Raw genomic sequence first — 57,671 nt, 5'->3', positions numbered from 1 at the left:
GGAGTGGTACGGCAAGCTGGGCATCGGTGTCACCCTCAACTGCCTGGACAACGTGACCGACCCCTGGCTGGCGGGCACCTACGACCTGGCGTTCGACGGCTGGTCCGTCAACCCCGACCCCGACTTCGTCCTGTCGATCCACACCTGCGGAGCGCTGCCCGCCACCCCCAAGGACACCGGGGCCACGGACAACTTCATCTGCGACAAGAAGTACGACGAGCTGTACGACCAGCAGCTCGCCGAGTACGACACCGCCAAGCGGGCGGACATCGTCCAGCAGATGGAGTCGCGGCTGTACGACACCGGGTACATGAACGTCATGGCGTACCCGAACGCGGTCGAGGCCTACCGCACCGACCAGATCAAGTCGATCGAGACGATGCCGAAGGCCGCGGGCAACATCTACGGCCAGGACGGCTACTGGAGCTGGTGGTCGGCGGTCCCCGCGGGGTCCTCCGGTGAGTCCTCCGACGGTTCGAGCTCGACGGGCGTCATCATCGGCATCGTCGCGGGCGTCGTCGTCCTCGCGGGCATCGGGGCGTTCTTCGCGATGCGGAGGCGCACGACGGCCGAGGACCGTGAGTAGGACCCGCACCGCCCCCGAGGGAACCCCCGGGAACGCATCCGGGGTCCCCCTGAACGCACGAGCGAATGAGTAGTCCATGACCGCTGAGGCAACACCCTCGCTGGTCGAGGCGACCGACGGTCCGGCGGAGGCCGGGCCGTCGGTCCGCGGGCCCAGGGCGCGGACCAGAACCGCGTATCTGCGGTATGTGGCGGGCAAGTTGGGCGGCGCGGCCGTCTCGCTGCTGGCCGTCCTCGTCACCAGCTTCTTCCTGTTCCGGCTCATCCCCGGCGACCCGGTCAAGTACATGACGGGCGGCCGTCAGGTGTCCGCCGAGCAACTCGCCAACTACCGCAAGGAGTTCGGCCTCGACCTGCCGATGTGGGAGCAGTTCACGGACTACTGCGGCAAGGCGCTCACCGGCGATCTCGGCACCTCGTACCAGTTCCGGGCCCCCGTCATCGACAAGATCACCGAGGCGCTGCCGAACACCCTGCTGCTCACCGGCACGGCGTTCGTGCTGTACACCGCGCTCGGCATCTTCATCGGCACGCGCTCCGCGTGGCGCAACGGCGGGCTGAGCGACCGGGTCAACACCGGTCTGGCGCTGACCCTTTACTCCATTCCGTCCTTCTGGCTGGGCCTGCTCCTCATCATCGTCTTCTCGGTGGGCATGGGCCCCATCCCCGGTCTCTTCCCCACCGGGGGCATGGAGTCGGGGGGCAAGGAGGGCTTCGCGTACGTCATGGACGTGGCCCACCATCTGATCCTCCCGGTGGTGACGCTGGTCGCGGTCGAGTACGGGCAGACCCTGCTCGTCACGCGGTCGGCCCTGCTGGACGAGATGGGCAGCGACTATCTGACGACCGCCAGGGCCAAGGGGCTGCGGGACGACCTCGTACGCCGTCGGCACGCCGTGCCCAACGCGCTGCTGCCGACCGTGACGCTGATCTTCATCAACCTCGGCCGGACGGTCGCGGGAGTGATCCTCGTCGAGACCGTCTTCTCCTGGCCGGGCCTCGGCGGGCTGTTCTACCAGGCGCTGAGCGTGCCGGACCTGCCCTTGGTGCAGGGGCTGTTCTTCGTCTTCGCGGCAGCCGTGATCGTGATGAACACGCTCGCCGACCTGATCTATCCGCTGCTGGACCCACGGGTGGGCCGATGACCACGACCGAGTCGGACGGGCCGATGACGACCGAACCAACGGCGGCTTCGAAGGGCGGACCCGCGACGGCGCGGAGCCCCCGTGCCCTCGCCTGGCAGCGCCGCCGTCACTCCGCCGCCCGCTTCTGGAAGCAGTACCGCACCCACCACGCCGGCGTCTTCGGACTAGCCGCCCTCGGGCTCTGCGCGCTCATCGCGCTGACCGCGCCGCTGACCGTCGGCTCCGACGTGCAGAGCGTGACCGACGCGCCGGGCGGTCCCATGGAGAGCCCGAGCACCGAATTCCCGCTGGGAACCGACCAGTTCGGGCGCAATCTGCTCGGGCTCGTGGTGTGGGGCGCCCGGGTCTCACTGCTCGTGGGGCTGCTCGCCGCCGTGCTCTCGGTCGCGATCGGCGCGCTCATCGGCATCACCGCCGGACACTTCAAGGGCTGGTACGCGACCGTGATGATGCGGATCACGGACTGGTTCCTGGTGATGCCCACACTGGTCCTCGCGATCGCGCTGGCCACCGTCATGAGCCGGTCGCTCGGCACGATCATCCTGGCGATCGGCGTGACGACCTGGCCGACGACGGCACGTCTGGTGCGCGCGCAGACCCTCGCGGTGGAGTCGCGGCCGTACATCGAACGGGCCAAGGCGCTCGGCGGCGGACACTGGCACATCATGACCCGGCACGTCCTGCCCAATGTGATGCCGCTGGTGCTGGCGCAGACGACCCTGATCATCTCCTCCGCGATCCTCGCCGAGGCGACCCTCGCCTTCCTCGGGCTCGGCGATCCCACGGTGGTGTCGTGGGGTGGGCTGCTCCAGGACGCGCGGGAGGCCGGCGCGGTCAGCGCCGGGAAATGGTGGTACCTGGTACCGCCCGGTGTCGCGATCGCGGTGGTCGCGCTGGCGTTCACACTGTGCGGGCGCGCCGTCGAGTCCGTCCTCAACCCCAAGCTGGGAGTGGCACGTTGACCCTGCTGGAGGTCAGGAACCTCGAAGTGACCTACGCGGGCGGCGCGGCCGCCGTCCGCGGCGTGGACCTGTCGCTCGACGCGGGCCAGAAGCTCGGTGTCGCGGGCGAGTCCGGCTGCGGCAAGTCCACGCTGGCGCTCGCGCTGCTGCGGCTGCTCCCCGCGGGCACGCGCACGAGCGGGGAGATCCTGCTCGACGGCGAGGACGTCCTGAAGATGAAGTGGGGGCAGGTGCGGGCGGTCCGCTGGGCGGGCGCCTCGATCGTCTTCCAGGGCGCCATGCACTCGCTGAACGCGGTCCACCGCATCGGCGACCAGATCGCCGAGCCGATCCTGCTGCACAAGAAGGCGACGCCCGCGGGCGCCCGGAAGAAGACCGGTGAACTGCTCGAACACGTCGGCCTGCCCGCCGCCCGCGCGAGCGCCTATCCGCACGAGCTGTCCGGCGGTCAGCGCCAGCGCGTCATGATCGCCATGGCGCTGGCCTGCGACCCGCGGCTGGTCATCGCCGACGAACCGACCACGGCGCTCGACGTGATGATCCAGGCGCAGATCCTCCGTCTGATCGAGCAACTGGTCAGCGAGCAGGACCTGGGCCTCGTCATGATCAGCCACGACCTCGCGGTGCTGGCCGACACCTGCGACCGCCTCGCCGTGATGTACGCGGGCCGGGTCGTCGAGGAGGGCCCGGCCCGGCAGGTGTACGAGGACGCCCGGCACCCCTACGGCAAGGCCCTGTCGGCCGCCTTCCCCCGTATCGGCGACACGGCGTCGCGGTTCGCGCCGCGCGGCCTGCCGGGCGATCCGCCCGACCCGTCCGCGCTGCCGTCCGGATGCACGTTCCACCCGAGGTGCGCGGTGGCCCTGGACTCCTGCATGACCGAGGACCAGGAGCTCCGCGACGCGGGCACAGCGCGGTGGGCGGCCTGTGTGCACGCGGGCGCGTCGGTCCCCCAGCCGGGCAGCCCGGCGGAAGAAGCCAGGAGCAGCACGCCATGACCACTGACACCGCCGCGCCGGCCGCTCCGCTGCTGCGCGCAGAGGACCTGCACGTCTCGTTCGCCGGACGCAACGGCGCCGCCCGCGCGCGGGCGGTCGACGGCGTCGACCTCGACATCCGGCGCGGCGAGATCGTCGCCCTGGTCGGCGAGTCGGGCTGCGGCAAGACGACACTCGCGCGTTCGCTCCTCGGTCTCGTCCCGCCGACCGGCGGGCACGTCACCTTCGACGGCAAGCCGCTCGACTACTCCTCGCGCGCCCTGAAGGCGTACCGCAAGCGCGTCCAGCTCGTCCTCCAGGACCCGAGCGGCTCGCTCAACCCCCGGCACACCGTGTACGACGCGGTGGCGGAGGGTCTGCGCATCCACGGGTACGGCGGGGACGAGCGGGCGGCCGTCGCGGAGGCCCTCTCCCGGGCCGGACTGCGCCCGCCGGAGCGCTTCTTCCTCCGGTACCCGCACGAGCTGTCCGGCGGCCAGCGCCAGCGCGTGGTGATCGCCGGAGCCCTCGTCCTGGAACCCGAACTCATCGTCGCGGACGAGCCGGTGGCCTCGCTGGACGCGTCGGTGCGCGGCGAGATCCTCGCCCTGCTGCTGCGTCTGCGCACCGAACTCGGCCTGTCCGCGCTGGTGGTGACGCACGACCTGGGTCTGGCGTGGAACATCGCCGACCGGGTCGCGGTGATGTACCTCGGCCGCATCGTCGAGACGGGCGAGGTCGAGCAGGTCCTGACGGCACCCCGGCACCCCTACACCCAGGCCCTGCTCTCCGTGCTGCCGGAGGCCCCGGGCGATCCGGTCGTGCTGACGGGCGAGCCCCCGGACCCGTCCCGCATCCCGGCGGGCTGCCGCTTCCACGCCCGCTGCCAGGTCCTCGCGAGCGGCGAGGCCGAGCGGGCCGGTGTGGCGGACGCCTGCCGCGGCCGGGACCTGGAGGTGCTCGACGGCGCCGGCGGGACGCAGGTGGCCTGCCACTGGGCCCGGGCGACGGCCGCCGGCTGACAACGGCGACGGGGGCGGCCGGTGCTTCGGAGCACCGGCCGCCCCCGTCGCCGTGTCGAAGAGGGCTGGGCGGCTACGCGGGAGGGGCGGAGTCGGCCTCGTAGGCCTCGATGAGTTCGCGCGACCGCTTCACGTCGTCCCCGATGGCTTCCAGCAGCGCCTCGATCGAGTCGAACCTGGCCTGGCCGCGGACGAAGGCGAGGAAGTCGACGGCGACGTGCAGGCCGTAGAGGTCGAGGCCGACGCGGTCGATGGCGTAGGCCTCGACCGTGCGCTCGGTGCCGTCGAACTGCGGGTTCGTGCCGACGGAGATCGCGGCGGGCATCGCCTCGTCAGCGACGTGCAGCCAGCCGGCGTACACGCCGTCCGCGGGGATGGCCGTGTGCGGGAGGGTCTCGACGTTGGCCGTCGGGAACCCGAGCTCCCGGCCGCGCTGGGCGCCACGGACGACGACGCCCTCGACACGGTGCGGGCGGCCGAGGATCTCCCGGGCGCCCTCGACGTCGCCCTCGGCGACGAGCCGCCGGGTCAGGGTCGAGGAGAACGGCTCTCCGCCGCCCGCCTCACCCGTGACGTACAGGTCGACGACCTCGACCTCGAAGTCGTACGTCTCGCCCTGCTCGCGCAGGAAGTCGACGTTGCCCGCGGCCTTGTGGCCGAAGCGGAAGTTCGGGCCCTCGACGACGGCCTTCGCGTGCAGCTTGTCGACCAGGACCTTCACGACGAAGTCGGCGGGCGACAGCTTCGAGAACTCGCTGGTGAAGGGGAGGATGAGCAGGGCGTCCACGCCCAGCTCGGCCATCAGCTCCGCGCGGCGGTGGTGCGGGGCGAGCAGCGGGGGGTGGCTGCCGGGGCGCACGACCTCGCTCGGGTGCGGGTCGAACGTCACGACGACGGAGGGCACGCCCAGCTCCCGGGCCCGGTCCACGGCATGCTTGATGATCAGCTGGTGCCCGCGGTGGACTCCGTCGTAGGAACCGATGGTGACGACGCTGCGCCCCCAGTCCTGGGGGATGTCCTCCAAGCCACGCCAGCGCTGCACTGTGACCGCTCCTTGTCGAACCCGTGTCCGTGAATGCCTCATTCGCAGCTCTAAGGGTGCCATGCCGTGTGCGTTCGGCTTGCATCGGCATCGAGCTGTGACGAGGAGCACGGACACGGAGCGGGCAGCGGACGGGGCTCGCCGTCAGGCGGGGACCCGGACTCCGGCCAGGTTCTCGATCATGCGGCGGGTGCTCGGTCCGACCACCGCGGCCCATTCCTCGGGGGAACCGGTCAGCCAGCGGGCCAGCAGGACGGCGAATCCCGGGACGTGCCGGGCCAGGTCGACGAGGCCGCGGTCGAAGCCGGTGGCTCCGGCCGGGGTGCGCACGAGGAGGAGGCCCGCCCGGTGCACCAGCTCCCGGGTGGGCTCCTCGCCCCGGCGGTCCGCTCCGTCCGCGGCGGCCTTGAGCAGGCTGCCGAGAACGGCAGGCTCGTGTTCCCGCGCGAGGAGCAGGTCCAGCAGCTCGCGGCGCAGGGGGCGCGAGGTGCGGCTGCCGGGCGCCGCGAGGACCTCGGCGAGCGCCGCGCGCACCGGGGTGGGGCAGCCGTCCAGCAGACCGCCGACCAGCGGCAGCAGCACGGCGCGTACCGCGGGTCCCTGTTCCAGCCGCCGGTCCACGTACGCGGCGACGTGGGCGGCGGCGTCGGGGCGCAGCTCCACGGCTTCCCGCACCAGAGCGGCGACGCGGCGGGCCAGGGCGGGCGTGGTGACGTCGGCGAGGGTGCGCAGCGTCTCGCCGGTGCCCGGGCCCGGCCCGCGCAGCCGGGTCCGGATCGCGTCGAGCACGGGGTCCGGGTGAGTGGTGAGCGCCGCGACCAGCGCGCCCGGCGGGAGGCCGGGGTCGCCGGCGGTGAAGCGGTCCAGTGCCTGCGGGAGGTACCGGGCGCGGGTGCGCGGGTCCCGGACGAGGAGGCCGAGCGCGCCGCCGTGCAGAGTGCAGTCCGCGGGACGGGACAGCAGGGCGAGCGCCGCGTAGCGCAGGAGTTCGCGGTCGGCCTCGGTCCGCACGAAGGGCGCGGCCCGCAGTCCGTACGTCACCGCCGCCACGCGCCGCGCGGGCCGCTCGTCGTGCGCCCAGCGGTCCACGGCCCGGCACACGGCCGACGGCTCCTCCTCCGCCAGCACGGCGAGCAGTTCGTCGCCTCGTCGGTGCGCGCTGTCGACCAGCGCCTCGGCCAGGTCGTCCAGTGCCCTTCCCCGGTGCGCGTACAGCAGGGCCTGCGCGGCGGTCGCCACGGTCGCGTCCGGGGCCGCGGGGAGGGGCCGCTCGTCGTCGAACCAGCCCGTCAGGTGCCGCTGTACGGCGGCGGGGTCGGCGGCGAGCAGTCGGGCGACGGCGTCCAGGCAGCGCGGGGCCGTCGGGGCGGCGCGGAACCCGCTCTCGCGCGCGCCGCGCGTGGCGGCGTCCCCGACATCCCCGGTGCCGCCGAGAACCGTGGTGCCCCCGGCGTCCCCGGCGCCCCCTGCGTCTGCGGTCCTCGGGAAGCCGTCCTGCGGTGCCGTCGGACGCGCAGTCGGCCGGGCCGTCCCGTCGCCGCTTCCCGAGGGCCCGGCGCGGCGTGGTTCCTCCGTGCCCCCGGCAGCGCGCGGACGGGGCACCTCGTCGGCGACCACCAGCCGCCTCAGCAGGTCGAACCGCTCGGTGTCGGGGACGGGCAGCGCCTCCCAGAAACCGGGCCCGAACTCCGCGGGTACGCCCCGCCCGGTCTCCCGCCAGGTCACGATCCGCTGGGCGAGCCGTCGCAGTACGCCGATGTACGGCATCGCGTCGGGCACCCGCAGCAGGACCTCGGCGCAGAGCCGGGTCGCCCACCAGGCGGGGTCGCCGAACGGTCCGGGGGTCTTCGGCAGCAGGTCGTCCACGGCGTCGGCCAAGTCGTCCAGCCGGCGGGCCAGTTCGGCGGCGCCCTGCTGCCGGGCCAGCAGGAGCAGTGTCTCCACGACGGGGCCGATGCGGTGACGGGGGACGGGGACCGTGCGGGCGTCGGCGGTCCGGGAGGGCCTGGGGCGGCGCGAGGGTGCCGTCCGCTGGGCGGGCACCTGCGGCGACGCCGGTGGGCGCCTGCGGTGCACAAGGGCGTGCAGGGCGGCTCCCAGGTCGAGATGGTTGCCCTGGATCCAGTCGGCGAGTTCCTCGTGGGCGAACCGGTAGCCGTCGCCCGCGGGGACGAGGAGGCCCTCGGTGAGGACGGCGGAGGCCCAGCCGCAGGTCCCGGCGAGGCGTCCTCCGGGGGCGGGGCCCCAGGGGAAGACGGTCTCGAAGGACGCGCGGTCCAGCTGGCCCTGCCCCGGGCCCAGGCAGCGCCGCGCGGCCTCGTGGACCTGGCCGGAGACGAGGGCGGCGAGTCTGCGCACCGCGTTGCCGCGCCGGCCGTTCGCCGCGGCGAGGCGCACCGCGACGCGCAGGCACATCAGGTCGAGGTAGGCGGCGAACACCTCGTCCCGGTCGGGTCGCCCGGCCGGATGGCCGGGCAGCGCGGCCCGCACCTCGGCGAACAGCCGCAGGACGAGCGGGTGGCGTGCGTCGGCCCCGGCGAGCGCGCCTTCGGCGATCCCGGCGCGGGACCGGGCGAGCCGTGCCTCGTCCTCGGTCAGGTCCCCCAGGCGTACGCAGGCGGGCAGCCGCCCTTCCGGGGACGCGGTCCCCGGGACCCCGCCGTGCAGCAGGTCGGCGGGGAAGCCGGCGCCCGCCTGCTCCCAGTACTCGGCCCGGCATCCGACGACGAGCCGTGCCCCCGTCTCGCGCAGCCAGTCGGCGGTCCCCGCGGTCCACTCGGGCAACCGGTGGGCGAGGTCGGGGGGCATCTCCTCGGGGCCGTCGAGGAGGAGCAGCAGGGGCCGCCCCGTCTCGCGCGCCAGCCGGGCCAGCCGCTCGGGCCCGATGTCGCCCAGCTCTCCCTCGTATCTGCCGGGCGGCAGGAGACCGGCATCGGGCGGGATCCCCTGGACCGTCGCCGGATCAGCGGCCGGTTCGCCGTCCGCCAGGTCTCGCGGGGACGGTCCCCCGGCGGCTTCCTGTTCGTCCCCCGACGCCGCCACGATGCGGCCCGCCCTCTCCAGGGCCCGCGTCGCCGCGTCGGCCACCGAGGTGTCGGTGCCGAGCAGGTCGGCGCCGCGCAGCCACAGCGTGGGGGCCGGTTCGGCGCCCGAGGTGCGGCGGGCGGCGAGGGCCGCCAGTTCCGTCGTACGGCCGCTGCCGGGCCGGCCGACGAGCCCGAGGACGGCGGCCGGGCCGTCCTCGAATGCGGTGAACTCCCTGACGACGTCGGCCCGTTCGACAGGACCGCGTCCGGGGCCGCCGGAGCCGAGGGGGGTCGCCGCGCCCGGTCCGTCCGATCCCACCGAGGTCGCGGTGAGTTCCAGGGCGCCCGCCAGGTTCAGGTCCGCGCCGTAGGCCGGTACGGAGGCCGCGTTCCGGGCGAGCAGCGCGGCGAGGCCCGGCACGCCGCGCAGCGGGACGGCGAAGCCGGGGGCCCGGTGCCCGGTGTGCAGGGCGGTGCCGAGCACCGCGACGACCGCGCCGGTCGCGGCGTCGAGGACCGGCCCCCCGGCCGCTCCCCCGCCCAGCCGGAGCGCGTCCGCGCCCGCGGTGCCGATGGCCAGCTCCTGGACGTCGCCGAGGAGGTGGAAACGGTCCGTGGCCGTGTACGTGGCGGGGGAGGTGCCGAGCAGGCGCGCCTCGCGCCAGCCGCCGGCGGCGATCCGGACGTACGTACCGGTCGCGATCCTGTCCCGCACGGTGACGGGGAGCGGGTCGAGGCCGAGACCTTCGGTGCGTACGAGTGCCAGATCGGCGTCGGGGAGCGGGGTCACGGCGTCGGCGGCGACCACGCAGGTGCGCTCGCCGGGGGCGTGCAGGACGAGGCGGGCCAGACCGTCGACGGCCTCGTGGCTGGTGATCACCGTGCCGTGGAGGTCGGCGGCGAAACCCGTGCCGCGGGGACGGCCCGCCAGGTCGCAGATGCGCACCAGGGCCGTGTCCCGCGCATCGCCGCGGTCCTCCGCCGGTTGCCGGCCCACGGTCCGCGGGCCCCGTCCCGCCATGCTCGAACCTCCCCGCCGTGCTCCTTCTTCCGAAGGTAGGCGTGAGGTGATCAGCGGGACAGATCGCGCGGCGAACGCGCCCCCTTCCACACCCTCGGTTCACTCCGAGCGCCCGCCCGAAGGGGTGAACAGGCGGGGGTGGGTGGATACACCCTTGGGTGGGGGAACCGAGGGGGGACCGTGGAGCGGCGGGCACCGAGACCCCGTGACCGCCGCTCCTCGGGCAGCACTCCCCCGCACGACGCCCCACGCCCCCGACCGGTTCCCGCCCGGGGGCCGGACGAGCTAAGGGCTGTCCCGTGGTCCCCGGTGGATCAGCGCGCGGCGTCGGATGCGGTGCATCGCAAGGCGGAGGGCCGTCCTCATACCGGGCGTATTCGGGTGACCCTCCAACGCGGCGAGGTGCCGTAGCTGTCGTCGTGCGCCCGCCGGGGAACACGGGACAGCCCTCAGGCGCCGAACACCGCCAGGCTCTTCGCCTTGCCCCGCTGTTCCTCGACGAGGGCCAGGAAGACCCCGTCGCGGTCGAAGACCGCCACGGCGCCCTTGCCCGCGTACTCCTCGGGCATCTCCAGCCGCACGCCGTTCAGAAGCAGCCGCGCCCGCTTGGCGTCCACGTCCCAGCGCGGGAACGCGGCCGCGGCGGCCTCGGCGATGGGCATCACGGTCAGCTCCTCCTGGAGCTGGTCGAGCGTGCGCGCCGAGTCGAGCTTGTACGGGCCGACGCGGGTGCGGCGCAGGGCGGTCAGATGACCCCCGACGCCGAGATCCGCGCCCAGGTCGCGGGCGAGCGCCCGGATGTAGGTGCCGGACGAGCAGACGACCGAGACGACCAGGTCGAGCACGGGCGTGCCGTCCTCGGCGACGGCGTCACGGACGTCGTACACGGCGAACGACGAGATCGTCACCGGCCGGGCCGGGATCTCGAACTCCTCGCCCTCGCGTGCCCGCTTGTACGAGCGGACGCCGTCGATCTTGATGGCGCTGACCTTGGACGGCACCTGCATGATGGCGCCGGTCAGCTTGGCGATCCCGGCGTCGACGGCGTCACGCTTCACGGCGGAGGCGTCGGTGGACGACGTGATCTCGCCCTCCGCGTCGTCCGTCAGCGTGTTCTGGCCGAGCCTGATCGTGCCGAGGTACTCCTTCTCGGTCAGCGCGAGGTGCCCGAGGAGCTTGGTCGCCTTCTCGACGCCGAGGACGAGCACGCCCGTCGCCATGGGGTCGAGGGTTCCGGCATGTCCGACGCGGCGGGTCCTGGCGATCCCGCGCATCTTGGCGACCACGTCGTGCGAAGTGAAGCCCGACGGCTTGTCCACGATGACAAGCCCGTCGGGCGTCCGGTGCTTCTGGGTCATTCGGCGGCGTCGTCCTCGTCCTCGCCCGGCTTCTTGTACGGGTCGGCCTCACCGGCGAAGGTGGCGCCCGCCGAGACCTCGCGCACCTTCGCGTCCGAGGCGCGCGCCTTGTCGAGCAGGTCCTCGATGGTCCGGGCGGTGTCGGGCAGCGCGTCCGCGACGAACGTCAGGGTCGGCGTGAACTTCACGCCGGCCGCCGCACCGACCGCGGAGCGGAGCACGCCCTTGGCGCTCTCCAGGCCCGCGGCGGCCGCCGCGCGCTCCTCGTCGTCCCCGTACACCGTGTAGAAGACGGTCGCCTCCCGGAGGTCCCCGGTGACCCGGGTGTCCGTGATGGTCACATGCGAACCGAGCCGCGGGTCCTTGATCCCGCGCTGCAGCTTCTGGGCCACCACCTCTCGGATGAGGTCCGCCAGCCTCTTCGCCCGCGCGTTGTCGGCCACTGGTCCGTCTCCCTCGTTCTTCCTGTTCTGCGTTTCAAGCTTGTGTGTCACTCGTCGTCGTCGCCGTGGAAACGCCGCCTCACGGACAGCAGCTCCACCTCGGGACGACCGGCGACCAGTCGTTCGCACCGGTCCAGCACGTCGGTCACATGGCCGGCGTCCCCGGACACCACCGCGAGGCCGATACCGGCCCTGCGATGCAGGTCCATGTGGTCGACCTCCGCCGCACTCACCGCGTACTTGCGCTGGAGCTCGGCCACGATCGGACGGACGACGGAGCGCTTCTCCTTCAGCGACCGTACGTCGCCGAGCAGGAGGTCGAAGGACAGAGTCCCCACGTACATGTGTGTATCCGGATGTCCCGCCGGTACGGGGTAGATGGCCCGGCCAGATGCTTGCCCGGGACATCAAGAACCGTACAACGAACGGCCGGGGCCGATCGACGGCATTTACTGCCGCCGACCGGCCCCGGGTCGCACCAAGAGGTACTGCTGTTACGAGCGCGGCTTCTCCCGCATCTCGTACGTCGCAATGACGTCGTCGACCTTGATGTCGTTGAAGTTTCCGAGGTTGATACCACCCTCGAAGCCTTCGCGGATCTCGGTGACGTCGTCCTTGAAGCGACGCAGACCGGAGATGGTGAGGTTCTCCGCGATGACCTTGCCGTCGCGGACGAGGCGCGCCTTCGTGTTGCGCTTGACCTCGCCCGAGCGGACCAGGACACCGGCGATGTTGCCCAGCTTGGACGACTTGAAGACCTCGCGGATCTCCGCCGTGCCGAGCTCGACCTCCTCGTACTCCGGCTTGAGCATGCCCTTGAGGGCCGCCTCGATCTCCTCGATGGCCTGGTAGATCACCGAGTAGTACCGGACGTCGACGCCCTCGCGCTCCGCCATCTGCGCCGCGCGGCCCGCAGCGCGGACGTTGAAGCCGATGACGATGGCGTCGGAGCCGGTCGCCAGGTCGATGTCCGACTCGGTGACCGCACCCACGCCGCGGTGCAGGACGCGGATGTCGACCTCTTCGCCGACGTCGAGCTGGAGCAGCGAGGACTCGAGAGCCTCCACCGAACCGGACGCGTCGCCCTTGATGATGAGGTTGAGTTCCTGCACCAGACCGGCCTTGAGGGCCTCGTCCAGGTTCTCCAGGGAGAACCGGACACCCCGGCGGGCGAAGTTGGCGTTGCGCTCACGCGCCGCGCGCTTCTCGGCGATCTGACGTGCCGTGCGGTCCTCGTCGACAACCAGGAAGTTGTCGCCGGCACCCGGGACGTTGGTGAGACCGAGGACGAGGACGGGGGTCGAGGGACCCGCTTCCTCGACGTTGTTGCCGTTGTCGTCGAGCATCGCGCGGACACGGCCGTACGCGTCGCCGACGACCATCGTGTCACCGATGCGCAGCGTGCCGCGCTGGACGAGGACGGTCGACACGGCACCACGGCCACGGTCGAGGTGGGACTCGATCGCGATGCCCTGCGCGTCCTGCTCCGGGTTGGCCCGCAGGTCGAGCGAGGCGTCCGCGGTCAGGACCACGGCCTCGAGCAGCTGGTCGATGTTCAGACCCTGCTTGGCGGAGATGTCGACGAACATCGTGTCGCCGCCGTACTCCTCGGCCACCAGACCGAACTCGGTGAGCTGACCGCGCACCTTCGTCGGGTCGGCGCCCTCGACGTCGATCTTGTTGACCGCGACCACGATCGGCACGTCGGCCGCCTTGGCGTGGTTCAGCGCCTCGATCGTCTGGGGCATCACACCGTCGTTGGCCGCCACCACGAGGATCGCGATGTCGGTCGACTTCGCACCACGGGCACGCATGGCGGTGAACGCCTCGTGACCCGGGGTGTCGATGAAGGTGATCCTGCGCTCTTCGTCGTTGACCTCGGTGGCGACCTGGTACGCACCGATGTGCTGCGTGATACCGCCGGCCTCGCCCGCGACGACGTTCGTCTTGCGGATGGTGTCCAGCAGTCGGGTCTTACCGTGGTCGACGTGACCCATGACGGTCACGACCGGCGGACGCGGCATGAGGAATTCCTCGCCGCCCTCGTCCTCGCCGAACTCGATGTCGAAGGACTCGAGCAGCTCGCGGTCCTCCTCCTCCGGGCTGACGATCTCGACGACGTAGTTCATCTCGCCGGCGAGCAGCTGGAGGGTCTCGTCGGAGACGGACTGCGTGGCAGTGACCATCTCGCCGAGGTTCATCATCACGGCGACGAGCGACGCCGGGTTGGCGTTGATCTTCTCCGCGAAGTCGGTGAGGGACGCACCGCGCGACAGGCGGACGGTCTGTCCGTTGCCGCGAGGCAGCATCACGCCGCCGACGGACGGGGCCTGCATGGCCTCGTACTCCTGGCGCCTCTGCCGCTTCGACTTGCGGCCACGACGCGCCGGACCGCCGGGACGGCCGAAGGCGCCCTGCGTGCCACCACGGCCACCGGGACCACCCGGACGACCGCCGAAGCCGGGACGGCCACCGCCGCCACCGGGACCACCGGGACGACCGGCGAAGCCGCCGCCACCGCCACCGGGACCACCGGGACGACCGGCGAAGCCGCCGCCACCGCCGCCACCGGGACGACCGGCGAAGCCGCCGCCGCCCGGACGACCGCCGCCACCGGCACCGGGACGACCGCCGCCGCCGGGACCGCGGCCACCGGGGCCGCCACCGGGACGCGGGCCGGCAGCCGGACGCTGCGGCATCATGCCGGGGTTCGGACGGTTGCCGCCGGGGCCGCCGCCGGGACGCGGGGCCTGCGGACGGGGCATGCCGCCCGGGGTCGGACGGGCGCCGCCCGGACCGCCCTGCGGACGCGGAGCGCCGCCGGGACCGCCCTGCGGACGGGGACCACCCTGACCGGCGCCCTGCGGACGCGGGCCACCCGGGGCGCCCGCGCCACCGGGACCACCGGGACCGGGACGCGCGCCACCCGGACGGGGCGCCTGCGGGCGCGCCATGCCGGTGGAGCCACCGGAGGTGAAGGGGTTGTTGCCCGGACGCGGGCCGGCCGGACGAGCACCGGGACGCGGGGCCTGGCCGCCGGGACGCGGGGCGCCCTGACGGTCGCCGCGCTCGGGACGGTCACCGCGGGACTGGCCGCCCTGGCCAGGACCGGCCGGACGGGTGCCGGGCTTCGGCGCGCCGGGACGGGCACCCGGACGGGGGCCTGCGGCCGGAGCCGGGGAGGCCGCCGGGGGCGCGGTGAACTCGGGCGCCGCCGGAGCCGGGGTCGCCGGAGCGGGCCGCGGCGCGGGCTTGGGGCCCGGCGTCGGGCGCGGACCCGGGGCAGCCGGCGTGACCGGGGCAGCCGCGGGGCGCTCGGCCGTGGGCGGCTTGGGAGCCGACGGGCGCGGGGCAGCCGGACGGGCCGCCTGCGCGGGAGAGGGGGCTGCCGGCTTGGCCGGGGCAGCCTTGCGGGCGGGGGCGGACTTGCCGCCTCCGCTGCCCTGCTGGAGGGCGTCAGTCAGTTTGCGGACAACGGGCGCCTCGATCGTCGAGGACGCCGAACGGACGAATTCACCGAGTTCTTGGAGCTTGGCCATGACGACCTTGCTCTCCACGCCGAACTCCTTGGCGAGTTCGTATACCCGGACCTTAGCCACTTCGCTCCTTTTAGGTCCGGGTTTGCGTCCGGACCGTCGCTACTTCATGGGCGTACTCATCGCGTGCTCATCGAGTGCTCATCGCAATCTCGACCTACTTCCAACTCGCGGGGTACCAGGGCCGCACGGGGGTTCCGTACGACGCGTCTTACGGTGTTGCCTGCTCGACGGAGAGGCGCAACGCCGCGGTGTCGAGCGGTCCCGGGACGCGCAGCGCCCGCGGGAACGCCCGGCGGCGGACCGCCAGGTCGAGACAGACCAGGGCGGGGTGCACATATGCACCCCGGCCGGGCAGCGTACCGCGATGATCGGGGACACATTCGCCCTCGACCGCCACGATGCGCAGCAAGTCCTTCTTGGCCGCTCGCTCCCGGCACCCCACACAGGTGCGCTCAGGGCATGCGCGGGCTCGCGTCCGGCCAGACACTCTTAAGTCTACCTCCCCGTAGCGACCTCACCCCTTTGGGGCAAGAATCGAACAGTTGCTTCGGCGGGAACTGTCGTGATCTGAGCCACCCGCGGCTTGGATCTATTCCTCGCCCTGCTCGGGCTGCTGTTCGGTGTCCGGACGGATGTCGATCCGCCAGCCGGTGAGCCGGGCGGCGAGCCGGGCGTTCTGCCCTTCCTTGCCGATGGCCAGCGACAGCTGGTAGTCGGGGACGGTCACGCGTGCGGAGCGGGCCGCGAGGTCGACGACCTCGACCTTCGAGACGCGGGCCGGGGAGAGGGCGTTCGCCACCATCTCGGCCGGGTCGTCCGACCAGTCGACGATGTCGATCTTCTCGCCGTTCAGTTCGGCCATCACGTTGCGCACACGGCCGCCCATGGGACCGATGCAGGCGCCCTTGGCGTTCAGACCGCTGCGGGTGGACCGGACGGCGATCTTCGTACGGTGGCCGGCCTCACGGGCGATGTGGGCGATCTCGACGGAGCCGTCGGCGATCTCCGGCACCTCGAGCGCGAAGAGCTTCTTCACCAGATTGGGGTGCGTGCGCGAGAGGGTGACGGACGGACCGCGCACACCCTTCGCCACCCGGACGACGTACGAGCGCAGACGCAGGCCGTGCTCGTAGTTCTCACCGGGGACCTGCTCCTGCACCGGCAGGATGGCCTCCAGCTTGCCGATGTCGACGAGCACGTTCTTCGGGTCGCGGCCCTGCTGGACCACACCGGTGACGATGTCGCCCTCGCGTCCGGCGTACTCGCCGAGCGTCGCGTCGTCCTCGGCGTCCCGCAGACGCTGCAGGATGACCTGCTTCGCGGTGGTCGCCGCGATCCGCCCGAACCCCGACGGGGTGTCGTCGAACTCGCGGGCCTCCTGCCCCTCCTCCAGGTCCTCGGGGTCCTCCTTCGCCCACACGGTCACATGGCCGGTTTCCCGGTTCAGCTCCACGCGCGCGTGGCGGCGGCTTCCCTCGGTGCGGTGGTAGGCGATGAGGAGGGCCGACTCGATCGCCTCGACCAGCAGGTCGAAGGAGATCTCCTTCTCCCGTACCAAACCCCGCAGGGCACTCATGTCGATGTCCACGGCTACGCCTCCTCTTCGTTCTTGTTCTTGCGGTTGAACTCGACCTGGACACGCGCCTTGGCGACGTCCCCGAAGGCGAGGTGCCGGGCGGTGGGCTTACGGCCCTTCACACCCGGGACTTCGACGTCGAGACCGTCGTCGTCGACCTTCAGGATCCGGGCGACCAGCTCGCCGCCCTCCGTCAGCTGGAACTTCACCAGGCGGTCGGTCGCGCGCACGTAATGACGGTGCTCCGTGAGCTCACGCTCGGCACCGGGGGTTCCGACCTCGAGGGTGTACTCGCCCTCGCCCATCGCGTCCGTCTCGTCGAGCTTCGCCGAGAGCGCGCGGCTCACATCGGCGATCTGGTCCAGATCTGCGCCGGAATCCGAGTCGACGACTACACGCAGCACACGCTTGCGGCCTACCGAGTCCACTGCGATCTCTTCGAGATCGAGTCCCTGAGAGCCTACGAGCGGTTCCAGAAGTTCTCGCAGCCTCTCGCTCTGGGTGGTGCTCATCCGGGTGACTCCTCGGCCGCGTGTGCTGTTGTGGTTAGGTCGTGTGTCAGGTCAAAGGGTATCCGGTCGCGGGGGGTGTTGCCGTCCACCGGGAACCGGCCGGGTGCGGCCCTCAGCCGCCCGCTGCCTCCCCGGTGCCCTGCGCGGAAGGGCGGAAACCACCCGCCGGGACCGGCTCGGGAGAGCCGCTGGCACCGGTTCGGCCGGGGCGCGGGTACCGTGATCACGGGCGCCTCGCCCTCTCCTTCCGTACGAGCCCTCCAAGGACGACTGCCGTGCCGTTCACCCTGCCGTCGCGCGCCCCGTCGGGTCCGCGCCGAAGGACCCTGCTCGCCTCGGCCGCGGGCGCCTTCGCGCTCGCGGGCTGTTCCGCTTCCGAACCGTCCACGGACACGGCCGGCGGCAGCCCCTCGGCCGCGGACCGGGCACGCGCGCGTGCCGCGCGCGACAGCGAGGAGCTCGCCGACCACTACGCCGCCGTGATCGCCGCGCATCCGGCCCTGGCGGAGCGGCTGACCCCGCTGCGGGCCGAGGTCGTCCGGCACGCGAAGGCCTTCGGGGACGGGGCGCACGCCACCGCCTCGCCCTCCGCGACCGTCTCCGCCACGGCGGCCGGCGCGCCGGCGTCCGCGTCCGCGAGCGCCTCCCCCACCGTGCCCGCCGAGCCGAAGGACGCGGTCGGCGAACTCGCCGCGGCCGAACGCACCCTGGCGGACGCGCGCACGAAGGCCCTGGTGGAGATGCCGGGTGAACTGGCCAGGCTGCTGGCCTCGGTGGCGGCCGCGGGCGCCGCCCACGCGTACCTGCTGTCGGAAGGGGCGAAGTGAGCGACACCTCCCGCACCACGGGCTCGGGCCGCACCGAGCGGGCCGAGAAGGCCGAACTCGGGGCCCTGCAAGCCGCGTTGGGCGCCGAACACGCCGCCGTCTACGGATACGGCGTCGTCGGCGGCAAGATCGACAAGGGGCGGCGCGACGAGGCGCGGGCGGCCTACGACGCGCACCGGGCGCGACGGGACGAGTTGGCGCGGGCCGTACGGGACCTGGACGGCACACCGCGGGCCGCCTCCGCCGCGTACGCGCTGCCGTTCGCCGTCAAGGACTCGGCCGCGGCGGTCCGGCTCGCGGCGGAGCTGGAGGAGCGCGTGGCCGGCGTCTACTCGGACCTCGTGCGCGCCGCCACCGGCGACCGGCGACGGGCCGCCGCCGAGGCGCTGCGCGAGGCGGCGGTGCGGGCGGTGCGCTGGAGCGGCGAGAGCGTAGCCTTCCCTGGGCTCGCGGAGCGGGCGGCCACTGCCTCCGCGTCCGCGTCCCCGCAGACGTGACGCGACCTGGAAGGGAACAACTCGGGCATGGCTTTCGAACCGCCGCAGCGTCTCGTCCGGGCGCTCGGCGAGATCCAGCGGGGCGGCGCCGAGGGCGCCGACGGGACCGATGAATGGCTCGCCGAGCTGCCCGAGCTGGCGCGACAGGCCGCGGATGTACGCGAGTTGACCGTGGAGCGGGTGCAGGCGCCGGGCGGCAGGAGCAGCCTGGTCCTGCTGGTGCGGCAGACCGACGGGACACCCGCCGTGCTGAAGCTCGCGCCCGAGCGGGCCCGTCCGGAGAGCGAGCGCGCCGCCCTGGCCCACTGGGACGGACGCGGCGCCGTGCGGCTGCTCAACCCCGGCGACACCCACGGCGTACTGCTGCTGGAGCGGCTGCACCCGGAGATGTCCGTGCGGTCGCTGCCCGAGGCGAAGGCCCTGCTGGAGGCCGCGGGCACGCTGCGGCGGCTGTGGGTCGAGCCGCCCGCGGCGCACGTCTTCGAGACGGTCGCCGAGCGGACGGGCCGGCAGGCGGAGGCGATGCGGGCGTCCGCGTCCGCCGACGAGGAGGTCGCTCCGCTGGTCGACGCGGCGCTCACGGCCCGCGAGGAACTGCTCACCGCACCGCCGGAGGAACGGCTGCTGCACGGCACGTTCCGGCAGAGCAAGGTGCTCGCCGGGGAGCGCATGCCGTGGCTGGCCGTAGGCCCCGACCCGGTGGTCGGCGAGTGCGCCTTCGATCTGGCCCGGCTGGTCCGCGACCGGGTCGAGGACCTGATCGCGTCCCCGTCGGGGTCGTCGATCACCCGGCGCCGGGTGAAACGGCTCGCCGAGTCCCTCGACGTGGACCAGGAACGGCTGCGCGGTTGGACCCTGTTCCGAGCGGTCGAATCGGGCGTCCGAGCCCGCCGCGTCGGCCGCCCCCAGGACGCAGAGCTCCTCCTCGAATTCGCCGACTGGCTCTGACACCGACACCGGCCCCCAGCACCGAGCACAGGACACCGCCCCGAAAGGGGCGCGAGGAACGGCGCGCCCAGCCACGACGCACGCGCGGAGACACACAGATCGGCACCCCCGGGTAACCGAACAGGACCGCGCACGCAAGCGCCCCGAAAGGGGCGCGGGGAACGGCGCGCCCAGCCACAACGCACCCGCACAGGCAACACAGACCGGCAGCCCTCGGCACGCGAACAGCACCGCGCACCCAAGCGCCCCGAAAGGGGCGCTTGGAACGGCGCGCCCCGCCACATCGCACCGGCGGAGAAACACGGACCGAAAACCGCCGAGGGCCCGCACGGCAGCTCACCGCCGCGCGGGCCCACGGGCCACGGCCTACGCCGTGAGACGGGCGATCGCCTCGTCCACGGTCAGCTCCTCGCGCTCACCGGTCCGCCGGTCCTTGAGCTCGACGACACCCTCGGCGGAGCGACGCCCGGCGACCAGGATCTTCGGCACGCCGATGAGCTCCGCGTCGGTGAACTTCACACCCGGCGAGACCCCGGCACGGTCGTCCACCAGGACACGCACCCCCGCGGCGTTCAGCTTCTCGGACACGTCGAGCGCCAGCTCGGTCTGCAGGGCCTTGCCCGCGGCGACCACGTGGACGTCGGCGGGAGCGATCTCCTCGGGCCAGCACAGGCCCTGGTCGTCCGCCGACTGCTCGGCCAGCGCGGCCACCGCACGGGAGACACCGATGCCGTACGAGCCCATGGTCACGCGCACGGGCTTGCCCTGCTGCCCGAGGACGTCGAGCTGGAAGGTGTCGGCGTACTTGCGGCCGAGCTGGAAGATGTGGCCGATCTCGATGGCGCGGTCCAGCTTCAGGCCGGTGCCGCACGCGGGGCACGGGTCGCCCTCCTCGACCACGACGACGTCGAGATAGTCGTCGACCTCGAAGTCACGGCCCGCGACGACGTTCTTCGCGTGCGTGTCGGCCTTGTTGGCGCCGGTGATCCAGGCGGTGCCGGGCGCCACCCGCGGGTCGGCGATGTAGCGGACCTTCTCCAGGCCCTGCGGGCCGACGTAACCACGGACGAGGTCGCCGCGGCCCTCGAAGTCCTCGGCGGTGACGAGCTCGACGACGGCCGGGGCGAGGTGCTCGCCCAGCTTGCCGAGGTCGACCTCGCGGTCGCCCGGGACGCCCACCGCGACGATCTCGCCGTCGACCTTGACCAGGAGGTTCTTCAGGGTCGCGGAGGCGGGGACGCCGAGGTGCTCGGCGAGCGACTCGATGGTCGGGGTGTCGGGGGTGTCCAGCTCCTCGACCGGGCCGTGCTCCTCGGTCACCGGCGTGAGCTTGAAGGTCACCGCCTCGGTGTTGGCCGCGTAGTCGCAGGACGGGCAGTCCACGAAGGTGTCCTCGCCGGCCGCGGCCGGGGCGAGGAACTCCTCCGAGGCCGAGCCGCCCATCGCGCCGGAGACGGCCGAGACGATGCGGTAGTCGAGACCGAGACGCGCGAAGATCTTCTGGTACGCCTCGCGGTGCAGCCGGTAGGACTCGGCGAGCCCCTCGTCGGTCGTGTCGAAGGAGTACGAGTCCTTCATCTGGAACTCGCGGCCGCGCAGCACGCCGGAGCGCGGGCGGGCCTCGTCCCGGTACTTGGTCTGGATCTGGTACAGCATGACCGGCAGGTCCTTGTACGAGGCCACCTGGTCCTTCACCACCAGGGTGAAGATCTCCTCGTGGGTCGGACCGAGCAGGTACTCCGCGCCCTTGCGGTCCTTGAGGCGGAACAGCAGGTCGCCGTACTCCTCCCAGCGCGCCGACGCCTCGTACGGCTCCTTGGGGAGCAGCGCGGGAAGCAGGACCTCCTGGGCGCCGATCGCGTCCATCTCCTCGCGGACCACGCGGGAGATGTTGTCGAGGACCTTCTTGCCCAGGGGCAGCCAGGTCCAGATGCCCGCGGAGTTGCGGCGCACGTAACCGGCGCGGACGAGCAGCTTGTGGCTGAGCGTCTCGGCATCCGCCGGGTCGTCACGCAGTGTCTTGACCATCAAACGGGACATGCGCTGGACCTGGGCCATGATTCTCGACTCCTGCTGCGTAAGGGTGATGGCAGGAGGTTAGCCGGGCGGGACGGGACGGTGGAAATCGGTTAGTGCCTGCGCAGCGGCAGAAGGGCGCCCATCACGGCGTACGGCTTGGGTGCGCTGGGGAACAGGACCTGGCGCGCGAGGTCCTCGTAGCCCAGGGAGTGGTAGAGGCCACGGGCCGGGCTGTCCGTGTCGATCGCGGACAGGATCGAGCGGGGTTCGGCGGCGGTGTCCGTGATCCGGGTGATCAGGGTGCGGCCGATGCCCCGGTTCTGGTAGCGGGGGTGCACATGCAGTTCGGTGATCACGAAGGAGTCGTCGAGCCAGCCTTCGTGGCCCTGGGCGCGCAGATACGGTTCGACGACGGTGGACCACCAGTGCGCGCGGTCGTTGGGCATGCCGTAGACGAAGCCGACGAGCCGTCCGTCGGCGGTGGTGGCGCCCAGCGCGCGGGCCCCCGGGCAGGTGAGGTGGCGCAGCACGATCTGGCGGCGTACGGCGACCTCGTCGGCGCCGAGTCCGAAGGCGAGGGCCTGCACGGCGAGCGCCTCGTCCACGCGCGCGGCGAGATCCAGCGGGCCGATGACCACGTCGTCGGGGTTGCGGAAGCCCTGACCGGGAATGCGCAGCATGCCGGGGAGACTACCTGGCTGAGGGTGAGGCGCGTGAGGTGCGGTGAAGCCTGTGCGGGGCGTCAGAACAGGACACTCATGAACGCGCCGACCTCCTGGAAGCCCACACGGCGGTACGTTGCGCGGGCCGCCGTGTTGAAGTCGTTCACGTAGAGGCTGACGACGGGGGCCACGTCGGCGAGGGCGTAGCGCAGGACGGCCGCCATGCCCGGGGCGGCGATGCCCTGGCCGCGGTACTCGGGCGCGACCCAGACGCCCTGGATCTGGCAGGCCTGCGTGGTCGCGGCGCCGATCTCGGCCTTGAAGACGACCTTGCCGTGCTGGTCGAGGCGGGCGAACGACCTTCCGGAACCGACGAGTTCGGCCACCCGTGCCTGGTAGAGCAGGCCACCGTCCCCGGCGAGCGGCGAGACGCCGACCTCCTCGGTGAACATCGCCACGCACGCCGGCATGATCGTCTCCATCTCGTCCTTGCGGATGCGGCGGACGTACGGATCGGGTGCGACGGTGTCGGGGAGCCGGTCGGTGACCATCAGCGGCTGGTGGGCCCGGATCTCCCGGGCGGGGCCCCAGCTCGGTTCGAGCAGCCGCCACAGCTGGGCAGTGGGCTCGGCGGGGCCGACGATCGAGGAGCAGCGGCGGCCGGCTCGGCGGGCCCGGTCGGCGAAGCCGCGCACGGCCCTCGGGGTGGCGCAGATCGGGACCAGGTTGGCGCCCGCGTAGCACAGGGAGCGGAGCATGCCGTCCTCGTACCAGCCCCACATCTCGCCGCCGAGACGCCATGGGTCGAGGCCGGCGATCTGTACCCGGGAGGCGACGAACGCGTTCGCGACCGGCTCGCGGTCGAGGACGGCGAGCGCGGCGTCCAGGTCGCTCGGTTCGAGGACCCTGGTGGTGGTCTGGGTCAACAACGAGGCGGCTCCATCACTCCTTGCGGGCAACGACAGCGCGTCGCGCACCCTGTTAGCGTCGCGGTGTGCTCGCTCGTGAGCACCGTTCAGGGCTTGGCCGTCGCATCACTGCGAGAAGCCCCCTCGGGCGGAGTCACACGGTCTGCTGATCTCCGTACTTTAACCGGATATGCCGAGCAGCACCGCACGCAGGGGACCCGGGCGCCACCTCCGGAGGGGCACCCGGGTCCCTTGCGCCACAAGGCGGGTCAGTCGGCGACCGACACGGAAGGCTCGCCGGAGGCGATTCCGTCGGCCTCCATCTGCTCGGCGAGCTTCATGGCCTCCTCGATGAGGGTCTCCACGATCTTCGACTCGGGCACGGTCTTGATGACCTCGCCCTTGACGAAGATCTGGCCCTTGCCGTTGCCGGAGGCGACACCGAGGTCGGCCTCGCGGGCCTCGCCGGGGCCGTTCACGACGCAGCCCATGACGGCGACGCGGAGCGGGACCTCCATCCCCTCCAGGCCGGCCGTGACCTCCTCGGCCAGCTTGTAGACGTCGACCTGGGCGCGGCCGCAGGACGGGCAGGAGACGATCTCCAGTCCGCGCTGCTTGAGGTTGAGGGACTCCAGGATCTGGAGGCCGACCTTGACCTCCTCCGCCGGCGGGGCGGAGAGGGAGACGCGGATCGTGTCGCCGATGCCCTCGGAGAGCAGGGCGCCGAAGGCGACGGCCGACTTGATGGTGCCCTGGAAGGCGGGGCCGGCCTCGGTCACACCGAGGTGGAGGGGGTAGTCGCACGCGGCGGCGAGCTGCCGGTAGGCGTTGACCATGACCACCGGGTCGTTGTGCTTCACGGAGATCTTGATGTCGCGGAAGTCGTGCTCCTCGAAGAGGGAGGCCTCCCACAGCGCCGACTCTACGAGCGCCTCGGGGGTGGCCTTGCCGTACTTCTGGAGCAGCCGCTTGTCGAGGGAGCCGGCGTTGACGCCGATGCGGATCGGGGTGCCGGTGTCCTTGGCGGCCCGCGCGATCTCCTTGACCTGGTCGTCGAACTGCTTGATGTTGCCGGGGTTGACGCGGACGGCGGCGCAGCCGGCGTTGATCGCGGCGAAGACGTACTTCGGCTGGAAATGGATGTCCGCGATGACCGGGATCTGCGACTTGCGTGCGATCGTCGCGAGCGCGTCCGCGTCGTCCTGGGTGGGGCACGCCACGCGCACGATCTGGCAGCCGGAAGCGGTCAGTTCGGCGATCTGCTGGAGCGTGGCACCGATGTCCGACGTACGCGTCGTCGTCATCGACTGCACCGACACCGGTGCGTCTCCGCCCACGGCGACCGTTCCGACCTGGATCTGCCGGCTCTTGCGGCGCTCGGCCAGCTTGGTCGGAACGGACGGCATGCCGAGAGAAATCGCAGTCATCTGCTGTGCAACCCCAAGTTGTGGATCAAGGTCCCGGAATCGTGGGCTCCAGGCTTCGAGATTACGGCACCGGCGCGCGGCCGAGCACATCACGCCCCCAAACCCACTCAATGGAAGGTGGCCGGACACGACGTGTGTCCGGCCACCCCGAATTGCTCGTGCCGCTAGGAGTTGTCGTCAAATGTCACGCCCACATCAGGAGCGATGCGAGGGTGACGGCTGCCTGGTATGACTCGGCGGTCTTGTCGTAGCGGGTCGCGATGCCGCGCCACTGTTTGAGTCGGTTGAAGCAGCGTTCCACGACGTTGCGACGCTTGTAGAGCTGCTTGTCGAAGGCCGGCGGGCGCCCGCCACGGCTGCCGCGCTTGAGCCTGTTGCGGACCTGGTCGGCCCGCTCGGGGATCGTGTGGGCGATGCCGTGCCGCCTGAGCCAGGTGCGGATGGCCCGGGAGCTGTAGCCCTTGTCGCCCAGGACATGGGCGGGTCGCACGCGGGGTCGTCCCGGGCCGATGCGGGGCACCCGGATCGCTTCCATCACGGCGGTGAACTGGGTGCAGTCGTTGGTGTTGCCGCCTGTGAGGGTGAAAGCGAGCGGGCGGCCGACGCTGTCGCAGGCGAGGTGGATTTTGCTGGTCAGGCCGCCGCGGGAGCGTCCGAGGGCGGGGCTGCGGAGCCCCCTTTTCGAGCTCCGGCGGCGTGCTGGTGGGCGCGGACGACGGTCGAGTCGACCGACACCAGCCAATCGATGTCCCCGGCCGCGTCGGCCCGCGCCTGGGCGCTACGGAGCATCCGCTCGAAGGTGCCGTCCGCCGCCCACCGCCGGAAACGGGTGTGCAGCGTGGCCCACGGCCCGTACCGCTCGGGCACATCACGCCAGGCCGTCCCGGTACGGAACTTCCACACGATCCCGTTGAGGACCCGTCGGTCGTCCAACCGCTTCCGCCCCCGCAAGGATGCAGGCAGCAGCGGCCGGACGAACTCCCACTCAGCATCGGACAGTTCATGGCGGCGTATCACCCAACCATGATCCACCATCCAAGATCATTTGAAGACACGTCCTAGGAGATTCTCACCGGGTTGACGACGTCCGCGATGAGCACCAGGAGCGTGAAGCAGACGAAGATCCCGGCCACCACGTACGCGACGGGCATGAGCTTCGCGACGTCGAACGGACCCGGGTCGGGGCGACGGAGCACCTTCGCCGTGTTCCGCCGCAGCGACTCCCAGACGGCGCCCGCGATGTGCCCGCCGTCGAGCGGGAGCAGCGGGAGCATGTTGAAGAGGAACAGGGAGAGGTTGAAGCCGGCGACCAGCAGCAGCATCATCGCGACCTGCTGCGAGGCGGGGATGTCCAGGGTGAAGACGTCGCCGCCGATGCGGGCCGCGCCCACCACGCCCATCGGGGAGTCCGCCTTGCGCGGTCCGTCGCCGAAGGCGGCGTCCCACAGGTCGGGGACCTTGCCGGGGAGCGCGACCAGCGACTCGACGCCGTTCTGCATCATGTCGCCCATGCGGTCCACGGACTGCGAGAAGGACTGCTCGACGATGCCGGAGGCCGGTGTGAAGCCGAGGAATCCGGCATACACGTACTTGCCCTCGACGTAGCCGCCGTTGCCGTCGGTCTTGCTCACCTGGTTCTTGATCAGGTGCGCGGTCAGGTCGACCTTCTCGCCCTTGCGCTCGACGGTGATCGTGACGTCCTTGCCGGGGTTGGCGCGGATGTCGGACTGGAGGACGGACCAGTCCTCGACGGCCTTGCCGTCGAACGCGACGATCTTGTCGCCGCCCTTCAGTCCGGCGGCCTTGGCGGGCGCCGCCTGGTCCCCGGACTCGCACTTCGAGCGGTTCTCGCTCTGCTGGATGACGCAGTCCGAGACCTTGCCGACCGTGGTGGTCTGGGTCTGGACGCCGAACGTCATCATCACGCCGAGGAAGATCACGACGGCGAGGATCAGGTTCATGAAGGGGCCCGCGAACATCACGATCACGCGCTTCCACGGCTTGCGCGTGTAGAAGAGGCGGGTGTCGTCGCCGGGCTTGAGCTCCTCGAAGGCCGCCGACCTGGCGTCCTCGATCATGCCGCGGAACGGTGACGTCGAACGGGCCTCGATACGGCCGTCCGGGCCGGGCGGGAACATCCCGATCATGCGGATGTAGCCGCCGAGCGGAACCGCCTTGATCCCGTACTCCGTCTCGCCCTTCTTGCGCGACCAGATGGTCGGGCCGAAGCCGACCATGTACTGCGGCACGCGGATGCCGAAGAGCTTGGCCGTCGACAGATGCCCCAGCTCGTGCCACGCGATCGAGATGAGCAGGCCGACCACGAAGACGACTATGCCGAGGATCATCATCAGGGTCGTCATGCACGAGCCTCCGCGATTGTCGTCCGGGCGGTCAGTTCCCGGGCCCGGGCGCGCGCCCAGGTCTCCGCTTCGAGGACGTCCGCGACGGTCAGGGAAGTTCCCGTGGACGGGGTGCCGTGTTCCTCGACCACCCGTGTGACGGTCTCCATGATCCCGTTGAACGGCAGTGTGCCGTTCAGGAACGCGTCGACGCACTCCTCGTTGGCGGCATTGAACACCGCCGGGGCCGTGCCCGCGAGCTGCCCCACGTGCCGGGCGAGCCCGACGGACGGGAACGCGTCGTTGTCGAGCGGGAAGAACTCCCAGCTCGACGCCTTGGTCCAGTCGAAGGCCGGCGCCGCGTCCGGGACGCGTTCGGGCCAGCCGAGGCCGATGGCGATCGGCCCCCGCATGTCGGGGGGCGTCGCCTGGGCGATCGTCGATCCGTCCGTGAATTCCACCATCGAGTGGACATACGACTGCGGGTGCACGACGACCTCAATGCGGTCGAAGGGAATGTCGTAGAGGAGGTGCGCCTCGATGACTTCCAGCCCCTTGTTGACGAGGGTCGCGGAGTTGACCGTGATGACCGGTCCCATGGCCCAGGTGGGGTGCGCGAGGGCGTCGGTGGGGGTGACGTCGGCCAGCTCCGCCTTCGTACGGCCGCGGAAGGGGCCGCCGGAGGCGGTCACGACCAGCTTGCGCACGTCGGCGCGGGTGCCGGAGGCCAGCGCCTGGAACAGCGCCGCGTGCTCGGAGTCGACGGGGATGATCTGCCCCGGCTTGGCCAGCTCCTTCACCAGCGGGCCGCCGACGATGAGCGATTCCTTGTTGGCGAGCGCGAGGGTACGGCCCGCCTCCAGGGCGGCGAGGGTGGGCGCGAGGCCGATCGAACCGGTGATGCCGTTGAGCACGGTGTGGCAGTCGGAGGAGGCGAGCCGGGTGGCGGCGTCCGGCCCGGCGAGGATCTCGGGAAGGGTCTCTCCGGGGGCGTACTGCGCCGCGAGAGCCTCGCGCAGCGCGGGGACGACGTCCTCGCGGGCGACGGCGACCTCCCGGACCCGGAGCCGGTGGGCCTGCTCGGCCAGCAGTCCGACCCTGCCGCCGGCGGCGGACAGCGCGGTGACCCGGAACCGGTCGGGGTTGCGCAGCACGAGGTCGATGGCCTGGGTGCCGATCGAGCCGGTGGAGCCGAGGATGACGACATCCCTGACTCCGTCCACGGGGTCGAAGACAAGGTGCGGATCAGCGAGGGGGGCTGGACTGTCGCTCATCCCCCCATTGTGGCCGCAACGCGTCCCCGGCAGGACAGGGCTCCCCCACTTCGCGCCGTGCTGCCGCCCGGAGGGTCCGGTCGGGGCGGCATCGTCCCTCGTGGTCGTGGACGTCCCCGCAGGGCTGTCCGGTGATCCCCGGCGGGCGCGCGACGACAGCTACGGCACCTCGCCGCGTTGGAGCGTCGCCCGGATACGCCCAGTACGAGAACGGCCCTCCGCCTTGCGACGCACCGCATCCGACGCCGCGCGCCGATCCCCCGGGGATGAGCTGATCCACCGGGGATCACGGGACAGCCCTCAGCGCCTGCGCCTGCGCTGCTTGCGGTTCCCGGTGCGGGCGCGGGACCGCGGGGAGGCGTCGCGCGGCGCCGGGCCGGGGCCGTCGGGTGCGGGCGCCGTCCCGGGCGCGTCGGCGGGGGGCGTGCCGGCCGGCGCGGCGTCGGCGGGGGCGAAGGCGCCCTCGACCACGCCGTCCGCCGTGTCGAGCGTCGGCGCGGTGAAGTGCAGGCTGTCGGTGCGGTCCCGGCGGTCGAGGGTCTCGGCGCCGGGGCCCGCCGCGTCGAGGTTGAAGACGTAGCCGACGGACTCCTCCTTGATGGCGTCGGTCATGGCTATGTACATGTCGAAGCCTTCGCGCTCGTACTCGACGATCGGCTCGCGGCCGAGCGTCCAGCGCAGTCCGATGCCGTCGCGGAGGTAATCCATCTCATAGAGGTGCTCGCGCCATTTGCGGTCCAGGACGGAGAGCACCACCAGGCGTTCCAGGTCGCGCAGGGCCCCGGCGCCGAGCTCGGCCTCGCGCTCCTCGTACCGCGTGTGGACGTCCTCGGTGATCGCGTCGGTCACCCCCTCGGTGGTGAGGGCGTCCCGGCCGCCCGCGGCGTCCTCCAGTTCCTCGACGGAGACGCCCACCGGGTACAGCTGCCTCAGCGCGCTCCACAGCCGTTCCAGGTCCCATTCCTCGGGGAAGCCCTCGCCGGTCTCGACCTCGACGTACGCGCGGACGGTGTCGTCCATGAAGTGGACGATCTGCTCGCGCAGGTCCTCGCCCGCCAGGACGCGGCGGCGCTCGGCGTAGATGAGGGTGCGCTGGCGGTTGAGGACCTCGTCGAACTTCAGGACGTCCTTGCGGGACTCGAAGTGCTGCTGCTCCAGCTGCGCCTGTGCGGAGGCGATGGCGCGGGTGACCATCTTGTTCTCGATGGGGATGTCGTCGGGCACGTTCGCCATGGCCATGACCCGGTCGACCACGTTGGCGCGGAACAGGCGCATCAGGTCGTCCTGGAGCGAGAGGTAGAACCGGGAGGCGCCGGGGTCGCCCTGGCGGCCGGAGCGCCCTCGCAGCTGGTTGTCGATGCGCCGGGACTCGTGGCGCTCGGTGCCGAGGACGTAGAGGCCGCCCAGTTCCTTGACCTCGTCGTGCTCGGCCGCGACCGCGGCGGTGATCCGGTCGAGGAGCTGGTGCCGCTCCTCGGGGTCCGCTTCGTCCCCGGTCTCCGCGAGCGCCATCGCCTCGGGGTTGCCACCGAGCATGATGTCGGTGCCGCGTCCCGCCATGTTCGTGGCCACGGTGACGGCGCCCTTGCGTCCGGCCTGGGCGACGATCTGCGCCTCGCGCTGGTGGTTCTTGGCGTTGAGCACCTCGTGCCGGATGCCCTGCTTCCTCAGCCGCGCCGACAGCACCTCGGACTTCTCCACGGAGGTGGTGCCCACCAGGATCGGCTGGCCCTGCTCGTGCTTCTCCGCGATGTCCGCGATGATCGCGGCGTACTTCGCCTCCTCGGTGCGGTAGATCTGGTCGGGGTCGTCGCGGCGGACCATGGGCCGGTTGGTGGGGATCGGGACGACGTGCAGCTTGTAGATCTGGTGGAACTCGGCCGCCTCGGTCATGGCGGTGCCGGTCATCCCGGCGAGCTTCGTGTACAGGCGGAAGAAGTTCTGCAGGGTGATCGTGGCGAGCGTCTGGTTCTCGTCCTTGATCGTCACGCCTTCCTTGGCCTCGATCGCCTGGTGCAGGCCCTCGTTGTAGCGGCGTCCGGCGAGGATGCGTCCGGTGTGCTCGTCGACGATGAGGACCTCGCCGTCGACCACCACGTAGTCCTTGTCGCGCTTGAAGTGTTCCTTGGCCTTGAGGGCGTTGTTCAGGTGGCCGATGAGCGGGGTGTGGTCGGACTCGTAGAGGCTGTCGATGCCGAGCTGGTCCTGGAGGTACTCGACGCCCCGGTCCAGGATCGCCACCGTGCGCTTCTTCGGGTCGTACTCGTAGTCGTGCCGGGTGCGCAGTTCGGCAAGGCGGTCCTTGTCCGTCTGGGTGGTGTACTGCTCCTCCTGGACCTGTACGCCCTTCATCCGCCGCGCGAAGCCGGCGAAGGCTTCGTACCAGTGGGTGGGCTGGTCGGCGGGGCCGGAGATGATCAGCGGGGTGCGCGCCTCGTCGATGAGGATCGAGTCGGCCTCGTCGACGATCGCGAAGTGGTGGCCGCGCTGGACCAGTTCGTCCTGCGACCACGCCATGTTGTCGCGCAGGTAGTCGAAGCCGAACTCCGTGTTGGTTCCGTAGGTGATGTCGCAGGCGTACTGCGCGCGCCGCTCCGCCGGGGTCGACCCGGTCTTGATCACGCCGACGGTCAGCCCCATGAACCGGTAGGCCCGGCCCATCCAGTCGGCGTCCCGCTCGGCCAGGTAGTCGTTGACCGTGACCAGATGGACTCCCTTGCCGGTCAGGGCGTTCAGGTAGACGGGCAGGGTGCCGACGAGCGTCTTGCCCTCCCCCGTGTGCATCTCGGCGATGTTGCCGAGATGGAGCGCCGCGCCGCCCATGACCTGCACGTCGAAGTGGCGCATGCCGAGGGTGCGCCGGGCCGCCTCGCGCATCGCGGCGAAGGCTTCCGGCAGCAGATCGTCCAGGCTCTCGCCGTCGGCGTATCGCGTCTTGAACTCCGGTGTGAGCGCCTGGAGTTCCTCGTCGGTGAGAGCCTTGAACTCCTCCTCCAGGGAACTCACCTGGGCGGCTGTGCGCTCCAGCCGCCGCAGCATCCTGCCCTCACCCGCCCGCATGATTTTTCCGGTCAGGGCGTCGAGACCTTTACCTGACATGGGAATTCCCCCGCTACTAAACGGCGTCCGCGAGCATCCGGATCCAGCGATTGGCACGCTGGAGAATATGGACGCCCTGTTGATTCGCGATGATCACTTCGCGCAGCACGGGGTCGTCGACGACGTCGAGTGCGGCGCGGAAGAGCTGCTGGATCACGGGCCGTTCGCCCGGCCGTCCGGCGTCGAGCAGAGCGTCGACGTCACGGAGGTCGATTCTCCGGATGCGCACCGCGTCGAAGGAGGCCACGGGCGGCCGTGGCTCCACGTCGACCACGGCCAGCGCGCAGTCGTTGAGCAGGACCGCGAGCGCGTCGCGGTGTGCCTCGAAGGTCTCCGGCGCTCCTTCGCGCAGTTTCTGCGCCAGCGGCTGCACTTCGTCGCGCACCGTCCGCAGCGCCCGTACGAAATCCATCTCGTCGAGCTGACGCCACGCGTCCCCGCGGGCGCGCGTCAGCTGTACGGAAATACCGTGACTGTATTCTTCCCCGACTCCTTGGCGCATCTGCCGTCCCCGTTCGCCATTCCGTTCATTGTCGGCGCACACGTTCGGTGCGGCAAGCAGCGGAATGGCGAACGGGACCCCAGTGAATTCCTGGGGAAAATGGTCAGCGAATGGGCCGGCGGACGTTTTCCTTCCGGGACGGTCCGGGTGTGGCGTCGGCGATCCAGGGGCCCTCGCCGGACGGATCGACGATGCCCTCCTCCAGCCACGTGTAGGTGCCGGACAGGACTCCCTTGACCACCTTGCGGTCGAGGTCGTCGGTGTTGGCCCACAGGCGGCCGAAGAGTTCCTCGACGCGGACGCGGGACTGGCGGCAGAACGCGTCGGCGAGCTGGTAGGCCTCGCGGCCGTGCTCGCCCGTGGCGCGCAGGTGCTCGGCGCGGACGCAGGCCGCGCTCATCGCGAAGAGCTCGGCGCCGATGTCCACGATCCGGCCCAGGAAGCCCTGCTTGGTCTCCATGCGGCCCTGCCAGCGGGACATGGCGTAGAAGGTGGAGCGGGCGAGCTTGCGTGCGCTGCGCTCGACGTACCGCAGATGCGGCGACAGATCCACCTGCTGGTTGAACTCGTGGTACGACCGCGGGAGTTGACCCGGTCCCGCCACCAGCTTCGGCAGCCACTTGGCGTAGAAGACGCCGGCGTTCGCGCCCGCCTTCGCCTTGTCCGACAGCGACTTGTCGGGGTCGATGAGGTCGCCGGCCACCGAGAGGTGGGCGTCCACGGCCTCGCGGGCGATCAGCAGGTGCATGATCTCGGTCGAGCCCTCGAAGATCCGGTTGATGCGCAGGTCGCGCAGGATCTGCTCGGCGGGCACGGCGCGTTCGCCGCGGGCGGCGAGCGAGGCGGCCGTCTCGAAGCCGCGGCCACCGCGGATCTGGACGAGCTCGTCCGCCATCAGACAGCCCATCTCGGAGCCGTACAGCTTGGCGAGGGCCGCCTCGATCCGGATGTCGTTGCGGTCCTCGTCGGCCATCTGCGAGGACAGGTCGACGACGGCCTCCAGCGCGAAGGTGGTCGCGGCGATGAAGGAGATCTTGGATCCGACGGCCTCGTGGAGGGCGACCGGCTTGCCCCACTGTTCGCGGGCCGCCGACCATTCGCGGGCGATCTTCAGGCACCATTTGCCCGCGCCGACGCACATCGCGGGCAGGGAGAGCCGGCCGGTGTTGAGGGTGGTCAGGGCGATCTTGAGGCCGGCGCCCTCGGCGCCGATCCGGTTCGCGGCGGGCACCCTGACCTGGTGGAAGCGGGTGACGCCGTTCTCCAGGCCGCGCAGGCCCATGAAGGCGTTGCGGTTCTCGACGGTGATGCCCTCGGAGCCCGCCTCGACCACGAAGGCCGTGATGCCGCCCTTGTGGCCCTCGGACTTCGGCACCCGCGCCATGACGACGAGGAGATCGGCGACGACACCGTTGGTCGTCCACAGCTTCACGCCGTCGAGGACGTAGTCGTCGCCGTCCGGCACGGCGGTCGTGGCGAGCCGCGCCGGGTCGGAGCCCACGTCGGGCTCGGTCAGCAGGAACGCCGAGATGTCGGTGCGGGCGCAGCGCGGCAGGAAGACGTCCTTCTGCTCCTGGGTGCCGAAGATCTTCAGCGGCTGCGGGACGCCGATCGACTGGTGCGCGGAGAGCAGCGCGCCGATCGCCGGGTTCGCCGAACCGACCAGGGCCAGCGCCTTGTTGTAGTACACCTGCGTCAGCCCGAGGCCGCCGTACTTGGTGTCGATCTTCATACCGAGGGCGCCGAGCTCCTTGAGCCCGTCGATCGTCTCGTCCGGGATCCGCGCCTCACGCTCGATGCGGGCGGGGTCGATCTTCGTCTCGCAGAAGTCGCGCAGTTTGGCGAGGAACTCCTCGCCGCGCTGCGAGGCCTCGTCCGACGGCATCGGGTGCGGATGGATCAGGTCGAGCCGGAAGCGCCCGAGGAACAGCTCCTTGGCGAAGCTGGGCTTGCGCCAGTCCTGTTCACGCGCGGCCTCGGCGACCTGTCGGGCCTCACGCTCCGTGACCGTGGGCTTGTGGGGTGTTGCGGACATGAGGCTCACCTCGCCGCGAATAGGGATCTTGGGGGCCGTTCATCGCTGATCAGCATCGATCATTACCGACCGGTGCTACTCGATCGTATGTACCCGATCCGGGGTGACCCCACCAGTCCTCGCGCGGCGTTCGGCCGGTACGCGCCCCCGGGTTCGGGGCCGGTGCGCCATGTGCGGGACGCCCTGGACGGGTGCTGTCCGCGATGTTGCGCCAGGGGGCCATTCGGGGGAACGTCTGCACAGGCCACCGAGCGGCCGCCGCATCCTTCCCGGGGCGCCGGGGAGCCTGCCGGGATCCCTTGGCGAAGGCCACCGGGGAGTCCACGGGACGGCGGCCCTCACGGACTGCCGGGAGCGTCCGGGATCGCGCCCCGCGAGGAGTCGGGGAGCGCCCGGCCCCGCGCCCTGCGGCTCGCCGGGGACCACCGGGGATTCCCGGCGCCGGAATTTCGCTGTCGAAGCGCTTCGACAACCTATGGACACACCATCTCCACCGGGCTACTGTCGAGCCACCCTCACTCCCCTGTCCGCAACACGCGCACTGTCGAAGCGCTTCACAAAGCTTGGAGAGCTGGATGGTCACCCTCGCCGAGGTCGCCCAGCACGCCGGAGTCTCGGCGAGCACGGTGAGCTATGTCCTCAGCGGCAAGCGGTCCATCTCCGCGAACACCCGGCAGCGGGTCGAGCAGAGCATCCAGGAGCTCGGCTACCACCCGAACGCGGGCGCCCGCGCCCTGGCGAGCAGCCGGTCCAACATCATCGCGCTGATGGTTCCGCTCCGCACCGACATGTACGTACCCGTGATGATGGAGATCGCCATCGCGGTGGCGACCACCGCCCGCATCCATGGGTACGACGTCCTGCTGCTCACCGGCGAGGAGGGCCCCGACGCGGTCCGCCGGGTCACCGGCAGCGGGCTCGCCGACGCGATGATCCTGATGGACGTCGAACTCGACGACGAGCGGCTGCCGCTGCTGCGCGGGACCGACCAGCCGTCCGTGCTCATCGGTCTGCCCGCCGACACCTCGGGGCTGACCTGCGTCGACCTCGACTTCGGTGCCACCGGCGCGCTGTGCGCCGAGCATCTGGCGATGCTGGGGCACCGTGACATCGCTGTCATCGGCGAGGCGCCCGCCGTCTACGAACGGCACACCGGCTTCGCCGAACGCACCCTCGACGGGCTCCGGTCCCGGTCGCGGGAGCTGGGCCTGCGCGTGCTGCACCGCCCCTGCGAGGGCGGGTACGACGCGATGGCCGTGACCCTCGCCCGGATCCTCGACGAACGCCCGGCCACCACGGGCTTCGTCGTGCAGAACGAGTCCGCGGTGGAACCGCTGCTCGCCCTGCTGCGCCAGCAGGGCCGGGCCGTACCCGAGGACGTGTCGGTGATCGCGATCTGCCCGGACCAAGTGGCGACGCAGGCCTCGGTGCGGCTGACCTCGGTCGCCATCCCCGCACAGGAGATGGGCCGGCACGCCGTCGAGCAGCTGATCGCCAAGCTCGACGGACAGGGTGAGGACGAAGTCGTCCTGATCGCACCGGAGTTGACGGTACGGGCGAGTACGGGTCCGGCGCCGTCCGCTTCCTGACACCGCCCGGGCCGGCCCGGGAGGGCGTCCGGGCACCGGGTGGCTCCCCGGCACGGGGGTCCACTCCCCCGCACAAGGGGCCCCGGCGGTGGGGCCCGGACGGCTCCCGGGCACGGGTGCGGCACCGGGCGCTCCCCGGCCGAGGGAGCGGCGCCGAACACCACTCGGCCCCGGGATCCGGTCCGGGACCGGGCTCCCGGACCGAGACCGAGACCCGCAGGGCTCGGACCGGGCCGGGCCGGTCGTCGGCTCCGGTCGCGGAGGGTGTCCGTCCGTCCCCCGGAGACGGACGGACTGGCACCGGCGGCCCGGCCGGGGCCGCCGCGTGGGCAACCGGCCCGCCCCTGACCGGCGGGCCCGAGGCGCCACCGCACCGATCGCGCCCGTCAGGGCGCGGGACCGGCTCCGGCCGCGTCCCCGAAAGAACGGGACCGGCAGCAGCCGGTTCCCGAAGGCACCGGACGGCTCCGGCCGCTCCCCGAGTCCACGTACCGCGCAACCGCCCCGGTCTGTAAAGGCGTTGCGGTAGTCCCTTCTGCCCCGGCGGCCGTCACGGCCGCGCCGGGTTCTTCGTCACTCCTTCCTTCAGGAGCACTCCACGTGAATCAGCCTGCCGAAAACCAGACCCCGTCGAGCTCGGTCAGCCTCGCGCAGTCCTCCCCGACCGTCGGCACGTTCCGCGAGCGGGACGGCGCGCTGGAGTGGAGCGGACGCCAGGAGACCGTCCGCATCGAACCATGGGGGCCGGACGCGGTCCGGGTCCGTGCGCGCCTCGGCGGACCGCTCCTCGAAGGCCTCCCCGGCGCGCTGCTCGACGAGCCGCCGGCCACCGAGAGCACCGTGAAGATCCTCGACGGCGAGGGCCGGCTGACGGTGGGTACGCTGACCGTCGAGGTCGACGCCGAGGGCCTGATCCGCTTCGTGCGCACCGCGGACGGGGGCGAGCTGCTCGCCGAGGAGCGCGCCCACTTCTGGTGGCCCGGCTCCCGCCTGTACACCCCGACCGGGAACGGCCACCACCGCCTGGAGCAGCGGTTCGCCGCGTACGAGGGCGAGAAGCTGTACGGCCTCGGACAGCACCAGCACGGGCTGCTGGACCAGAAGGGCGCGGTCCTGGACCTCGTCCAGCGCAACGCCGAGGTCACCATCCCGGTGCTCACCTCCAGCCGCGGCTACACCCTGCTGTGGAACAGTCCGGCGATCGGCCGTGTGGAACTCGCGGGCAACGGCACCCGATGGGTGGCCGACTCGGCCCGTCAGATCGACTACTGGATCACGGTCGGTGCCCCGGCCGACGCCCAGCGCCGCTACAGCGCCGCCACCGGCCGCACGCCCATGCTGCCCGAGTGGGCGGCCGGCTTCTGGCAGTGCAAGCTGCGCTACCGCACGCAGGACGAACTCCTCGCTGTGGCACGGGAGTACAAGCGCCGCGGGCTGCCCCTGGACGTCATCGTGTGCGACTTCTTCCACTGGACGCACCTCGGCGAGTGGAAGTTCGACCCGACCGAGTGGCCGGACCCGGCCGCCATGCGGCGGGAGCTGTCCGAGCTGGGCGTCGAGCTGGTGGTCAGCGTCTGGCCCTCGGTCTCGCCGCTCTCCGAGAACCACCAGCTCATGGAGCAGCGGGGCCATCTCATCGGCACCCAGTACGGACCGATGGCGCACGCGGACTGGCCGGACAAGGGGGTCGCGTCCACCGTCCAGGTGGCGTTCTACGACGCGACGAACCCCGACGCGCGGGACTTCCTCTGGTCGCGGGTGAAGGACAACTACCTGGACCCGTACGGGATCAAGGCCTTCTGGCTGGACGCCTGCGAGCCGGAGCTGAAGCCCGGCTTCCAGGAGAACCTGCGCTATCACGCGGGGCCCGGACTGGAGGTCGGCAACCTCTATCCGCGGGAGAACTCCCGCACCTTCTTCGAGGGCCTGCTCGCCGCCGGCCGCACGGATGTCGTCACCCTCAACCGCTCGGCGTGGGCGGGCAGTCAGCGCTACGGGGCGGCCCTCTGGTCGGGCGACATCGGCACGGACTTCCCGACCCTGCGCCGCCAGATCGCGGCGGGCCTCAACACCGCGCTGTCCGGGATCCCGTGGTGGAACACCGACATCGGCGGCTTCCACGGCGGGGATCCGGACGACCCCGCGTACCGCGAGGTCATGGTCCGCTGGTTCCAGTTCGGCGCGCTGTCCCCGCTGATGCGTCTGCACGGCTTCCGCGACCCGGGCACGCCGCTGGGCCCGGACATGACCGGCGGCCCGAACGAGGTCTGGTCGTACGGCGAGGAGGCCGGCGCGATCATGGAGAAGTACCTGCTGCTGCGGGAGCGCCTGAAGCCGTACGTGCTGGACGTCATGCGGCAGGCGCACGAGGAGGGGCTGCCGGTGATGCGCCCGCTGTTCCTGGAGTTCCCCGACGACCAGGCCGCCTGGTCGGTGGACGACGCGTACCTCTTCGGCCCCGATCTGCTGGTCGCGCCGGTGCTCACGGCGGGGGCGACCGCCCGTACGGCGTACCTCCCGGCGGGGGCCCGCTGGACGGACGCGTGGACGGGCGAGACGTACGAGGGCGGCGCGGCGGTGACGGTCGACGCGCCGCTCGACCGCATCCCGCTGTTCCTGCGGGACGGGGCTCGGCTGCCCGTGGCCGGGTAGTCCGGCAGCCGAGTGCGGCCGGTCCCCGAGAGGACCGGCCGCACTCCCCTGAGCGGGTCAGCTGCTGCTGACCGTCAGGTTGTTGGCGGCGAAGTCCAGGCCGCCCGAGGACGAGGTGATCTCGAAGCCGAACTGCACGTCGCCGATGGTCTCGCCGCTCGACATCCAGCCCTTGGTGTTCGCGATCCACTTCAGGATCGGGAGGATGTCGATGGTGCCGGAGGTGGAGTCCGAGCTGCGCAGGAACGAGAAGACCTCGTTCGAGCCGTTGTTGCCCTTGTAGACGGTCCAGGTGTTGCCGCCGAGAGTGAGCGTGCCCTGGGAGGTGCCGAGCGCGCCGACGGCGCCGTTGTAGTTGACCCAGAGCATGGTCTCGTAGTCGTAGTCGGTGTCCCAGATGTCGTACGACGTGTTGTACGCGCCGGAGGACGGGACGGTGACGTTGTAGGTGCTGGTGAGGGAGGACAGCCCCGAGATCGTCCTGCCGACGTACTTCTTGGAGTTGGGGTAGGACTTGATGCCACCGGTGTCGGGGTGGTTCGCCCATACTCCCCAGCTGGTGCCGGAGTTGGCCCAGATGCACTGGCTGCCGGCGCCGGAGCCCCAGATGTTGTTGTAGAGCGTGTAGCCGTTCAGCGTGGTGTTGCCCCACTGGTCGCAGGAGGACCAGACGGCGGCCTGTGCGGGGGCGGAGGCGAGACCGACCGTGGCGCCGAGCGCGAGCGCGGGGGCGACGAGGGCCTTGGTGATCCTCTTCAGTGTGCGAAGTGCCATGGTGTCCCTTCCATGGGTGGGGGGAACTGCGGATTCACTCGGTCACTGCGGCCCCAGGGTGAGGACGCAGTCTTCTCCGGCGCTCAGGGAGAGCGGTCGCGCGCCGGTGGAAGTCCTGAGGTCGACGCGGCAGGTACGGCCCGGTCTCACCACGGCCGTCGCTCCCGCGGGGCTCCAGGCGAGGTCGACCTCGGCGCCGAACCTCGTGCGGATGCCGTGGAGTTCACCGGCGGGGAGCGTGGCGGGGAGCGCGGGGAACAGGACGAGCCGCTGCGGGGTGGACTGGATCAGTGCCTCGATGAGCACGGCCGGGAGGGTGTGCGCGGCATCGGCGTTGTAGACGTGCCGCTTCGGGTAGTGCCCGCTCATCAGGGAGACGTGGAAGAAGTCCCCGGCGAGGACCTCGTGCAGGGCCCGGGTCACCCGGGCGGCGTCCCCGAGGCGGGCGGCCACCAGGGCGTGGTGGAGGTGACCGTGCGCGGAGTCGTTCTCGGAGCCGCGCAGTTCGAGGGCCCGGCGGGCCGCCGCGGCGAGTCCGGGGGTGTCGTACGGGGTGATCTCGTCGAGCGGCCAGACGCCGTAGAGGTGGCTGAGGTGCCGGTGGTCGTAGGTGTCGCCGAGGCCGGGCCGGGCCCATTCGGCCAGCGCGCCGTCGGCGTTGACGCGGTGCGGCGGCAGCCGGTCGGCGAGCGCGCGCCAGCGTTCCGCGGCGGGTCCGGGGTGGTAGTCGGCGGCGGTGCGCAGTGCGTGGCGGGCCGCGGAGAGGTCCATGGCGGAGTTGACGGTGATCCAGCCGGCGTTCGCGGGCCGGTTCTCCGGGGAGTAGGACGGGACGATCACGATCCGGCCGTCGTCGTCGGTGCGGGTGAGGAAGTCCTCGTAGAAGAGGGCCACTTCGACGAGTGCGGCGGCCAGGCGGGGGTCGCGGGCGCCGCGCGTCTCGTCGTGGTCGACGAGCGGCTTGAGGAGCCAGTCGGCGCCGGCGGTCCACACGTGCAGCGGGTACTCGCGGCTGAGGTGGTAGAGGTGGCCGGACTCGCCGTCGGTGTGTGCGGGGGCGACGACGCCCCGGGTGCCGAAGACGGCGCGCGCGTTGTCGCGCCACTGGGGGATCTGGGCGTGGATCAGTGCGGCATGTGCCTCGGTGACCTCCGGGAGCGCCGCCGCAGCCGCCGACGCCGTCTGGAGGTTGAGGTTGGCGTCCGTGGTGAACGCCCCGGACCAGGCGGTGTCCCAGTCGCCCGTCCACAGCCCGGTCAGCCGTGGCGGCAGAGTGCCGGCCGCGGACAGCAGGTGGTGGCGGCCGGCCGCGAAGAGCCGCTCCAGGAGAGCCGGGCTTTCGGGACGGCGGATCAGCTCCGAGCCCGGCAGGCCGCGTTCGGCGGCGTCGGCGCGCAGGTCCAGCGTGACCCGCCGGTAGGCGGGGCGGTGCAGCGCGGTGTGGCGGGCGAGCAGCCGGGCGTACGCGTCACCGCCGTCCGGCGCGGCGTCTTCCGTCCGGTGCCGATCCTGGTCCCGGTGCCCGTCTCTGTCCCCGTCCCTGCGGCGGACCTGGTCCCGGTGCCCGTCTCGGCCCGCGTCCCCGTGACGGACGTGGTCCCGGTGCCCGTCTCTGTCCCCGTCCCTGCGGCGGACCTGGTCCCGGTGCCCGTCACGATCCTGATCGTCGAGCCGGTCCCGGTCGCCGAGCCGCTCCGGATCGTCGTGTCGGCCCAGGTCACCGAGCCGCTCCGGATCGTCGTATCGGCCCATGTCACCGAGCCGCTCCGGATCGTCGTGCCGCTCCTCCGGGAGCAGCAGGTCGCGGAGTGCGCGGGCCTCCGCCGTCGCGTCCAGTTCACCCGTGTGCCGCCTCACCCGCGTCAGCAGGAGGACCGAGCGGGCGCCCTCGATCCGGACGCCGGGCAGCGCGGTCCGGGTCCGGCCGCCGGAGACGACGACCAGCGTCACCCCGGTGTACGCGAGGTCGCTGTCGGGGTAGCGGGCCCGCAGGGTGAGTACGGCGCCCTCGCGGGTCAGGACCGTGCCGTGCCCCACGGCGAGGCCGGCGGGGGCCCCGGGCAGCCGGTGGTCCAGGGTCACGTCGACGGTGAGGTCCGCGTCGGTGACGTACTGGACGACGACGTCGTCGGCGCGGGAGACGAAGACGTCGCTGCGCCAGCCGCCGCACGCGGCGCCGACGACGCCGGTGGTGAAGTCGGCCTCGCGCCGGTAGGCCTGCCACCGCGCGGCCGGGCGGCGCAGCCGCACCTCGAAGGCGGGGTGGAAGGGCTGCACCCACAGCAGCGGGCGCCCGTCGGTGAAGTCCTCCCCGGCCGTGACGTCCCCGGCCAGCAAGCGGTCCTGAAGCTCCGGAAGACGGTCGGCGAGCGCGGGGGGACGGGCGTCCGCGCTGCCGTTCGGTCGGACCAGGCGGTGATGGTTGACGATGATCCGGTCACTGTTCGGATCTCCGAACACCATGGCGCCGTGTGTGCCGTTCCCGCTCAGGAAGGCGTCCTCCCAGCGGGCGGCGGGCAGCGGCTCCCAGGTGCCGTGGACGGGCCCGGTGCGGTCGCTCGTCCCGGGCACGGAGGGGGCCGGGCCGCCGCCGCGCCCGTTCGCCCGGCGGGCACCGTGGTCCGTGCCGGGCACGGACCCGCTCCGGTCGTGGGTGGGGCCGGTCATGGCTGGAGCACCACCGCTCCGTGGCGCTCCAGCCGCACCGAGCCGGTCACACGGTCGCCGGTGAGCAGGTCGCGGTGGCGGCCCGGCACCTCGACCGTGACGGCGTCGGGCCGGTGGTTGAGCAGGAAGAGCAGTGCGCCGCGCCGGACGGCCTCGACTCCGTCCGGAAGGCCGTCGAGCACCGGACGCAGGCCGGCACGGTCCGCGACGCCGGCCAGCAGGGCGCGCAGCGCGTCCGGTTCGGGCTGGGTGGAGAGGTACCAGGCCGTGCCCCTGCGCAGCACCGCGGGCAGCCCGTCCAGCTCGCCACCCTTGTACACGGCCTCGACGACCGCTTCGTCCGCGGCCTCCAGCTCCTCGGACCACAGCGTTCCGCGAAAGCCGTCGCACTCGGCGATCTCCCCCGCGTCCAGCGGCCACCACTCGTGCAGCGTGCGGATGCCGAAGAGTTCTCGGAGCCGGGCGTCCATGCCGCCGGGCCGGACCCGGTCGTCCTCGTCGGCGACACCGGTGAGGAAGCCGCAGACGAGGGTGCCTCCGTCGCGTACGTGGGCGAGGAGGTTGTCGATCGCGGCGTCCGTGAGCAGATAGGGCTGCGGGGCGACGACGAGCCGGTACGCGGACAGGTCGTGCTCGGGGTGCGCGAAGTCCGTGGTGAGGTGTGCCTCCCACAGGGCGCGGTGCCAGGCCCGCAGGATCTGGGGGTGGTCGAACTCCTGGGAGAGGCGGCCGTCGTGGTCCCCCGCCCACCAGGAGTTCCAGTCGTGCAGCACGGCGACGTCGGCGGTGATGCGGGTGCCCGCCACCTCGGGGCCGATCATGGCGAGTTCGGCGCCGAGCCGCTTGACCTCCTGGAAGGTGCGCCCCTGCTCCCCCGCGTGGCCGACCATCCCCGAGTGGAACTTCTCGGCGCCCTGCCGGGACTGGCGCCACTGGAAGTAGCAGACGGCATCGGCGCCGCGCGCCACGGCCTGCAGGGACCACAGCCGGTTGAGGCCGCGCGGCTTGGGGTGGTTGACGCCGCGCCAGTTGACCGGTCCGGCCGCCTGCTCCATGAGCATCCAGGGGCCGCCGGCCGCCTGGGAGCGCGTCATGTCCTGGACGAGTGCCCCGTGCTGGGCGCCGAGGGGGTCGCGCGGGTCGGGGTAGAGGTCGACCGAGACGACGTCCTCCTCCCGCGCCCACCGCCAGGCGTCCTGTCCCGCCCACAGAGGCATGAAGTTGCTGGTGACCGGGATGTGCGGGGTGTGCCGGCGGACGATGTCCCGTTCGGCGACGAAGCACTCCAGGAGCATGTCGGAGGTGAAGCGGCGGAAGTCCAGCACCTGCGTCGGGTTCTTCATGTAGTGGGCGTGGCGGGGCGGGAGGATCTCGCTCCAGCGGTCGTAGCCCTGGCCCCAGAAGGCCGTGCCCCAGGCGTGGTTGAGGGCGTCGAGGGTCTGGTATTTGTCCTGGAGCCAGCGGCGGAACGCGGCGGCCGCCTCGTCGCCGTAGTCGTAGGTGCAGTACTCGTTGTTGATGTGCCACATCGTGAGGGCCGGGTGGCCCGCGTACCGGGCGGCCAGGTCGTCCGTGATGGCGGCGGCGTACCTGCGGTAGACGGCGCTGGAGTGCGAGAAGTGCTGGCGGGAGCCCCACCATTCGGTGCGGCCCTCCGCGTCGCGGGGCAGGGTCTCGGGGTGCAGGCGGCCCATCCACGGTGGGGGCGAGGAGGTGGGGGTGGCGAGGACGACGCCGACGCCGTGGTCGTGCATCAGGTCCATCAGCCGGTCGAGCCAGCCGAACTCGCGTGCTCCGGGGCGTGGTTCGAGCTTCGCCCAGGAGAAGACGCCGAGGGTGACGGAGTTGACGGCGGCCTCCTTCATGAGGCGGACGTCCTCGTGCCAGGTCTCCTCGGGCCACTGTTCGGGGTTGTGGTCGCCGCCGAAGAGGATGCGGCCGCGGGTCGCGTCGGCGAGGCTCGGCCGCTGGTGTGCGCGCATCAGACCGGGTCTCCGTACTGGATGCCCCGGCCGTTGGTGCCGAGGTACACGCGGCCGTGGATACGGGGGTCGCCGGCGATGACCTCACCGGTCCAGCCCCACTGGTGGGCGTCGTCGTTGATCCGCATCCAGGTCCGGGCGGTGTCGTCGGAGCGGAGGACCGCGGTGCCCGGCCCGGTCGAGCCGACCTGGTAGAGGGCGGGGTAGTCCGCGCCGTCGGCCGCCATTCCGAAGCCGAGGGTGTACGAGGCCCAGCAGCTGGTCACCTTGTCGAAGCCGGTGCCGCCGTCAGTGGACCTGTACAGCCCGTTCCACTTCAGGCTCAGCCACAGGTCGCCGCTGCGTCCCGGTGCCGCGGCCAGCCTGAACTGGTCGTCCCCGGAGGGCAGTCCGCCGGCGCGGGCGCCGAAGGAGCCGCCGCTGTCCGTGCTCGCGTACAGGGTTCCCGTGTCCGTGTCGTACGCGTAGAACGCGGTCGGGTCCACCGGGTCGGCGACCGGTGTGGCGCCCTTCGGGAAGGAGGGGACCTCGGCCCAGGTGGCGCCGCCGTCCGTCGAGCGGTGCGCCGCGTACTTGGTGCCGTCCCAGTGGACGAAGGACCACAGCAGGACGCTGCCGTCGGCGTTGACGGCGATCGGCCCCGGCGCGTCCTTGCCGAGGGCGGGCTGCGCCGGGAAGGGCGTCCAGGTCCGCCCTCCGTCGTGGGAGTGGGCGCCGTTCCCGTTGTCGCCCCAGCCCGTGCGGACGACGTACGACGGCTCGGCCGCGGCCTGCGCGAGTCCCGTCGCCGTGCCGGACACGGGGTTCGTGGCCATGCCGCGCGAGGGGGACGCCGTGAGCCGCTCGTGGTGGAGGACCCCGATGTCCCCTACTCCGCTGATCAGATGCGCCGCGCCGGACGGGGGCGAGATCAGCCGGCGTACGGCCGACTCCTCCAGGCCCCGGATCTGCGGCGCCCAGTGCCTGAGGTCGCGGGTGGCGTAGAGGGTCGCTCCGGTGCCGTACACCACGTGCCCGGAGTCGTACGGGTCGACGGCCACCGCCTGGATCCACCAGCCGAACTTGGGCCGGTCACCGCCCCACTTGAGGTAGGGGGTCTCGGACACGTCGAGGACGGCCGTGTCCTTCAGGGAGGTCCAGGTACGGCCGCCGTCGGTGGTCCGGAACACGGTGTCGCCGTCCGCCCAGCGGTTGTTGGTGGACACGACGACCGTGCCCGCCCTGCGGACGTCGGCCGCGACCCCGCCGTAGGCGAAGGTGTCCGCCGAGCCGTCGGCCGTGGTGCCGCCCGGCCGGACCGGGGTCACCTCGGTCCATGCTCCGGTGGCGGTGCGCAGCTTGTGCACGCTGCCGTCGGTCTGGCCGTTGGGGCCGGGCGCGTCGCCGTACGTGACGTACAGCTCCCGTGTGTGCGGGTCGTACGCGGCGCGGAGCGGGATCCTGGCGGAGCTGCCCGCGGGCTGCCCGGGGACGGCCTCCCAGCGGGTGCCGTCGGCCGTGCGGTAGAGGTTCGGCGTGCCCGGGGTGCCGTCGCCGTCGCCCCAGCCGGCGTAGACGGTGCGCCCGGCCGCGGCGAGGAACGTGACGCCCTGTCCGGTGGGGTTCGCCTTCGCCGGGAAACCGGTCGCGGCGGACCAGGTGGCCCCCCGGTCGGTGGACCTGAGCAGCCCGTCGTGCCGGGTGCCCAGCCACAGGACGGCACTGTCGCGGGGGTCGACGAGCAGGCGTTCCCCCGTGCCGCGCCCGTCCTCGTTGGCGCCGAGTTTCACGGACAGGTCGGTGCGCGCCCAGGTGGCGCCGCGGTCCTCGGAGCGCAGGACGGCGCCGTTGCCCGCCCAGGACTGCGCGTAGGTGCCGACGGCGAGGTACAGGCGGTCCGGGTGGGCGGGGTCGACGGCCAGTGCCTCCACACCGAGCAGGTTCCAGTCGTCCCAGCCGAGGTGGTCGGTCAGCGCCGTCCAGCGGGCCGCCCGGTCGTCCCAGCGGTAGGCGCCGCCGATGTCGGTGCGGGCGTAGGCGAGACCGCGTACGGCGGGGTGGAAGAGGACACCGGTGACGAAGCCGGTGCCGCCGACGACGGCGTTGCGCCAGCGGTACGGCGCCGGGTCCGCGTCGGCTCCGTTCGTCGGGCCGGCCGGTGCCGCCGTGGCACCGCCGGGGGTGACGGCGAGCACGGCCGCGGCGGCGCTTCCGGCAAGCACGGCTCTTCTGCCCGGTCGGGGCGTGCGCATGACATACCTCGTTCGTGGAGAGGACAGGGTCGACGGAGCGAGGCCGCACGGGCCGGGGGCGGCACGAGCAGCACCGGTCAGGGGCGCGGGGAACTGCGCGACCAGCCACGACGCACCCGCCCCGGAAGGACGACCGGACCACCCACGGCCGACGCACCGAACCGGCCGGAGCGACGAGCAGAACGGGCGGACCGGACCGGACGGAACAACGAGCCGAAGCAGAGCGGGCGAACCCGACCGGACGGGCCGGAGCGGCGAACCGAAGCAGAGCGGGCGAACCGGACCGGACGGGCCGGAGCGGCGAACCGAAGGAGAGCGGGCGGACCCCAGGTCAGCCCTTCACCGCCCCGGTGAGCATCCCCTTCTTGAAGTGCCGCTGGACGAAGGGCGAGAGAACGGCGACGGGCAGCAGCGCCAGCACCATGACGGCCATCTGGATGGCGAGCGGCGACAGTTGCCCGGTGTTCACCTGGGTCGCGAGACCGACCGGACGCTCCTGCTTCTGCACCAGCTGGATCATGACGTTCTGCAACGGCATCATGTCCTGGTCGGTGAGGTAGATGGAGGCGTTGAACCAGGCACTCCAGTACCCGACCGCGTAGAAGAGGGAGATCACCGCGAGCACGGCCCGCGACAGCGGCATCACGATCTTCCAGAGAATGCGCCATTCGCCCGCGCCGTCGATGCGTGCGCTGTCGACCAGTTCCGGCGAGATGCCCATGAAGAACGCGCGCAGCACCAGGATGTTGAAGACGCTGACCGCGCTCGGAAGGATCAGCGCGAGATAGGTGTCGGTGAGGCCGAGCGCCTGCACCAGCAGATAGGTCGGGATGAGTCCCGCGCCGAAGAACATGGTGGCGAGCAGCAGCATCAGCAGCCAGCGGTGGCCGAGCGAGCCGGTGCGCGAGAGTCCGTACGCGCACAGGACCGAGACGGCCATGCTGAAGAGGGTGCCGACCAGCGTCACCCCGAGGCTGACCAGGGCGGCGCGTTGCACCTGGCCGCCGCCGAGCAGCTCCTGGTAGGCGATGAAGGTGACGCCCTTGGGGATCACCACCAGGCCCCCGGCGGCGTCGATGGTCTTCTTCGACTGCAGGCTCGTGACGATCACGATCCACAGCGGGAAGAGGATCGCGAGGGCGGCGAGCGTGAGCGCGAACCCCTTGCCCGCGATCCCGGCCGTGCTCGGCTCCTCCTCCCAGGGCGGCCGGGGCGGCGCCGCCCACCGGCCCGGCGGGCGGGCCGGTCCGACGGCGGACTTGTCGATGACGGCGGTCATTTCTTGTACACCCCCTGCTCACCCATGAGATGGGCGACCTTGTTGGCGGTCAGGACGAGTCCGAGGCCCACGACGCCCTTGACGAGGCCTGCGGCAGCGGCGTATCCGAAGTCCTGGTTGCGGATGCCGTTCCACCACACGTAGGTGTCGAGGACCTCGGCGGCCCCGGGGCCCACGGAGTCGCGCTGGAGCAGCAGTTGCTCGAACCCGACCGTCAGCGCGTCGCCGACGCGGAGCACCAGCAGCAGGGCGATCACCGGGCGCAGGGCGGGCAGCGTGACGTGCCACATCCGCCGCCGGCGTCCGGCGCCGTCCATCGCGGCGGCCTCGTACAGGTCGTTCGACACGGACGAGAGGGCGGCGAGGAAGACGATGATGCCCCAGCCCGCGTCCTTCCAGACGCCCTCCGCCGTCACCAGGAACTTGAAGATCCCCGGGTCGGTCATCAGGTCGATGCCCTTGTGCCCGTGCTGGCGCAGGGTCTGCGCGATGATGCCCGCGCCGCCGAAGATCTGCTGGAAGACGGTGACGACGAGGACCCACGAGAAGAAGTGCGGGAGGTACATGATCGCCTGGGCGACCGCCCGGACCCGGGGCCTGACCACGCTGTTGATGAGCAGCGCGAGCAGGATCGGGATCGGGAAGTAGAGCACCAGCTGGAGGAAGAACAGCACGAAGGTGTTCTGCACCGCGTGCCAGAAGGCCGAGTCCTCGAAGATCCGCTGGAAGTTGTCGAAGCCGACCCAGGGGCTCTGGAACATGGCGACGAAGCCGTTGTCGCTCAGGTACGGGTCGTAGTCCTGGAAGGCGACGACGTTGCCGAGCACCGGTATGTAGGTGAAGACGAGGATCAGCGCGACCGCCGGCAGCGTCATCAGGATCAGGGTGCGGTCGCGTCTGAAGCGCAGCCGCAGATCCAGCCGACCGGTGCGCCGGCCCGCCCGCCTCGCCGCGCGTCTCGCGGCCGCCTTCCCGGCGCTGCCGCCGGGCGGGTTCCCGCCCGGCGTCCGCCCGTCCGTCTTCGCCTCGGCCCTGCTCCGGGGCACCGTGCTGTGGGACACGGCCTCCTCCTTGCCTCAGCCCTGGCTCACTTGGCCGCGGAGCCGTTGTCGTCGAGCAGCTTCTTGTACCAGGCGCGCAGGCCGTCGCCGCCCTTCTGCTTCCAGTCGGAGACCGCCTGCTGCATGTCGGCGATCTTCTTGCGGCCACGCACGATGTCGTCCTCGAGCTGCTCGAAGTCGTTGGCGAGGTTGGTCCACCGGTTGGGCTCGGTGACGGTCAGGCCGTAGAAGGACGACTTCTTGGTGAAGGCGCCCATGCGCTGCTGCCACTCGACCTGGAGCCTGGCGATCTCGGGCAGGTCGGGGTGGGCGAGGTAGGCGGCCGGGTCGCCGGTGTAGTCGTAGGCGCCGTTGACCTCGTTGGTGCCCTGCGTGGTCTTGGTGGGCAGGCCCTTCTTGAGCTCGAAGTCGGCGCCCTCGACCCCGTAGTCGGTGAGCATGCGCTCCTTGGTGCCGAACGGGGCGGCACAGAAGTTGGCCAGCGCGAGGAAGTCCTTGATCTGCTGTTCGGACGCCTTCTTGTTGACGAAGGTGAAGATGTTGGCGGGCTGGACGGCCCACAGGGTGGGGTCGCCGCCGTCGTGGCCGAAGATGTCGAACGCGGCCATCTCGAAGTCGGCGTTCTGGGTGCGCTGTTCGGCGGTCTTGCCGTACCAGTAGGACAGGTCGCCGTTGAAGACGAGCACCTGTCCGGCGCCGAACCGGTTGGACGCGTCGCCCTTGACGGCCTTGGCGTCGGGGTGGACCACGCCGGCCGCGTAGAGCTTGCGGGTCCACTCCAGGGCTTCGAGGTACTCGTCGGTCTCGATGCGGTTGATCAGCTTGCCGCCGTCGAGGTTCCACCACAGCGCCTTGTCACTGCCGGACAGCACCCCGAACATGTTGAAGGCGGTCCACTTCAGGTCGTCGCAGGCCCACACCTTCGCCTTGGCGCTCGTCGCGTCCTTGGCCCAGGACAGGAACTCGTCCGCGGTCTTGGGGAGTTGGTACCCCTTCTTGGCGAAGAGGTCCTTGCGGTAGAAGGGCGCGATGTTGTTGACGTACGAGGCGGGCATCGGGATCGCGCGGAGCTTCCCGCCGAAGATGGCGCGCTGCCAGGCGTCGGTGGGGACGGCCGCGAGGTTCGGGTAGTCCTTGACCTTGTCGCCCGACAGGTACGGGCCGAGGTCGGCGAACTTGGCGTTGACGGCGCTGGGGATCTTGCCCATCAGGTTCCAGCCCGGGACGACCACCACGTCCGGGATGTCGCTGGAGGCGAGGACCGCGCCCAGCTTCTCGTCGTAGGTGTTGCCATCCTGGTTCTGCCAGGTCACGTCGACGCCGACGGCCGCGTTCATGGCCTTGTAGTAGGCGTTGCCGTTGGACGGCGGGGTGCCCCACAGGGGTGCCATGACCTTCAGCCTGCCGCCGCTGCCGAGCTTCTTCGGCACCGACGACTTCAGCCCGTCCAGGGCGATCGCCTGGGTGAACCCCGCCGCCGAACCGTTCTTCGCCGGAATGTCGGGCGTCACGACGCTCGTCGCCACGAAGGCCGGAAGGATCTTCTGGGCGTCCTTGCCGGAGGTCGTGCCCTCCTTGTTGCCGTCCTGCCCGCCGCAGGCGGTGAGCAGCGGCATGCCGCCGGCCACGGCGGCCGCGGCGACCGCCGTGGAGGCGAGGAAGGTTCTCCGGCTGGGAGCGGAGGTGGCGGAGTTCGGCGTCATTGCGTCAACCCTTCGTGGCGCACAGCAGGACACCCGGCGGTGGAGCCGTCGGCTGCGGTGTCTTCAGTGGAACTGGCTGAGCTGAAGCGGTCCTCGGAGATGCGGACTCCTGAGCGGCAGGCCCGCCAGTCGAAGCGCTTCGATGTTGCTGCGAGGTTAAGTGAACACCTGGGGGCGCACAAGAGTCGTTTCCAAGATTCCTCGGAGGTGTGGACCAATCTGCGCCCGCCTTCTGGCACTTGACATCACGACGAGGAAACGGAGTTGTTGCACCGGGGTGTCTTGACACCTGCCCCTCGGTCGAATCAGCATCGAAGCGCTTCGAAAGCCTCTCGTCGCCCCGTCGCAAAGGGATCACCAAGTGACCGCACAGACGCCTCCTACGCCGCCTTTCCGCGATCCGCGACTGCCGTTCGCGAAGCGCATCGACGACCTGCTGGCGCGGCTCACCCTCGACGAACGCATCGCGTTCCTGCACCAGTTCACGCCCGCCGTGGAACGGCTCGGCATCGCCGCCTTCCGGACCGGGCAGGAGGCCCTGCACGGGGTCGCCTGGATGGGCCCCGCGACCGTGTTCCCGCAGGCCGTGGGGCTCGGCGCGACCTGGAACGACGACCTCGTGCGCCGGGTCGGCGAAGCGGTCTCGACGGAGGCGCGCGCCATGCGCGCCCGCGACGACCGCGTCGGCCTCAACGTCTGGTCCCCCACCGTCAATCTGCTGCGCCACCCGCTGTGGGGCCGCAACGAGGAGGGCTACTCGGAGGACCCGCGGCTCACCTCCGCCATCGCCACGGCGTACACGCGGGGCCTGCGCGGCGACCACCCGCTCTACTGGCGCACGGCGCCCGTCCTCAAGCACTGGCTCGCGCACAACAACGAGACGCGACGCGACACCACGTCGTCCTCGGTGCGCCCGCGCGTGCTGCACGAGTACGACCTGCCCGCCTTCCGCGCGACCGTCGAGGCGGGCGCGGTGGCCGGGGTGATGCCGGCGTACAACCTGGTCAACGGCCGCCCCAACCACGTCTCGCCGTACCTGCGCGAGCAGTTGCGCACCTGGACCGACCAGGAGCTGCTGGTCTGCTCGGACGCCGGCGCCCCCTCCAACCTGGTGGACACCGAGCACTACTTCGACACCCACGAGGAGGCGACCGCCGCCGCCGTCCTGGCCGGCGTCGACAGCTTCACGGACCACGGCACGGACAGCTCGCAGATCGTCGGCCGTGTCCAGGGCGCCCTCGTCCAGGGCCTGTTGAGCGAAGCCGACATCGACACCGCGGTCCGCCGCCAGCTGGACGTCCGCTTCCGGCTCGGCGAGTTCGACCCCGGGTCGGACCCGTACGCCGGCACCGACGACTTCGACACCCCGGCCCACCGGGCGCTCGCCCAGGAGGCCGCCGAACAGGCGATCGTCCTGCTGAAGAACGACGGACTGCTGCCGCTCGGCCCGGACGTCCGCGTCGCCGTCGTCGGGCTCCTCGCCGACGAGTGCAAGCTCGACTGGTACAGCGGCACGCTCATCCACCGCTCGACGCCGCTGGAGGGGCTGTACGAGCGATTCGGCGCCGACCGGGTGGACTTCGCCGAAGGCGTGGACCGGGTCCGCCTGCGGACCACGCAGGGCACGCACCTGTCGGTGCCCGCCGCCGACGGTGCCGCGGACGAGGTGAGCGGCGCCGCGGGCGCCCTGGACCCCGCCCTGCTGTCCGGCCGCACCGACCTGCCGCCGCTCACCGCCGACGGCCCCGGCACCGAGTTCGCGCTGATCGACTGGGGCGAGGGCGTGCTGACCCTGCGCGCCCCGGACGGCCGCTACCTGTCGGTCGCCGAGGACGGCTTCGTGCGCGCCTCCGCCGACCGGCCCGGAGGCTGGGTCGTCCAGGAGACCTTCCGCCTGGAACCCTCTCAGTCCCACGAGAACGGCCACCTCCTGAAGCACCTGGGGACGGGCAGGTACGTCACGGTCGCCGCCGACGGCGTGAAGGTTGCCGCGGAGAACCCGGCGGTCCTCTTCCTCGACTTCACCGAGCGGGGCACGGACGCCGTGGCGCGCGCGGCGGCCTCCGCGGACGTCGTCCTCGTCGTCGCGGGCAACGACCCGCACATCAACGGCCGCGAGACGGAGGACCGCACGACCCTGCGGCTGCCCGCGCACCAGGAGCGGCTGCTGCGCGCCGCCCGCGCCGCCAACCCGGCGACGGCCCTCGTCCTGGTGTCGGCGTACCCGTACGCGGTCGACGTCGCCGGGCTGCCGGCCGTCCTGTGGAGCGCGCACGGCGGACAGGCCGCGGGCACGGCCCTGGCCCGCACCCTCGCCGGGGACGTCTCGCCCGCGGGCCGTCTCCCGCAGACCTGGTACGCCTTCGACGACGACCTGCCCGACCTCCTCGACTACGACGTGATCGGCGGCCGCCAGACCTACCTGTACTTCGAGGGCACGCCGCTGTTCCCCTTCGGACACGGCCTGTCGTACGCGTCGTTCGCCTACGCGGACCTCAGGGTCCGCAGGCAGCCGGGCGGGCTGACGGTCTCGTTCAGCGTCACCAACACCGGCGGGACCACCGCCGACGAGGTGGCCCAGCTCTACGTGCGCGCCGTCGCCCCGTCCGTGCCGCGGCCCCGGCGCGAGCTGGCGGCGCACCGCCGCCTCCGCCTCGCACCCGGCGCCTCGGCGGAGCTCTCCTTCGAAGTCCCACACTCCGCCTTCGAGTTCTGGGACGTGGCGCTGAGCCGGCCGCGCCTGGAACCGGGCGGTTACGAGCTGCTCGCCGGTGCGTCCAGCGAGGATGTCCGGCTCCGTACGACGGTCGAGTTCGACGGTGAGCCGGCCGCGCCCCGCCCCGTCCTGGAACACGGCCTGAACGCGGGCGACTTCGACGAGCAGCGGGGGGCGATCCTGGTCGACCGTACGCGGACGGCGGGGGACGCGGTTTCACCGGTGGACGGCGAAACGGCCGAACTCGTCTTCACCGCGTGCGACTTCGGGACCGGGGTCACGGACGTCTCCGTCGAGGCGGCGGGCGAGGGCGTCGTGGAACTGTCGCTGGACGGCGGCCGGTCGTACGTCGCGCTGACCGTCGCCGCGACGAAGGGGCGGTACGACTACGCGAGGCTCGGCGCCGCCGTCACCGCCGACGGCGTGCGCGACGTCCACCTCAGGCTGCGCGGGCCGCTGCGGCTCGCGCACGTCGGCTTCTCCGGTTGAGGGTCCGCGGAAGCCGACGGAGGGCCCGGCACCGGGACACGGGTGCCGGGCCCTTTTCGGGAGGGGCGGGTCCGGCGTGGGCGAGGCATCGGGACCGGCCCCTTTCCGCGTACGGGGCGGGGCGCGTCCGGCGCAAGCGAGACACCGGGAGGGTGCACTGTCCGCATGCGGCACGGGGTGCGGTACGCGGAAGCACCGGTACCTCCGCGTACGGTGCGGAGTGCGGCACGCGGAAGCACCGGTGCCGGGCCTTCGGGCTACGGGCCTCACGCACCCGGCCGTCGTCGGCCGGGGCACCCAGGGCGCCGGCTCGGCCCGCGGCGGGGCAGGGGCCGGGCTCGCCTCAGGAGGCCTCCACCGCCGCCTTGATGCGCCGGCCGAAGGCGTCCGCGTCCTTGCGCGCCGCGCTCAGCGCGAACCCGACCAGGAGCTTGCCGATGCCATGGCCTTCGAGGACGTTGAAGATCCTGACGCGGGTCGTGCCCTCACCGGTGGACTCCAGGTCGTAGCCGCCCTCGTCGGCCGTCACGACGTTCTTCGAGATCTCCGCCCAGCGGATCCGGCGGGGCGCCTCGAACTCGGTGATCCGGAACTGCCGGCCCGTCTTCATGCCGGCGTCCTTGACCGTGCTGGTGAAGACCGTGCCCACCTGCGTGGGGCCGTCCGGAGTCTTCGTGATCTCCTGCACCCGGGGGCTGAACTTCGGATCGTTCGTGCCCGCGGCGAGAAACGCGAAGACCTCGTCGATGGGGCGGTCGACCTCGGTTGTCGCCTCGAACTGACCGGCCACGGTTCCTCCTGTGATGCGATCGCTTGATCTCCGTCCGAGGGCACGCGTCCGTGCCAGGCGCCTTCAGCCTACGAGCCGGACCCCGCCGCCGCGCCTTGTTGCCGATTTGCCCGGGCACCGGCCGGGGCCGGCCGTCGCCAGGTCACGACGTGCGGGCATACGCCGACGGCCGGAGCCCCCGCACAGCGGGCTCCGGCCGTCGGCTCGGGACGTGTGGGTCAGAGGGCGAGGCCCGTCAGCACCATCACGCGCTCGTAGGTGTAGTCGTCCATCGCGAAGCGCACGCCCTCGCGGCCCACGCCGGACTGCTTCACACCGCCGTACGGCATCTGGTCGGCACGGTAGGACGGCACGTCGCCGACGATGACGCCGCCCACCTCCAGCGCACGGTGGGCGCGGAAGGCCGTCTGCAGGTCGTGGGTGAACACACCCGCCTGGAGGCCGTACTTGGAGTCGTTGACCGCGGCGAAGGCAGCGGCCTCGCCGTCCACCTTGCGCACGGTGAGGACGGGACCGAAGACCTCCTCGCAGGAGATCGTGCTGTCCGCCGGGACGTCGGCGAGCACGGTCGGCGCGTAGGAGGCACCGTCCCGCTTGCCGCCGGTGAGCACACGGGCGCCGGCCGCGGCGGCCTCGTCCACCCACGCCTCGACGCGCTTGGCCGCGTCCTCGCTGACCAGCGGGCCGACGTCGGTCTTGTCGTCGGAGGGGTCACCGGTGACCTGGGCCTCGACGGCGGCGACGATGCGGGGCAGGAGCCGGTCGTAGACCGACGCGTCGGCGATCACGCGCTGCACGGAGATGCAGGACTGGCCGCCCTGGTAGTTCGAGAAGGTCGCGATGCGGGTCGCGGCCCAGTCGAGGTCCTCGTCGCTGGCGAAGTCGGCCAGGACGACGGCCGCGCCGTTGCCGCCGAGCTCCAGGGTGCAGTGCTTGCGCGGCACCGAGTCCATGATCGCGTAACCGACCTTCTCGGAGCCGGTGAACGAGATGACGGGCAGGCGCTCGTCCTGGACCAGAGCGGGCATCCGCTCGTTCGACACCGGCAGGATGCTCCACGAACCGGCCGGGAGCTCCGTCTCGGCGAGCAGGTCACCGATGATCAGGCCGGACAGCGGGGTCGCGGGCGCCGGCTTCAGGATGATCGGCGCGCCGGCGGCGATGGCCGGGGCGATCTTGTGGGCGCACAGGTTCAGCGGGAAGTTGAACGGCGCGATGCCGAGGACGACGCCCTTGGGGAAGCGACGGGTGAGGGCGAGGCGCCCCTGGCCACCGAGGTCGGTGTCGAGGCGCTGGGCCTCGCCGCCGTTGAAGCGACGGGCCTCCTCGGCCGCGAACCGGAACACCGACACCGCACGGCCGACCTCGCCGCGCGCCCACTTGATCGGCTTGCCGTTCTCGGCGGAGATGAGCTGCGCGATCTCCTCGGTGCGCTCGACCAGGCGCTTGCTGACGTGGTCGAGGGCGGCGGCGCGCACGTGGGCCGGGGTGGCGGCGAACTCGTCCCGCACGGCGTACGCGGCGGCCACGGCCTCCTCGACCTGCGCCTCGGTCGGCACGCTGACCTGGCCGACGATCCGGCCGTCCCACGGCGAGGTGACGTCGAACGTGGTCTCACCGGTGGCCTGGCGGCCGGCGAGCCAGAAGGCGTGGGTGGAAGTCATTGTCGAGTCCCGGCCCTTCCGTGTTGGGGGGTGTCGCTGGATGGTCCTGCGCTTTCACGATCCACGGTAGGGCCGGGGCGCGGGACGGTCGCTTGTCCGAGTCGTAGCAGTCAGCGGGTGGGATGCTCCGCTTTGGCACGGTGGGTGGCTTGTGCCTGTCGCCAAGGGCTCCGCCCCCGGGCCCTCGGATCGGCCTGGACGGCCTCGTCCTCTCGCACCGTACGGGCTACGGCCGCTCCGCCGCCGGACGGGCCGGAGCCAGCCGCTCGCCGGGCGGGCCGGAGCCAGCCGCTCGCCGGGCGGGCCGGAGCCAGGCGCTCGCCGGGCGGGCTGGAGCCAGGCGCTCGCCGGGCGGGCTGGAGCTCGCCTCGGGCGGTGCGTGCCCGGCGCAGCCCCCGGCCTCGGATCGGCCTGGACGGCCTCGTCCTCAAGCGCCGGACGGGCTACAACCTCCCCGCCCCCGGACGAGCCGAAGCGAACCGGTCACCAGACGGGCTGGAGCTCACCACCGGCAGTACGTGCACGGCGCAGCCCCCGACCCCGGATCGGCCTGGACGGCCTCGTCCTCAAGCGCCGGACGGGCTACAACCTCCCCGCCCCCGGACGAGCCGAAGCGAACCGTTCGCCGGACGAGCCGAAGCGAACCGCACGCCGGACGGGCCACAACCTCGCTGCCGCCAGGCGGACCGGAGCCGCGCGCTCGCCGGACGAGCCGAAGCGAACCGGTCACCAGACGGGCTGGAGCTCACCACCGGCAGTACGTGCACGGCGCAGCCCCCGGCCCCGGATCGGCCTGGACGGCCTCGTCCTCAAGCGCCGGACGGGCTACAACCTCCCCGCCCCCGGACGAGCCGAAGCGAACCGCACGCCGGACGGGCCACAACCTCGCTGCCGCCAGGCGGACCGGAGCCGCGCGCTCGCCGGGCGGACCGGAGCCGCGCGCTCGCCGGACGGGTCGGAGCCAGCCGCTCGCCGGATGGGGCGGAGAAGGGCTACTCCCCCGGGGCCGACGTCGCCTTCAGGGCGAGCCAGAGTTCCATGCGGACGTCGGGGTCGTCCAGGGAGCGGCCGAGGATCTCCTCGACGCGGCGCATGCGGTAGCGGAGGGTGTGGCGGTGCACTCCGAGGTCGGCGGCCGCGGCGTCCCACTGACCGTGGCGGGACAGCCAGGCCCGGAGTGAGGCCACCAGGTCGCCCCGCCCGGTCGCGTCGTGCTCGTGCAGCGCGCGCAGCAGGCCGTCCGCGAAGGCCCGCACCGCGTCGTCCGCGAGCAGCGGCAGGACCGATCCGGCCGCCAGCTCCTCGTGCTCGACGAGGAACCGTCCGCGTCGCCGCGCCACCGACAGGGCCTGCTCGGCCTGCTTGTAGGCGGCCGCCGCGGCGATCGGGCCGGCGGGCGCCGACAGCCCGACCACCAGTTCGTCCTCGTCCCCGGCGGGCTGTTCCCGCACGGCGGCGCGCGAGGCCTCCAGCGCGGCGGCGTACTCCCCGCACGCGGCGACCGCGGCGCCCCCGTCCACGGCGAGCACGACGAGCCGTTCGCCGTCGGGCACGACGAGCACGGACTCCCCGGAGCGCGCGGCGGCGGACTCGACGACCTCGGCGAGCCCGCCGAGCGGGTCGCCGTTGGTGTCGGGCACGGTCACGGCGGTCTGCGCGGGCGCCGCCGCGCCCACGCGCGCGTGCCCGTCGGCGTGCGCCCGCGCGGCCGACGCGGACGCCGATTCGGCGAGGATCAGCCGGAACGGGGCGTCCAGCAGCTCCCCGTACAGGTCCCCGGCGACGGCACGGGCGTGGTCGGGCTCCCCGGCGAGCAGCATGCGCAGCACGGCGGCGCCGATCCGCTGTTCGGCCGCGTGCAGCGACCGCGACCGCTCCGTGGTGAGCGTGAGCAGGGCGATCGCCGAGTGCACGGCGTAGCGCTCCGCCGTGCCGAGGGCGGCCGCGGTGCCCACGGCGAGCGCGGCGCGCGGCCGTCGCCCGGTGCCGAGGGAGTGGAGTTCGACCCGGTCGTCGCCGCCGACGACGGAGCTGGCCGGTGCGGGCCGCTCCCGCAGCCGCTCCACGTCCGGGGTGATCCGCGCGGCCCGGCGGCCCGCCCACTCGGGTGCGGTGGCGACGACGGCCCCGGAGGCGTCGTAGAGCGCCGCCCATCCGTCGACCTGTCCGGCGAGCGCGGCGAGGAGCCCCTCGGGGCCGTCGTTCAGGGCCTGCTTGGTGAGCTCGCGCTGCGCCGCGAACCCGGCGGTGACGGCCCGGTACTGGTCGGCGGCGATCGCGGCGGAGACGGCCTTGCTGATGGCGAGGAAGGGCGTGCGCCGCGGCA

Annotated in this window: 39 protein-coding genes and 1 pseudogene (2 of these 40 cut by a window edge); 11 read left to right on the top strand and 29 right to left on the bottom strand. The window is 72.0% G+C overall.

Annotation, left to right across the window (positions count from 1 at the left end):
• The 5 genes from ACSYGO_RS33090 to ACSYGO_RS33070 form a co-directional block, all read left to right on the top strand.
• Positions 1 to 586 carry the 3' end of an ABC transporter substrate-binding protein gene (locus ACSYGO_RS33090; RefSeq protein WP_460388699.1) on the top strand. It extends 1,259 nt beyond the left edge of the window, so the window shows 586 of its 1,845 coding nt (coding positions 1,260-1,845); its start codon lies off the left edge, out of view; it ends in the stop codon at positions 584 to 586.
• A gap of 76 nt (positions 587 to 662) precedes the next feature.
• On the top strand, positions 663 to 1,730 hold the full coding sequence (locus tag ACSYGO_RS33085; RefSeq protein ID WP_345658521.1) for an ABC transporter permease: 1,068 nt from the start codon (positions 663 to 665) through the stop codon (positions 1,728 to 1,730).
• A gap of 23 nt (positions 1,731 to 1,753) precedes the next feature.
• Entirely contained in the window at positions 1,754 to 2,692 is a 939-nt protein-coding gene (locus tag ACSYGO_RS33080) for an ABC transporter permease (protein ID WP_426682490.1), read from the top strand.
• Positions 2,689 to 3,690 (top strand): ABC transporter ATP-binding protein, encoded by a 1,002-nt coding sequence (locus ACSYGO_RS33075; protein WP_432189689.1) that lies wholly within the window; start codon positions 2,689 to 2,691, stop codon positions 3,688 to 3,690. The genes ACSYGO_RS33080 and ACSYGO_RS33075 overlap by 4 nt, the downstream gene beginning before the upstream one ends.
• The gene (locus ACSYGO_RS33070) at positions 3,687 to 4,691 is read left to right on the top strand and encodes an ABC transporter ATP-binding protein (RefSeq protein ID WP_426682458.1); all 1,005 of its coding nucleotides are present in this window, start codon (positions 3,687 to 3,689) and stop codon (positions 4,689 to 4,691) included. The genes ACSYGO_RS33075 and ACSYGO_RS33070 overlap by 4 nt, the downstream gene beginning before the upstream one ends.
• A 73-nt stretch (positions 4,692 to 4,764) precedes the next feature.
• Here the strand turns inward: ACSYGO_RS33070 and ACSYGO_RS33065 are convergent, their stop codons facing one another.
• The 9 genes from ACSYGO_RS33065 to rimP all read right to left on the bottom strand — a co-directional run bounded on the left by ACSYGO_RS33065 (position 4,765) and on the right by rimP (position 17,208).
• Positions 4,765 to 5,733, bottom strand: coding sequence for a bifunctional riboflavin kinase/FAD synthetase (locus ACSYGO_RS33065; protein WP_028802535.1), 969 nt, complete (start codon positions 5,731 to 5,733; stop codon positions 4,765 to 4,767).
• A 144-nt stretch (positions 5,734 to 5,877) separates the two neighbouring features.
• Positions 5,878 to 9,780 (bottom strand): trypsin-like peptidase domain-containing protein, encoded by a 3,903-nt coding sequence (locus ACSYGO_RS33060; RefSeq protein WP_460388696.1) that lies wholly within the window; start codon positions 9,778 to 9,780, stop codon positions 5,878 to 5,880.
• A gap of 449 nt (positions 9,781 to 10,229) precedes the next feature.
• On the bottom strand, positions 10,230 to 11,138 hold the full coding sequence (gene truB, locus ACSYGO_RS33055; RefSeq protein ID WP_435227125.1) for a tRNA pseudouridine(55) synthase TruB: 909 nt from the start codon (positions 11,136 to 11,138) through the stop codon (positions 10,230 to 10,232).
• Positions 11,135 to 11,581, bottom strand: a complete 447-nt coding sequence (gene rbfA, locus ACSYGO_RS33050) for a 30S ribosome-binding factor RbfA (RefSeq protein WP_426682461.1) — start codon at positions 11,579 to 11,581, stop codon at positions 11,135 to 11,137. Before rbfA ends, truB begins: the two co-directional genes overlap by 4 nt.
• Positions 11,582 to 11,628: 47 nt before the next feature.
• Positions 11,629 to 11,925, bottom strand: coding sequence for a DUF503 domain-containing protein (locus tag ACSYGO_RS33045; RefSeq protein ID WP_426682462.1), 297 nt, complete (start codon positions 11,923 to 11,925; stop codon positions 11,629 to 11,631).
• 150 nt (positions 11,926 to 12,075) lie between these two features.
• Complete coding sequence (gene infB, locus ACSYGO_RS33040; RefSeq protein ID WP_426682463.1) at positions 12,076 to 15,180, bottom strand: translation initiation factor IF-2; 3,105 nt, start codon at positions 15,178 to 15,180, stop codon at positions 12,076 to 12,078.
• Between the two features lie 148 nt (positions 15,181 to 15,328).
• Entirely contained in the window at positions 15,329 to 15,607 is a 279-nt protein-coding gene (locus tag ACSYGO_RS33035; RefSeq protein WP_345658527.1) for a YlxR family protein, read from the bottom strand.
• A gap of 102 nt (positions 15,608 to 15,709) precedes the next feature.
• Positions 15,710 to 16,708 (bottom strand): transcription termination factor NusA, encoded by a 999-nt coding sequence (nusA, locus tag ACSYGO_RS33030; RefSeq protein WP_426682464.1) that lies wholly within the window; start codon positions 16,706 to 16,708, stop codon positions 15,710 to 15,712.
• A 2-nt stretch (positions 16,709 to 16,710) separates the two neighbouring features.
• A complete protein-coding gene (rimP, locus tag ACSYGO_RS33025) occupies positions 16,711 to 17,208 on the bottom strand; it encodes a ribosome maturation factor RimP (protein WP_432189691.1) in 498 nt (165 codons plus the stop codon).
• Between the two features lie 275 nt (positions 17,209 to 17,483).
• Between rimP and ACSYGO_RS33020 the strand changes: the two genes are divergently transcribed.
• The 3 genes from ACSYGO_RS33020 to ACSYGO_RS33010 are packed head-to-tail and all read left to right on the top strand — an operon-like array spanning position 17,484 to position 19,480.
• A complete protein-coding gene (locus tag ACSYGO_RS33020; RefSeq protein ID WP_426682466.1) occupies positions 17,484 to 18,035 on the top strand; it encodes a hypothetical protein in 552 nt (183 codons plus the stop codon).
• Positions 18,032 to 18,532 carry a ferritin-like domain-containing protein gene (locus ACSYGO_RS33015; protein ID WP_426682467.1) on the top strand — a complete coding sequence of 167 codons (501 nt, stop codon included), beginning with the start codon at positions 18,032 to 18,034 and terminating at the stop codon, positions 18,530 to 18,532. The genes ACSYGO_RS33020 and ACSYGO_RS33015 overlap by 4 nt, the downstream gene beginning before the upstream one ends.
• A 27-nt stretch (positions 18,533 to 18,559) precedes the next feature.
• Positions 18,560 to 19,480 carry an aminoglycoside phosphotransferase family protein gene (locus tag ACSYGO_RS33010; protein WP_432176350.1) on the top strand — a complete coding sequence of 307 codons (921 nt, stop codon included), beginning with the start codon at positions 18,560 to 18,562 and terminating at the stop codon, positions 19,478 to 19,480.
• Between the two features lie 366 nt (positions 19,481 to 19,846).
• On the opposite strand, the gene ACSYGO_RS33005 is transcribed toward ACSYGO_RS33010, so the two are convergent.
• The 10 genes and pseudogenes from ACSYGO_RS33005 to ACSYGO_RS32960 form a co-directional block, all read right to left on the bottom strand.
• A complete protein-coding gene (locus ACSYGO_RS33005) occupies positions 19,847 to 21,538 on the bottom strand; it encodes a proline--tRNA ligase (protein ID WP_426682469.1) in 1,692 nt (563 codons plus the stop codon).
• Positions 21,539 to 21,609: 71 nt separating this feature from the next.
• Positions 21,610 to 22,179, bottom strand: coding sequence for a GNAT family N-acetyltransferase (locus tag ACSYGO_RS33000; protein WP_426682470.1), 570 nt, complete (start codon positions 22,177 to 22,179; stop codon positions 21,610 to 21,612).
• Between the two features lie 62 nt (positions 22,180 to 22,241).
• Complete coding sequence (locus ACSYGO_RS32995; protein ID WP_426682471.1) at positions 22,242 to 23,090, bottom strand: GNAT family N-acetyltransferase; 849 nt, start codon at positions 23,088 to 23,090, stop codon at positions 22,242 to 22,244.
• 248 nt (positions 23,091 to 23,338) lie between these two features.
• Positions 23,339 to 24,496 (bottom strand): flavodoxin-dependent (E)-4-hydroxy-3-methylbut-2-enyl-diphosphate synthase, encoded by a 1,158-nt coding sequence (gene ispG, locus ACSYGO_RS32990; protein WP_426682472.1) that lies wholly within the window; start codon positions 24,494 to 24,496, stop codon positions 23,339 to 23,341.
• Between the two features lie 184 nt (positions 24,497 to 24,680).
• Positions 24,681 to 25,531 (bottom strand): annotated as a pseudogene (locus tag ACSYGO_RS32985) (IS5 family transposase).
• A 23-nt stretch (positions 25,532 to 25,554) separates the two neighbouring features.
• On the bottom strand, positions 25,555 to 26,859 hold the full coding sequence (locus ACSYGO_RS32980; protein WP_426682473.1) for a M50 family metallopeptidase: 1,305 nt from the start codon (positions 26,857 to 26,859) through the stop codon (positions 25,555 to 25,557).
• The gene (dxr, locus tag ACSYGO_RS32975) at positions 26,856 to 28,112 is read right to left on the bottom strand and encodes a 1-deoxy-D-xylulose-5-phosphate reductoisomerase (RefSeq protein ID WP_426682474.1); all 1,257 of its coding nucleotides are present in this window, start codon (positions 28,110 to 28,112) and stop codon (positions 26,856 to 26,858) included. The genes ACSYGO_RS32980 and dxr overlap by 4 nt, the downstream gene beginning before the upstream one ends.
• Before the next feature lie 300 nt (positions 28,113 to 28,412).
• Positions 28,413 to 31,211, bottom strand: a complete 2,799-nt coding sequence (gene secA / locus ACSYGO_RS32970) for a preprotein translocase subunit SecA (protein ID WP_460388691.1) — start codon at positions 31,209 to 31,211, stop codon at positions 28,413 to 28,415.
• A 16-nt stretch (positions 31,212 to 31,227) separates the two neighbouring features.
• Positions 31,228 to 31,713 (bottom strand): hypothetical protein, encoded by a 486-nt coding sequence (locus ACSYGO_RS32965; RefSeq protein WP_460388689.1) that lies wholly within the window; start codon positions 31,711 to 31,713, stop codon positions 31,228 to 31,230.
• Positions 31,714 to 31,816: 103 nt separating this feature from the next.
• On the bottom strand, positions 31,817 to 33,748 hold the full coding sequence (locus tag ACSYGO_RS32960; protein WP_426682477.1) for an acyl-CoA dehydrogenase family protein: 1,932 nt from the start codon (positions 33,746 to 33,748) through the stop codon (positions 31,817 to 31,819).
• A gap of 575 nt (positions 33,749 to 34,323) precedes the next feature.
• On the opposite strand from ACSYGO_RS32960, the gene ACSYGO_RS32955 reads away from it, so the two are divergent.
• Complete coding sequence (locus ACSYGO_RS32955; protein ID WP_426682478.1) at positions 34,324 to 35,337, top strand: LacI family DNA-binding transcriptional regulator; 1,014 nt, start codon at positions 34,324 to 34,326, stop codon at positions 35,335 to 35,337.
• A gap of 600 nt (positions 35,338 to 35,937) precedes the next feature.
• Complete coding sequence (locus ACSYGO_RS32950; RefSeq protein ID WP_460388686.1) at positions 35,938 to 37,989, top strand: glycoside hydrolase family 31 protein; 2,052 nt, start codon at positions 35,938 to 35,940, stop codon at positions 37,987 to 37,989.
• A gap of 57 nt (positions 37,990 to 38,046) precedes the next feature.
• On the opposite strand, the gene ACSYGO_RS32945 is transcribed toward ACSYGO_RS32950, so the two are convergent.
• The 7 genes from ACSYGO_RS32945 to ACSYGO_RS32915 form a co-directional block, all read right to left on the bottom strand.
• Positions 38,047 to 38,763: a glycoside hydrolase family 12 protein gene (locus ACSYGO_RS32945; RefSeq protein ID WP_426682480.1), complete on the bottom strand. Its 717-nt coding sequence runs from the start codon at positions 38,761 to 38,763 to the stop codon at positions 38,047 to 38,049.
• A 42-nt stretch (positions 38,764 to 38,805) separates the two neighbouring features.
• Positions 38,806 to 41,430, bottom strand: a complete 2,625-nt coding sequence (locus ACSYGO_RS32940) for a glycosyl hydrolase family 95 catalytic domain-containing protein (RefSeq protein WP_460388684.1) — start codon at positions 41,428 to 41,430, stop codon at positions 38,806 to 38,808.
• Positions 41,427 to 43,412, bottom strand: coding sequence for a beta-galactosidase (locus ACSYGO_RS32935; protein ID WP_426682482.1), 1,986 nt, complete (start codon positions 43,410 to 43,412; stop codon positions 41,427 to 41,429). The genes ACSYGO_RS32940 and ACSYGO_RS32935 overlap by 4 nt, the downstream gene beginning before the upstream one ends.
• Positions 43,412 to 45,643 carry a 1,4-beta-glucanase gene (locus tag ACSYGO_RS32930; protein WP_460388682.1) on the bottom strand — a complete coding sequence of 744 codons (2,232 nt, stop codon included), beginning with the start codon at positions 45,641 to 45,643 and terminating at the stop codon, positions 43,412 to 43,414. Before ACSYGO_RS32930 ends, ACSYGO_RS32935 begins: the two co-directional genes overlap by 1 nt.
• A gap of 331 nt (positions 45,644 to 45,974) precedes the next feature.
• Positions 45,975 to 46,922 carry a carbohydrate ABC transporter permease gene (locus ACSYGO_RS32925; protein WP_460388680.1) on the bottom strand — a complete coding sequence of 316 codons (948 nt, stop codon included), beginning with the start codon at positions 46,920 to 46,922 and terminating at the stop codon, positions 45,975 to 45,977.
• A complete protein-coding gene (locus ACSYGO_RS32920; RefSeq protein ID WP_432172426.1) occupies positions 46,919 to 47,983 on the bottom strand; it encodes an ABC transporter permease in 1,065 nt (354 codons plus the stop codon). Before ACSYGO_RS32920 ends, ACSYGO_RS32925 begins: the two co-directional genes overlap by 4 nt.
• A gap of 26 nt (positions 47,984 to 48,009) precedes the next feature.
• Positions 48,010 to 49,686, bottom strand: a complete 1,677-nt coding sequence (locus tag ACSYGO_RS32915) for an extracellular solute-binding protein (protein ID WP_426682486.1) — start codon at positions 49,684 to 49,686, stop codon at positions 48,010 to 48,012.
• Between the two features lie 361 nt (positions 49,687 to 50,047).
• On the opposite strand from ACSYGO_RS32915, the gene ACSYGO_RS32910 reads away from it, so the two are divergent.
• Positions 50,048 to 52,891, top strand: coding sequence for a glycoside hydrolase family 3 C-terminal domain-containing protein (locus ACSYGO_RS32910; protein WP_460388678.1), 2,844 nt, complete (start codon positions 50,048 to 50,050; stop codon positions 52,889 to 52,891).
• A 343-nt stretch (positions 52,892 to 53,234) separates the two neighbouring features.
• Here ACSYGO_RS32910 and ACSYGO_RS32905 read toward each other — a convergent pair whose 3' ends face one another.
• From ACSYGO_RS32905 to ACSYGO_RS32895, 3 genes are all read right to left on the bottom strand, one after another.
• Positions 53,235 to 53,681, bottom strand: a complete 447-nt coding sequence (locus ACSYGO_RS32905) for an SRPBCC family protein (protein WP_426682488.1) — start codon at positions 53,679 to 53,681, stop codon at positions 53,235 to 53,237.
• Between the two features lie 218 nt (positions 53,682 to 53,899).
• Entirely contained in the window at positions 53,900 to 55,345 is a 1,446-nt protein-coding gene (locus ACSYGO_RS32900) for an aldehyde dehydrogenase family protein (RefSeq protein ID WP_426682489.1), read from the bottom strand.
• Positions 55,346 to 56,337: 992 nt separating this feature from the next.
• On the bottom strand, positions 56,338 to 57,671 hold the 3' portion of the coding sequence (locus ACSYGO_RS32895; protein ID WP_432172430.1) for a PucR family transcriptional regulator. 325 nt of this gene lie beyond the right edge of the window; only the last 1,334 of its 1,659 coding nucleotides appear in the window; the start codon falls outside the window, past its right edge; the stop codon is at positions 56,338 to 56,340.

The organism is Streptomyces krungchingensis, assembly GCF_054729265.1.
The sequence above is the reverse complement of the archived record's forward strand: the minus strand, read 5'-3'. Positions and strand labels throughout refer to the sequence as shown.

What these genes read in the sequence shown, in the direction of transcription:
- ACSYGO_RS33085 (WP_345658521.1), top strand. Translation starts at nt 663, where the DNA reads ATGACCGCTGAGGCAACACCCTCGCTGGTCGAGGCGACCGACGGTCCG.
- ACSYGO_RS33080 (WP_426682490.1), top strand. Translation starts at nt 1,754, where the DNA reads ATGACGACCGAACCAACGGCGGCTTCGAAGGGCGGACCCGCGACGGCG.
- ACSYGO_RS33070 (WP_426682458.1), top strand. Translation starts at nt 3,687, where the DNA reads ATGACCACTGACACCGCCGCGCCGGCCGCTCCGCTGCTGCGCGCAGAG.
- ACSYGO_RS33060 (WP_460388696.1), bottom strand. Translation starts at nt 9,780, where the DNA reads ATGGCGGGACGGGGCCCGCGGACCGTGGGCCGGCAACCGGCGGAGGAC.
- truB (WP_435227125.1), bottom strand. Translation starts at nt 11,138, where the DNA reads ATGACCCAGAAGCACCGGACGCCCGACGGGCTTGTCATCGTGGACAAG.
- ACSYGO_RS33045 (WP_426682462.1), bottom strand. Translation starts at nt 11,925, where the DNA reads ATGTACGTGGGGACTCTGTCCTTCGACCTCCTGCTCGGCGACGTACGG.
- rimP (WP_432189691.1), bottom strand. Translation starts at nt 17,208, where the DNA reads ATGAGCACCACCCAGAGCGAGAGGCTGCGAGAACTTCTGGAACCGCTC.
- ACSYGO_RS33010 (WP_432176350.1), top strand. Translation starts at nt 18,560, where the DNA reads ATGGCTTTCGAACCGCCGCAGCGTCTCGTCCGGGCGCTCGGCGAGATC.
- ACSYGO_RS33005 (WP_426682469.1), bottom strand. Translation starts at nt 21,538, where the DNA reads ATGGCCCAGGTCCAGCGCATGTCCCGTTTGATGGTCAAGACACTGCGT.
- ACSYGO_RS33000 (WP_426682470.1), bottom strand. Translation starts at nt 22,179, where the DNA reads ATGCTGCGCATTCCCGGTCAGGGCTTCCGCAACCCCGACGACGTGGTC.
- ispG (WP_426682472.1), bottom strand. Translation starts at nt 24,496, where the DNA reads ATGACTGCGATTTCTCTCGGCATGCCGTCCGTTCCGACCAAGCTGGCC.
- ACSYGO_RS32980 (WP_426682473.1), bottom strand. Translation starts at nt 26,859, where the DNA reads ATGACGACCCTGATGATGATCCTCGGCATAGTCGTCTTCGTGGTCGGC.
- dxr (WP_426682474.1), bottom strand. Translation starts at nt 28,112, where the DNA reads ATGAGCGACAGTCCAGCCCCCCTCGCTGATCCGCACCTTGTCTTCGAC.
- secA (WP_460388691.1), bottom strand. Translation starts at nt 31,211, where the DNA reads ATGTCAGGTAAAGGTCTCGACGCCCTGACCGGAAAAATCATGCGGGCG.
- ACSYGO_RS32965 (WP_460388689.1), bottom strand. Translation starts at nt 31,713, where the DNA reads ATGCGCCAAGGAGTCGGGGAAGAATACAGTCACGGTATTTCCGTACAG.
- ACSYGO_RS32960 (WP_426682477.1), bottom strand. Translation starts at nt 33,748, where the DNA reads ATGTCCGCAACACCCCACAAGCCCACGGTCACGGAGCGTGAGGCCCGA.
- ACSYGO_RS32955 (WP_426682478.1), top strand. Translation starts at nt 34,324, where the DNA reads ATGGTCACCCTCGCCGAGGTCGCCCAGCACGCCGGAGTCTCGGCGAGC.
- ACSYGO_RS32945 (WP_426682480.1), bottom strand. Translation starts at nt 38,763, where the DNA reads ATGGCACTTCGCACACTGAAGAGGATCACCAAGGCCCTCGTCGCCCCC.
- ACSYGO_RS32940 (WP_460388684.1), bottom strand. Translation starts at nt 41,430, where the DNA reads ATGACCGGCCCCACCCACGACCGGAGCGGGTCCGTGCCCGGCACGGAC.
- ACSYGO_RS32935 (WP_426682482.1), bottom strand. Translation starts at nt 43,412, where the DNA reads ATGCGCGCACACCAGCGGCCGAGCCTCGCCGACGCGACCCGCGGCCGC.
- ACSYGO_RS32930 (WP_460388682.1), bottom strand. Translation starts at nt 45,643, where the DNA reads ATGCGCACGCCCCGACCGGGCAGAAGAGCCGTGCTTGCCGGAAGCGCC.
- ACSYGO_RS32925 (WP_460388680.1), bottom strand. Translation starts at nt 46,922, where the DNA reads ATGACCGCCGTCATCGACAAGTCCGCCGTCGGACCGGCCCGCCCGCCG.
- ACSYGO_RS32915 (WP_426682486.1), bottom strand. Translation starts at nt 49,686, where the DNA reads ATGACGCCGAACTCCGCCACCTCCGCTCCCAGCCGGAGAACCTTCCTC.
- ACSYGO_RS32900 (WP_426682489.1), bottom strand. Translation starts at nt 55,345, where the DNA reads ATGACTTCCACCCACGCCTTCTGGCTCGCCGGCCGCCAGGCCACCGGT.